General features: G+C 40.0%; 56 protein-coding genes (1 of these 56 running past the window's edge). 37 read left to right on the forward strand and 19 right to left on the reverse strand.

Annotated elements, in window-relative coordinates; genetic code table 11:
• Positions 1 to 207 precede the first annotated feature (207 nt).
• From NL645_RS15165 to NL645_RS15195, 7 genes are all read left to right on the forward strand, one after another.
• On the forward strand, positions 208 to 882 hold the full coding sequence (locus NL645_RS15165) for an NTP transferase domain-containing protein (protein WP_052499839.1): 675 nt from the start codon (positions 208 to 210) through the stop codon (positions 880 to 882).
• 261 nt (positions 883 to 1143) lie between these two features.
• On the forward strand, positions 1144 to 2334 hold the full coding sequence (locus tag NL645_RS15170) for a hypothetical protein (protein ID WP_253651965.1): 1191 nt from the start codon (positions 1144 to 1146) through the stop codon (positions 2332 to 2334).
• A gap of 8 nt (positions 2335 to 2342) precedes the next feature.
• Positions 2343 to 3812, forward strand: coding sequence for a murein biosynthesis integral membrane protein MurJ (murJ, locus tag NL645_RS15175; protein ID WP_046874099.1), 1470 nt, complete (start codon positions 2343 to 2345; stop codon positions 3810 to 3812).
• Position 3813: 1 nt separating this feature from the next.
• Positions 3814 to 4629 (forward strand): aldolase/citrate lyase family protein, encoded by an 816-nt coding sequence (locus NL645_RS15180; protein ID WP_046874098.1) that lies wholly within the window; start codon positions 3814 to 3816, stop codon positions 4627 to 4629.
• Positions 4626 to 5180 (forward strand): sugar transferase, encoded by a 555-nt coding sequence (locus NL645_RS15185; protein WP_043035978.1) that lies wholly within the window; start codon positions 4626 to 4628, stop codon positions 5178 to 5180. Before NL645_RS15180 ends, NL645_RS15185 begins: the two co-directional genes overlap by 4 nt.
• A gap of 1 nt (position 5181) precedes the next feature.
• Positions 5182 to 6951 (forward strand): asparagine synthase (glutamine-hydrolyzing), encoded by a 1770-nt coding sequence (gene asnB, locus NL645_RS15190; protein ID WP_064377030.1) that lies wholly within the window; start codon positions 5182 to 5184, stop codon positions 6949 to 6951.
• A 172-nt stretch (positions 6952 to 7123) separates the two neighbouring features.
• Positions 7124 to 8935 carry a nucleoside-diphosphate sugar epimerase/dehydratase gene (locus NL645_RS15195; protein WP_301339031.1) on the forward strand — a complete coding sequence of 604 codons (1812 nt, stop codon included), beginning with the start codon at positions 7124 to 7126 and terminating at the stop codon, positions 8933 to 8935.
• A gap of 106 nt (positions 8936 to 9041) precedes the next feature.
• Here the strand turns inward: NL645_RS15195 and NL645_RS15200 are convergent, their stop codons facing one another.
• The 10 genes from NL645_RS15200 to NL645_RS15245 all read right to left on the reverse strand — a co-directional run bounded on the left by NL645_RS15200 (position 9042) and on the right by NL645_RS15245 (position 19509).
• Positions 9042 to 10241, reverse strand: a complete 1200-nt coding sequence (locus NL645_RS15200) for an O-antigen ligase (protein ID WP_253651967.1) — start codon at positions 10239 to 10241, stop codon at positions 9042 to 9044.
• A gap of 120 nt (positions 10242 to 10361) precedes the next feature.
• Positions 10362 to 11639 (reverse strand): lipid IV(A) 3-deoxy-D-manno-octulosonic acid transferase, encoded by a 1278-nt coding sequence (gene waaA, locus NL645_RS15205; RefSeq protein WP_253651968.1) that lies wholly within the window; start codon positions 11637 to 11639, stop codon positions 10362 to 10364.
• Complete coding sequence (waaF, locus tag NL645_RS15210; RefSeq protein ID WP_064377034.1) at positions 11633 to 12688, reverse strand: lipopolysaccharide heptosyltransferase II; 1056 nt, start codon at positions 12686 to 12688, stop codon at positions 11633 to 11635. Before waaF ends, waaA begins: the two co-directional genes overlap by 7 nt.
• Positions 12689 to 12691: 3 nt before the next feature.
• A complete protein-coding gene (locus NL645_RS15215) occupies positions 12692 to 13411 on the reverse strand; it encodes a glycosyltransferase family 25 protein (protein WP_253651969.1) in 720 nt (239 codons plus the stop codon).
• On the reverse strand, positions 13411 to 14394 hold the full coding sequence (gene lpxM, locus NL645_RS15220; protein ID WP_253651970.1) for a lauroyl-Kdo(2)-lipid IV(A) myristoyltransferase: 984 nt from the start codon (positions 14392 to 14394) through the stop codon (positions 13411 to 13413). The genes NL645_RS15215 and lpxM overlap by 1 nt, the downstream gene beginning before the upstream one ends.
• A gap of 126 nt (positions 14395 to 14520) precedes the next feature.
• Positions 14521 to 15462, reverse strand: coding sequence for an ADP-glyceromanno-heptose 6-epimerase (gene rfaD, locus NL645_RS15225; RefSeq protein ID WP_253651971.1), 942 nt, complete (start codon positions 15460 to 15462; stop codon positions 14521 to 14523).
• 136 nt (positions 15463 to 15598) lie between these two features.
• Positions 15599 to 17797, reverse strand: a complete 2199-nt coding sequence (locus tag NL645_RS15230; protein WP_253651972.1) for a YjbH domain-containing protein — start codon at positions 17795 to 17797, stop codon at positions 15599 to 15601.
• 2 nt (positions 17798 to 17799) lie between these two features.
• Positions 17800 to 18561 carry a capsule biosynthesis GfcC family protein gene (locus NL645_RS15235; RefSeq protein WP_253651973.1) on the reverse strand — a complete coding sequence of 254 codons (762 nt, stop codon included), beginning with the start codon at positions 18559 to 18561 and terminating at the stop codon, positions 17800 to 17802.
• Positions 18558 to 19232: a YjbF family lipoprotein gene (locus NL645_RS15240; protein ID WP_253652037.1), complete on the reverse strand. Its 675-nt coding sequence runs from the start codon at positions 19230 to 19232 to the stop codon at positions 18558 to 18560. Before NL645_RS15240 ends, NL645_RS15235 begins: the two co-directional genes overlap by 4 nt.
• A 67-nt stretch (positions 19233 to 19299) precedes the next feature.
• A complete protein-coding gene (locus NL645_RS15245) occupies positions 19300 to 19509 on the reverse strand; it encodes a hypothetical protein (protein ID WP_140094649.1) in 210 nt (69 codons plus the stop codon).
• 641 nt (positions 19510 to 20150) lie between these two features.
• Here NL645_RS15245 and NL645_RS15250 point away from each other — a divergent pair.
• The 24 genes from NL645_RS15250 to manA all read left to right on the forward strand — a co-directional run bounded on the left by NL645_RS15250 (position 20151) and on the right by manA (position 44511).
• Positions 20151 to 20666, forward strand: a complete 516-nt coding sequence (locus NL645_RS15250; RefSeq protein WP_253651974.1) for a porin family protein — start codon at positions 20151 to 20153, stop codon at positions 20664 to 20666.
• A 66-nt stretch (positions 20667 to 20732) separates the two neighbouring features.
• A complete protein-coding gene (locus NL645_RS15255; RefSeq protein ID WP_253651975.1) occupies positions 20733 to 23417 on the forward strand; it encodes an SLBB domain-containing protein in 2685 nt (894 codons plus the stop codon).
• A 54-nt stretch (positions 23418 to 23471) separates the two neighbouring features.
• Positions 23472 to 23855 carry a four helix bundle protein gene (locus NL645_RS15260; RefSeq protein ID WP_309248902.1) on the forward strand — a complete coding sequence of 128 codons (384 nt, stop codon included), beginning with the start codon at positions 23472 to 23474 and terminating at the stop codon, positions 23853 to 23855.
• A gap of 124 nt (positions 23856 to 23979) precedes the next feature.
• Positions 23980 to 24978, forward strand: a complete 999-nt coding sequence (locus tag NL645_RS15265; protein WP_253651976.1) for a Wzz/FepE/Etk N-terminal domain-containing protein — start codon at positions 23980 to 23982, stop codon at positions 24976 to 24978.
• Between the two features lie 208 nt (positions 24979 to 25186).
• Positions 25187 to 26254, forward strand: coding sequence for a dTDP-glucose 4,6-dehydratase (gene rfbB, locus NL645_RS15270; protein ID WP_253651977.1), 1068 nt, complete (start codon positions 25187 to 25189; stop codon positions 26252 to 26254).
• A 4-nt stretch (positions 26255 to 26258) separates the two neighbouring features.
• Positions 26259 to 27140 (forward strand): glucose-1-phosphate thymidylyltransferase RfbA, encoded by an 882-nt coding sequence (rfbA, locus tag NL645_RS15275; RefSeq protein WP_253651978.1) that lies wholly within the window; start codon positions 26259 to 26261, stop codon positions 27138 to 27140.
• Positions 27127 to 27525: an FdtA/QdtA family cupin domain-containing protein gene (locus tag NL645_RS15280; RefSeq protein ID WP_253651979.1), complete on the forward strand. Its 399-nt coding sequence runs from the start codon at positions 27127 to 27129 to the stop codon at positions 27523 to 27525. Before rfbA ends, NL645_RS15280 begins: the two co-directional genes overlap by 14 nt.
• The gene (locus NL645_RS15285; RefSeq protein WP_253651980.1) at positions 27518 to 28267 is read left to right on the forward strand and encodes an NDP-hexose 2,3-dehydratase family protein; all 750 of its coding nucleotides are present in this window, start codon (positions 27518 to 27520) and stop codon (positions 28265 to 28267) included. The genes NL645_RS15280 and NL645_RS15285 overlap by 8 nt, the downstream gene beginning before the upstream one ends.
• Before the next feature lie 8 nt (positions 28268 to 28275).
• Positions 28276 to 29256 (forward strand): Gfo/Idh/MocA family protein, encoded by a 981-nt coding sequence (locus tag NL645_RS15290; protein WP_253651981.1) that lies wholly within the window; start codon positions 28276 to 28278, stop codon positions 29254 to 29256.
• Positions 29207 to 30154, forward strand: a complete 948-nt coding sequence (locus NL645_RS15295) for a glycosyltransferase (protein WP_253651982.1) — start codon at positions 29207 to 29209, stop codon at positions 30152 to 30154. Before NL645_RS15290 ends, NL645_RS15295 begins: the two co-directional genes overlap by 50 nt.
• 1 nt (position 30155) lies before the next feature.
• Positions 30156 to 31406, forward strand: a complete 1251-nt coding sequence (locus NL645_RS15300) for a lipopolysaccharide biosynthesis protein (protein ID WP_253651983.1) — start codon at positions 30156 to 30158, stop codon at positions 31404 to 31406.
• Positions 31393 to 32013: a DapH/DapD/GlmU-related protein gene (locus NL645_RS15305; RefSeq protein WP_253651984.1), complete on the forward strand. Its 621-nt coding sequence runs from the start codon at positions 31393 to 31395 to the stop codon at positions 32011 to 32013. The genes NL645_RS15300 and NL645_RS15305 overlap by 14 nt, the downstream gene beginning before the upstream one ends.
• Positions 32014 to 32931 (forward strand): SDR family oxidoreductase, encoded by a 918-nt coding sequence (locus NL645_RS15310; protein ID WP_253651985.1) that lies wholly within the window; start codon positions 32014 to 32016, stop codon positions 32929 to 32931.
• Positions 32915 to 34027, forward strand: a complete 1113-nt coding sequence (locus tag NL645_RS15315; RefSeq protein ID WP_253651986.1) for a glycosyltransferase — start codon at positions 32915 to 32917, stop codon at positions 34025 to 34027. The genes NL645_RS15310 and NL645_RS15315 overlap by 17 nt, the downstream gene beginning before the upstream one ends.
• Positions 34028 to 34031: 4 nt before the next feature.
• Positions 34032 to 34898, forward strand: coding sequence for a glycosyltransferase family 2 protein (locus NL645_RS15320; RefSeq protein ID WP_253651987.1), 867 nt, complete (start codon positions 34032 to 34034; stop codon positions 34896 to 34898).
• A 3-nt stretch (positions 34899 to 34901) separates the two neighbouring features.
• A complete protein-coding gene (locus tag NL645_RS15325) occupies positions 34902 to 36104 on the forward strand; it encodes a hypothetical protein (RefSeq protein ID WP_253651988.1) in 1203 nt (400 codons plus the stop codon).
• Positions 36101 to 37075, forward strand: a complete 975-nt coding sequence (locus tag NL645_RS15330) for a hypothetical protein (protein ID WP_253651989.1) — start codon at positions 36101 to 36103, stop codon at positions 37073 to 37075. Before NL645_RS15325 ends, NL645_RS15330 begins: the two co-directional genes overlap by 4 nt.
• Positions 37072 to 38187: a GDP-mannose 4,6-dehydratase gene (gene gmd / locus NL645_RS15335; RefSeq protein WP_253651990.1), complete on the forward strand. Its 1116-nt coding sequence runs from the start codon at positions 37072 to 37074 to the stop codon at positions 38185 to 38187. The genes NL645_RS15330 and gmd overlap by 4 nt, the downstream gene beginning before the upstream one ends.
• A gap of 11 nt (positions 38188 to 38198) precedes the next feature.
• Positions 38199 to 39164: a GDP-L-fucose synthase gene (locus NL645_RS15340; protein ID WP_253652039.1), complete on the forward strand. Its 966-nt coding sequence runs from the start codon at positions 38199 to 38201 to the stop codon at positions 39162 to 39164.
• Positions 39165 to 39175: 11 nt separating this feature from the next.
• Positions 39176 to 39643, forward strand: coding sequence for a GDP-mannose mannosyl hydrolase (locus NL645_RS15345; protein ID WP_253651991.1), 468 nt, complete (start codon positions 39176 to 39178; stop codon positions 39641 to 39643).
• Between the two features lie 14 nt (positions 39644 to 39657).
• A complete protein-coding gene (locus tag NL645_RS15350) occupies positions 39658 to 41064 on the forward strand; it encodes a mannose-1-phosphate guanylyltransferase/mannose-6-phosphate isomerase (protein WP_253651992.1) in 1407 nt (468 codons plus the stop codon).
• Positions 41064 to 41813 (forward strand): glycosyltransferase family 2 protein, encoded by a 750-nt coding sequence (locus tag NL645_RS15355; protein WP_253651993.1) that lies wholly within the window; start codon positions 41064 to 41066, stop codon positions 41811 to 41813. Before NL645_RS15350 ends, NL645_RS15355 begins: the two co-directional genes overlap by 1 nt.
• A gap of 2 nt (positions 41814 to 41815) precedes the next feature.
• Entirely contained in the window at positions 41816 to 43234 is a 1419-nt protein-coding gene (locus NL645_RS15360; RefSeq protein ID WP_253651994.1) for a phosphomannomutase, read from the forward strand.
• A gap of 65 nt (positions 43235 to 43299) precedes the next feature.
• The gene (manA, locus tag NL645_RS15365; protein WP_253652040.1) at positions 43300 to 44511 is read left to right on the forward strand and encodes a mannose-6-phosphate isomerase, class I; all 1212 of its coding nucleotides are present in this window, start codon (positions 43300 to 43302) and stop codon (positions 44509 to 44511) included.
• 93 nt (positions 44512 to 44604) lie between these two features.
• Here manA and wecA read toward each other — a convergent pair whose 3' ends face one another.
• A complete protein-coding gene (gene wecA, locus NL645_RS15370; RefSeq protein ID WP_253651995.1) occupies positions 44605 to 45684 on the reverse strand; it encodes a UDP-N-acetylglucosamine--undecaprenyl-phosphate N-acetylglucosaminephosphotransferase in 1080 nt (359 codons plus the stop codon).
• Between the two features lie 159 nt (positions 45685 to 45843).
• Between wecA and NL645_RS15375 the strand changes: the two genes are divergently transcribed.
• Both NL645_RS15375 and galU read left to right on the forward strand, forming a co-directional pair.
• Positions 45844 to 47010, forward strand: coding sequence for a nucleotide sugar dehydrogenase (locus tag NL645_RS15375; RefSeq protein ID WP_253651996.1), 1167 nt, complete (start codon positions 45844 to 45846; stop codon positions 47008 to 47010).
• Between the two features lie 63 nt (positions 47011 to 47073).
• On the forward strand, positions 47074 to 47943 hold the full coding sequence (gene galU, locus NL645_RS15380; protein WP_253651997.1) for a UTP--glucose-1-phosphate uridylyltransferase GalU: 870 nt from the start codon (positions 47074 to 47076) through the stop codon (positions 47941 to 47943).
• A gap of 49 nt (positions 47944 to 47992) precedes the next feature.
• Here galU and NL645_RS15385 read toward each other — a convergent pair whose 3' ends face one another.
• Positions 47993 to 49342 carry an MBL fold metallo-hydrolase RNA specificity domain-containing protein gene (locus NL645_RS15385; RefSeq protein ID WP_253651998.1) on the reverse strand — a complete coding sequence of 450 codons (1350 nt, stop codon included), beginning with the start codon at positions 49340 to 49342 and terminating at the stop codon, positions 47993 to 47995.
• A gap of 490 nt (positions 49343 to 49832) precedes the next feature.
• On the opposite strand from NL645_RS15385, the gene NL645_RS15390 reads away from it, so the two are divergent.
• Positions 49833 to 50366, forward strand: coding sequence for a YrbL family protein (locus NL645_RS15390; protein WP_309248903.1), 534 nt, complete (start codon positions 49833 to 49835; stop codon positions 50364 to 50366).
• 156 nt (positions 50367 to 50522) lie between these two features.
• Here NL645_RS15390 and tpiA read toward each other — a convergent pair whose 3' ends face one another.
• Positions 50523 to 51287: a triose-phosphate isomerase gene (gene tpiA, locus NL645_RS15395; RefSeq protein WP_253651999.1), complete on the reverse strand. Its 765-nt coding sequence runs from the start codon at positions 51285 to 51287 to the stop codon at positions 50523 to 50525.
• Between the two features lie 270 nt (positions 51288 to 51557).
• Between tpiA and NL645_RS15400 the strand changes: the two genes are divergently transcribed.
• Positions 51558 to 51905, forward strand: coding sequence for a 5-carboxymethyl-2-hydroxymuconate Delta-isomerase (locus NL645_RS15400; RefSeq protein WP_017635986.1), 348 nt, complete (start codon positions 51558 to 51560; stop codon positions 51903 to 51905).
• Between the two features lie 161 nt (positions 51906 to 52066).
• On the forward strand, positions 52067 to 52489 hold the full coding sequence (locus tag NL645_RS15405) for a DUF805 domain-containing protein (protein ID WP_253652000.1): 423 nt from the start codon (positions 52067 to 52069) through the stop codon (positions 52487 to 52489).
• 57 nt (positions 52490 to 52546) lie between these two features.
• Here the strand turns inward: NL645_RS15405 and NL645_RS15410 are convergent, their stop codons facing one another.
• From NL645_RS15410 to glpX, 3 genes are all read right to left on the reverse strand, one after another.
• Positions 52547 to 52897 (reverse strand): DUF3135 domain-containing protein, encoded by a 351-nt coding sequence (locus NL645_RS15410; RefSeq protein ID WP_253652001.1) that lies wholly within the window; start codon positions 52895 to 52897, stop codon positions 52547 to 52549.
• Between the two features lie 160 nt (positions 52898 to 53057).
• Entirely contained in the window at positions 53058 to 53678 is a 621-nt protein-coding gene (locus NL645_RS15415; protein WP_253652002.1) for a metalloregulator ArsR/SmtB family transcription factor, read from the reverse strand.
• Positions 53679 to 53892: 214 nt separating this feature from the next.
• Positions 53893 to 54900, reverse strand: a complete 1008-nt coding sequence (glpX, locus tag NL645_RS15420) for a class II fructose-bisphosphatase (RefSeq protein ID WP_253652003.1) — start codon at positions 54898 to 54900, stop codon at positions 53893 to 53895.
• Positions 54901 to 55248: 348 nt separating this feature from the next.
• Between glpX and zapB the strand changes: the two genes are divergently transcribed.
• Positions 55249 to 55491, forward strand: a complete 243-nt coding sequence (gene zapB, locus NL645_RS15425; RefSeq protein ID WP_005379536.1) for a cell division protein ZapB — start codon at positions 55249 to 55251, stop codon at positions 55489 to 55491.
• A gap of 137 nt (positions 55492 to 55628) precedes the next feature.
• Here zapB and rraA read toward each other — a convergent pair whose 3' ends face one another.
• The 3 genes from rraA to NL645_RS15440 form a co-directional block, all read right to left on the reverse strand.
• Positions 55629 to 56135: a ribonuclease E activity regulator RraA gene (gene rraA, locus NL645_RS15430; protein WP_213972383.1), complete on the reverse strand. Its 507-nt coding sequence runs from the start codon at positions 56133 to 56135 to the stop codon at positions 55629 to 55631.
• A 76-nt stretch (positions 56136 to 56211) separates the two neighbouring features.
• The gene (locus tag NL645_RS15435; protein ID WP_206953603.1) at positions 56212 to 57129 is read right to left on the reverse strand and encodes a 1,4-dihydroxy-2-naphthoate polyprenyltransferase; all 918 of its coding nucleotides are present in this window, start codon (positions 57127 to 57129) and stop codon (positions 56212 to 56214) included.
• 128 nt (positions 57130 to 57257) lie between these two features.
• A protein-coding gene (locus tag NL645_RS15440; RefSeq protein WP_253652004.1) for a hypothetical protein crosses the window boundary here: on the reverse strand, positions 57258 to 57671 show its 3' portion. Its footprint extends 390 nt past the window's final position; 414 of the gene's 804 nt are visible here — the last part of the coding sequence; the start codon falls outside the window, past its right edge — the gene reads right to left on this strand; its stop codon occupies positions 57258 to 57260.

Raw genomic sequence — 57671 nt, forward strand, 5'->3', positions numbered from 1 at the left:
GCGGATAAATTATCGACCGAGAAAATGTTTAGACTTCAAGCAGCCAGCAATTGTATTTAAAGAAATGGCATTGGCTGCTTGATATTAGCGAGTGTCGCACTTCGCAGTTGAATTCGGGCTTGATTAGTTTAAGAAACTTTAGGATTGTGCGATGCTTGACGAGGTATAATCCTTAATACCAATCTAATATTTATACAGGTGATTAATGTGGATGTTGTAGCAGTAATAGTTGCTCGCGGTGGAAGCAAAAGAATTCCGAATAAAAATATTCTTCCAATCAATGGCGTTAGCCTCTTAGAGCGGAAAATTGATACTCTAAAGCAATGTCCCTCTATTAGCCGTGTTGTTGTCGGTTCTGAAGACGTAACGATTTTAGAACTAGCAAAAGCAAGAGGTGCAGAAGTAGTAAAGAGACCAGACTACTACTGTGATGAAGCACGAGCTAGTGCCAATGATATGATAGGAAACATGTGTAGTTTGATTTCCGCAGATGTTGTTGTTTGGGCTCACTGTACAAACCCATTAGTATCTGTCGATACTTATGAGAGTGCTGTTAACGCTTTTTTTGAGGCTGAACAAGAAGGGTACGACTCTTTGTTATCGGTGTATGAATTGAAAGAGCACTTATGGGACTCTAATTTTCAAGTTTTAAATTATAACCCATATGCGGAAAGGCATACGCTAGCATCAGAGCTGGAGCCGCTTTATGCACAAGATGGTGCTATTTTTATTCAAAGGCACAAAAATATGTTGAAAAATAGTTACTTCTTCGGTGCTAAGCCTAAGCACTTTATAATGCCAGTAGAAGAAGTTTTTGATATCAATTTCCCTGTAGAGTTCAAAATCGCTGAGATATTACTATCTCGGTGTGAAGATGAATAGTTAACTACAAAGCTATTGAATACAAAAAATATGAAGCTAGTAGGCAATAAGGCTATTATCACAACGACTTTCGATTATTACTATCTAGTAATGCTATTTGTTCTTTCGTTTTATCTAATAATACATTGTTTGCATATTAGTGTCTTTAGCTACCTATAGTTTATATATTATTAAATAATTACTAAGTTATTGCGACATAGATTAAAAGTGCAGTTAAAGAATATAAGCAACGCTGTAAAATCTTAGTTTTAAGGTCAGGAAATGAAAAAAAAACTGCTAATGGTATGTTACGGTGGTGGGCACGTAACGATCATTGAGCCCCTTTACCAGCAGCTCAAAGATAAATACGAGATAACGGTCCTAGCTTTGACTTTGGCCGCTCCTTACTTAGCTGCTCGGGGCGTACCTTATGTGACATTCCGATCTTTCAAAGAACTCTTCGATCCGGAAGTCGTTACTACTGGTGAAGGCCTCCTTGCGAACCTCGAGCATAATGGTGAAGTACAATATGAAGATAGCTTATATTACATGGGTTGCTCATACTACGATCTTGTCGAGAGCGTAGGTCTGGAGGAGGCAAAGTCATTGTATGAAAGCAAAGGAAGAGCTGCTTTTTATCCAGAGCCCACGTTAATAAAAATTATTCAATCTCTTTCTCCTGATATGCTTATCACAACGAATGCAATCAGAGCAGAACGAGCGTCTTTGTCTGCGGCGAAGAAGTGTGGTGTACCGACGCTTTGTATCAACGATGGGTTATGGATTGAAGGTGGGCTTTCAGGAGTTTTAGATATCGCTAATGACCAGTTAGCTGATATTATTTGCGTCCTTTCCAGTGAAGTTAAATCTAACTTGGAAGCATCAAGAAAAAGTCGCTCAGCTCGAATTGTTGCCACCGGTACGCCAGTTTTTGACAGTATCAAATTGACAGAAAGAAGAAAAAAAACAAATCAGTTAACGCTTTTGTTCGCTGACTGCCACCTGCCTAAACATTTTCATTTATATCCTGATATTGTAGGTGACCCGGAGTTTGCATTTAGAGTCCGAGAAAAGCTCAATGTTCTTGCTCAAGAACATGATTGGAAAGTTATTGTAAGGCCGCATCCAAATCAAGTTATTGATTATTCAGACTACAGTAACTTGCATGTCTCAGGTAAGAATGATTCACTTCATGAGCAGTTAGCTCAGTCAGATATTGTTTTGACTAATATGAGTACCGTTGGCTTAGAGGGCAAAGCCATGGGGTTGGGATTAGTTACATTAGAAGGAACTGTTTTCAACCGCTACAATTCATTCTATAAGGCTGGTTTATCCACCCCCGTATTTCATGAAAGTGAGCTGTACAATGCCATTATTGAAGAGCTTGAAAGAGCCACTCACGGCATAAGTCTATATGAAGGCTTAGCTACAGAAAATATTTCACGTGAAATTTCTAGATATCTAGGTTCCTAGCTATACCCATGAAGAAAATCTTCCTTAGTGCATTAATTGTTTCGCTAGGACTGTTTATCGGTCGTTTTAGTGGCTTTCTTCGTGAAATAATAATCGCAAATAATTTTGGGGCAACAGAAAACAGTGATTTTATTGTTTTATTGCTTACAACTCCAGACTTTTTAGTTAACTTACTCATGGGCGGTGCCATGAGTATGGCACTAGTTCCTGAGTTTAAGAAATTAAATGAAGAAGATAGTCAGTTACTTTACAAACAAGTAACTTCAGTAATGTTTCTTTTTGGTTTAACAGTTTGCTTGCTTTCTTATCCACTTAGGAGTGACTTAATATCATTTCTTGCTTTGGGAATGAATGAGACATTTATAGAAACCAATCAAGATTACTTCTTCTTTAGCTTAATTGCATTGCCTTTTTCATTGGCAACTGGTGCTTCGTTAGCTTATCTAAATTCCAAAGAAAGGTTCACAATTACTTCTTTGAGTACGTTAATAGTTAATCTTACTATTATTGTATTTGTTTGCTTAACAGCCTTTTTAGATAGTGGGTTTATCTTAATATCGATTGGCTTGGTGTTAGCGTCTTTAATGAGGTGGCTGTCACAAGTACTTGCTATAGGGTTACCCCCATTTTTTATCAAACATGAAAGAAATTTAATAAGCAGAGATTTATTATCTAGATATTTTTATGCTTTGGCTGCAGGTGGTGTTATCTTCCTTTTACCAATAATTGTCCGTACCGTCGCTTCCATTGATGGGGGAGGGTCGTTGTCTTTAGTGAACTACACAATTAAGTTGGTAGAGCTGCCTTTAATTATCCTATCGACGGTATTTAGTATAATATTTCTTCCTAAATTATCGGGAATATACTCGAATGGTAATGAAGGTAAGTTCTTAAAACTAGCATCCAATATATTATGTTTTAGTCTTTTTATGTCCATACTTGTGACGACAGCAATGGTTCTTTATGCGGATACTATAGTTGAAACTATTTATGGTTGGGGGGCGTTAAGTCACCATCAGTTGATGAATATTTCTGAATATTTGAAAACGTATGCCATAAGTTTACCGTTTCAGTGCGTGAACGGCATTATTCTAGCTGTTTTTTCATCAAGAAGGGATACTAAGCGACCTTTCATAGTTACTACCCTATTGGGTATTGTCGTCTTTTCTTTTTTAATATTGGTAAAACCACCAATTGAAGATTTGCTTTATTCTCTAATAACTTTTTACGCCTCTACAGCAATATGTTTTTTGATTGCTCTTCGAGCCGGTCATAAGATTTTTCCATTCTATGTAGATATGAGAATACTTGTGCTTGGTATTTCCTTGCTATTGATGACGTTTGTTATTTTGTACTCTGCAAAGAACTTTGTTATTACATTAGAACCTATTATTGGAACCTTTACTATAGGAGTATACGTAACATCAGTTTTATTAGTGTTTGTTTTAATGTTTAGGTTTATGACTAGTAGGAGTTAGTATGAATTTAATGTATATAACTAATAATCCAGAGATTGCTTCTTATGCTAACAGTTGTGGTATTAGTCGTATTTTTGTTGACCTGGAAGTTCTTGGTAAATATGAGCGTCAAGGGCATTTAGATACTGTAATAAGTAATCATTCTGAAGAAGATATCAATAAGGTTAAAACGGCATCAGGTTCATCTGAAGTATTAGTTCGCATCAACCCTTTCAATAAAAACATTAGCAAAGAAGTCGATCGAGCTATTGCCGAGGGTGCTGATATCATTATGTTACCAATGTTTCACTCAAAAGAAGAGGTGAACAGTGTTGGTAAGATGATAAATGGCAGAGCCAAATTCATTCCTCTTATTGAGACAAAATCTGCAGCCGAGTCTCTAGAAACTTATGTTGATAGCCCGTATGTATCAGAGTTCTATATAGGGTTGAATGACTTGCATAGAGAGTTAGGCTTTCGTTTTATGTTCGAGATCATTTCAACGGGATACTTGGATCAATTAGTTGCGGCAATAAAAACTTCTGGAAAGCCATTTGGCTTTGGGGGCGTGGCTAGAGTCGGCGAAGGGACATTACCTGCTAGTTTGATTTTGGGAGAACATGCTCGTCTTGGTTCAAGTGCGGTTATATTGTCCAGAGCATTTCATCAGCGTTCTAAAAACCTTGAGGAACTAAAGAGTAAACTCGATCTAGAGCTAGAAGTATCGCGCTTGTATTCCGAGATAGAGAGATTGAAAAATAGGACTTATGAGCAGATTCAACATGATAAAAACGAACTAAAAAGAATTGTGGACGGCATTGTAGAAGGTGAGATGTGAAAACTATTTTTGATTGTTTAGTTTCGGCGTTGGCATTGATTTTACTCGCGCCACTTTTGTTTGTTGTTGCGATCATCATCTTCGTCGATGATCCAGGTTCACCATTTTTTAAACAAAAAAGAGTGGGGTTAGGAGGGAGAGAGTTTGGGATGTATAAATTTCGTAGTATGAAATGCAATGCATCCGAAGTGGGTCCTTATTTCACTCAACAAAATGATCCAAGAATCACTAGAGTTGGACGAGTGATCAGAAGAACAAGTATTGATGAATTACCGCAACTTATAAACGTGCTATTGGGTGATATGAGCATCGTTGGCCCTCGTCCTGACGTCCCCGTCCAAGAAAAAAACTATACGCCAGATGAGTGGCAATTACGTAATAGCGTCAAACCGGGAATCACGGGTTTGGCTCAAGCTACGGTGCGTTCAAATACGACACCAGAAGAGAGAACCCGATTAGATCTAGAATATGTAAAGACTCATAGCATTTATCTCGATCTTAAAATTATAGCGATGACAGTGAAGCAAGTTATTAGAAAAGGTGGGAATTAATATGTGCGGTATTTTCGGTTACTTCGACTTTTCTAATCGTTCTTTAAGCGAAGAAACGGTGCGTGCCATGGGGGAGGCGATTGTATATCGAGGACCTGATGGCATGGGGTATTACCACCGGGAAGGTAGAGCACTCGGAAACCAGAGATTAGCAATCTTAGATTTAGAGCACGGACAACAGCCTTTTTATTCTGATGAGCACGATATTGTTGTAGTTCAAAATGGTGAAATATTTAACCATGTTGAACTTGCTCAAAAACTTGCTGGGACCCCTTTCGAGTGTAAAACAACATGTGACACAGAAGTATTGTTAAGACTTTACCAAAAGTACGGTATTGACTTCATTTCAATGCTAAACGGTATGTTTGCAATCAGTATTTACGATAAGCGCATAGACACTATGTTTCTCATTCGTGATCGCGTTGGAGAAAAGCCACTATATTATGCAAATCACAACGGAATGTTGGCCTTTGGTTCGGAAATAAAATCAATCTTGAAGGTAGGTATTCCAAGAGAACTAAATAAGAAAGCATTAGATAGTTATATCTCTTACAATTATGTGGTACCACCCATGACAATGTTTTCCGGTGTGGAGCATGTCATGCCGGGAAGCTACCTCTCTATTTCTAATTCAGGCATTGAAGAAGTCTCTTGGTGGGATGTCGCTGATGTCAATCCAGAAGAAGCAAGTGAAGCGGCCTGGATTGAGCAATTGGACACGACTTTAGATGATGCAGTTCGACTTCGTTTAAGAGCTGATGTCCCGTTTGGTGCGTTCTTATCTGGAGGAGTAGATTCAAGCTCCGTTGTTGGGTATATGGCGAAGCATTTAGAACAACCAGTCAAAACATTTTCGATTGGGTTTCATGATAAAAAGTACGATGAATCCCCCTACGCAGAGGCTGCGGCCAACAGGTTCAATACTGAGCATGTTTGCGAAAAAGTAGAAGCAAACCTCCTGAACTTGTGGGGGAAATCAACATATCATTGCGATCAACCGCATGGTGATGTTTCATTTATGCCGACGTATAAAGTCGCAGAACTTGCTTCAAAAGAAGTGAAAATGGTTTTAACAGGCGATGGGGCTGATGAACTGTTTGCGGGATATGATAAATACAAAAACTTTTTTGATTCAGACACTGACTCGCTAAGTGACGAAGAGTTTCAGATTAAGTTTTTGGAAAGTATTTCGCTATTCCAACAAACATCGAAGAGTAAGCTATACAGCGATTCTATGATGGAAGCTTTGGCTGGGGTAGACAGTCACTACTTTGCGAAACAAGCATTTAAGAAAGTAAAGCATCAGGACAGAGTAAACCAAGCCTTATATATAGACACCAAGCTATTACTGCCTGGAAATAACTTGGTTAAACCGGACCGAATGGGAATGGCGGTCTCTATTGAAAACCGTGCTCCATTTCTAGACTTTAGAATGATTGAGCTAGCTTTTTCAATTCCAGGTGAATTAAAACTACACGATGGTGAGACGAAGTACATTTTCAAAAAGACTGTATCTAACCTGATAGGCGAGGAGTTAGCTTACCGTAAAAAGCAAATGTTCACAGTTCCAATTGGCGAATGGCTCAAAACGGACTTAAAGGACATGGTTTCCGATCTCTTATTTAGCGAAAAAGCCAAATCAAGAGGAATTTTCAACCATGATTTTGTCCAAGAGCTTTATGAAAATCATTGTAAAGGCACCTCAAATAATACTCGAGAGATTCGAGCTTTAATGGCAGTTGAACTTTGGTTTAGAGAGTTTATTGATTAGTGTATTCAGTCATGGGTTTATGCTCATGGCTGATTAACAATATGTATTCTCATGTACGAAATGCATGAGTAAGCTCAAGTTGGTCGTAATGAAAGAGTTTTTTTTGAGACGTAGAGTGAAGGATACGTTAGTAGCCCTCTCCGATTTTAACTTTATATTACTGTCCTTTTGGATGGCAGTTTTCACAAGGTTTTATCAGCTAGAGTACTTGATAGATTACTCTAGCTACTTATACCTATCTATTTCATCCGCTACTCTCTTTGTATTTATCTGTTGGATTCGAGGTGTTTACAAACACGTGCTAAGACATGCGATGAATAGTATTGCAAAGTTAATTGTAAGCTCATTATGTATTGTCGTACTTTTTTTAGGTTTTACCTCTTATTTTAATCAGGTAATGCTGCCGCGAACATTACCAATATTATTCTTTTGTTTTTCTTTCATTTTAACCTTCTTTTCGAGGTTTGTTATTGTAAGTCTTATTGAAGGGGCTTCATCGAAAGGTAAAGAAAACATCATTGTTTATGGTGCAGGAAAAGCCGGACGGCAATTGGTTGTAATGTTGCAAAAAGGTGAGTTGTACAATGCTAAAGCATTTATTGATGATAACCCAACTCTAGTTGGAAGAACGATTGTTGGCGTTAAAGTTTACTCACCCAAGAATATTGCAGGCTTAAAGCGTAAGTACGGTATTCAAAAAGCGATCTTATCCATTCCTTCAGCGCCGAAAAAACAGAAAGCGGAAGCTGCTTCTCTGCTGTCTACAATGGGGATTGATGTTTTGACAATTCCAAACTTGGATGATCTTGTCTTAGGCATTGTAAAGATAGACGAGTTAAAAGAGGTAGCGATAGAGGATTTGCTTGGTCGTATACCAGTCGCACCAACCCAGAAACTGTTAGAAGCGAATATTAAAGGTAAAGTTGTAATGGTGACTGGGGCGGGAGGCTCTATTGGTTCTGAGTTATGTCGCCAGATTATTAAGAATAAACCAAGAAAGCTGGTTCTTTATGAGCTTTCAGAGTTTGCGTTGTATCAGATAGATAAAGAGTTAAATAGTTACATTGCGAATGAAGGCTTAGATTCAGAGGTGATACCTTTGCTTGGCTCCGTCCAACGCCAAAATCGTTTATCGGCTGTGATGAACGCGTTTAAAGTAAACACGGTGTACCATGCTGCAGCATACAAACATGTTCCATTAGTTGAGCACAATGTTGTAGAGGGCGTTAGAAACAACGTTTTTGGTACGTACTACACCGCCATGGCCGCAATCGAGAGTGGTGTCGAGTCTTTTGTATTGATATCAACCGATAAAGCTGTGAGGCCGACAAATGTTATGGGAGCCACGAAACGTTTAGCTGAGCTAGGCTTACAGGCACTCGCTGAGCAGCAACTTCATGACGCTAAAGGTACAAGGTTCTGTATGGTTCGCTTCGGCAATGTTCTCGGTTCATCCGGCTCTGTCGTGCCTTTGTTCAAGCAGCAAATTGAGCATGGAGGCCCGATCACTCTGACTCACCCAGAGATCACTCGATACTTTATGACCATTCCAGAAGCTGCACAGTTGGTTATTCAAGCTGGAGCAATGGGTAAAGGAGGGGACGTATTCGTACTTGATATGGGAGAGTCTGTGAAGATCATCGACTTAGCTAAAAACCTCATTAATCTTTCGGGGCTGGAGGTAAGAGATGATGAGAATCCTGATGGTGATATCGAAATACGCTGTACAGGCTTAAGACCTGGTGAAAAGCTCTATGAGGAGCTATTGATTGGAGATAATGTCAAGAAAACTAGCCATGAGCGTATTATGACCGCTCATGAGACCTACTTACCGCTTGATCAGTACCAAGACATACTCTGCAAGTTAGATGAAGCTTGTCATAACTTTGAGCATGATAAAATTCGGAGCATATTGCTTGAAGCTCCAACAGGTTTTAAGCCGACTGATGGAATATGCGATCTTGTTTGGAAAGCTAACCTGTAGAGGCTCGTAGGTTAAAAATGAAAGCGGCCTTCGAGTATCTCATGGGCCGTTTTTAGGTAAAAAATTTAGAACGTAGCGTTTTATAAACTTTCTCTTAGTGTTCACTCTATTCTTCTTTACTTTGTATCCAACATAAAGATATGAGTGCGATGAACATTATGAGTGGCTGAGCATGATTTATAGGTATGTCCGTAAAAGCTGAAACCCAGAAAACAGTTAATACACCAAGCACAATGCTTGCCGGCAGTGTGTCTAATTTTCGTACCTGTGATAAAGGGAAGAAAAATAATACGATAAGTAGTGCCAGCCCTACTAGGCCTTGTTTTACAAGAGTATTGATGTATTGATTGTGGTAGTGCCCCCATTGAGCTGTATCTTGCTCAATAATGCCTTTATTAGCTAACGTTTCTCGAAATGATTTCTCTTTACTGCCCAAACCGAATATCGGTTTCTCAAATATCGAATAGACACTTGAATGCCATAACTTTATTCTTGCTCCAATCGATGTGTCTGTTCCACCTTGCTTGATTGTTTCAATCGCATTTTCGGTGCTTTTTACTCTCTCGGAAACAATAGAAGAATGAATTGTGAAAGATAAAATAGTGACAGTAATAATAGATAGCAACCTACCATATTTAAGGCATTTCTGTCTTTGAGTGAAAATAACAACAATAAATAAAGAGCAGAGTAAAGCTAAAAATGGTCCTCTTGAAAGGCTTATTACCAATGAATTAAAGCTAAATATAAAAGCTATTAGACTTATATTTCGAATTTCTTTTGTTTTAGTAGTTAAAAAGTAACATATCGAGGCAGTTGCCACAGCTGCGGAAATTGTTGTGTATGGTATAGGGTTTATATCCCATAGTGCTCTAGGATTGTTCCAAATATACATGTTAAGAGTGGTGTACGTTAACATGAATAAACTGGAAATAAGCAAAAGCCAGTGAAGATTGTGAAATAGTTTGTCCGATAGTTTATCTGGAAAAGAAACAAGGAAGACAAACATGATTGCATAAGCACGCAAGGAGTCGTTGGAGATTGAACTATTGTATTCTTTATAAAATATAGTTGATAATAACATTATGCCAATAACTTGAGTCCACCTATTCTTGGTGATGTTATGGATGATTGTTTTGCAACCATAGTTCCAAACTGAACTAATTAGAGAAATTACTGACAGTACGATCATCGCTTTGTAAGAATCAGAGTTTACTAGTTGACCCGAAAAAGCCCATATTATTGGCATGGATATTAGCCATTCGTGTAGGGATATCTTGCTTATACTTACTTTATCAATAAATTTCATTTTGACAGCTCTTTGAGAACTCAATGTGATGGCTTATTTGTTATCAAGGCACCACTTTATTACTAAGCTTTATGTGTATGCTCAATGCTTGGCTTAAATGTTAATTTTATATTATAAAATTTACTGACCATTTATAGCGTTAAGCTTCTGGATTGTGGATTTTAAAGCCCCACATCTTTTAGACGTAAATGCTTTTAACTTGCTACTTATTTCATTCCGTTGATTTTTGTTACTCATATAGAGTGCTGTATAAAGTGCAATTTCCTGAGAATTTGGGGCAATATCTATAACACCTTCTTTCTTCATGGTGACGACAATATCTTCAAAGTTGAAAAAACTAGGTCCGGTTATGGTTGGAACGCCCAAAACCGCTGGCTCTAACACATTGTGTCCACCGACTTTATCTCCGATTAGACTGCCACCCATAAAGCAGATGTCCGCAGCGCCCATCAAAGTTAGCATCTCGCCCATAGTATCGCCGAGATATACTTGAGTATTAGTCTCTACTGAATGTGTTGAAGTACGACGCACAGTGTTAAAGCCTTGCTGTTGGCAAAGCGTGAAGACATCATCAAATCGTTCTGGATGGCGAGGAACCAAAACGAGTAAAGCATTTGGATGAGATTTTAAAACTTGTCTATGTGCATCTAATACCTGTTCGTCCTCGCCTTTATGGGTGCTAGCTGCAATCCAAATCGGACGATCGTTTCCAAGCTGGGCTCGAAGCTGTTGTCCTTGTTGTTTCACTTGCTCTGATATTTGAATATCGAACTTAATCGAGCCAGTAACGGATAGTTTCTTTTTCTCAACGCCTAAGCGTTCGAAGTGCTCTGCATCTGAATCCGTTTGGCAGAGTACTTGAGTTAGGCATGGATGAAGCTGGTTAAAAAGCCGCTGTATTTTGGCGTAGTTCTGACATGATTTTTCAGATAGGCGCGCATTCACGACAGTTATAGGGATACCCGCTTTGTGAACATTGTGAAGTGTGTTTGGCCACAGCTCAGTCTCAATGATCAACATCTGTTTTGGTTGCACTGCTTTAAGAAAGCCTTTGATAGCAAACCCAAAGTCAATTGGCATATAGCGGTGTTCAATTAAATCACCCAACTTAGCAATCTGTTCAGCTCCGGTACTTGTTGTTGTAGTAACTAGAATAGATTGTTCGGGGTTTTGTTCCTTAAGGGCTTTAATTAAAGGTGTTGCTGCTATGCTTTCACCAACAGATACGGCATGTATCCAAATAGGTTTGTCGTTGCTTTTTAGCTTGGGAGTGATACCAAAGTGCTCTTTCCAGCGAGAGCCGAACTTAGGCTTATTTGGTTTGCTCTTGTACAAACCAAATAAAAGCAGCGGTGACGCTAGAGCGAGTAGTAAGGTATAAACAATACGAACTAACATGAGCTTATCGTAATGGCGTCAAGTTTTTGGATACTATCTAGCACTTGCTTAGGCGAAAGTTCTGTCAAGCACTTGAGGTGTTCGTATTGACATTCACGCTGGAAACAAGGGCGACAATCAATATCGGTATGAACAATCTCCACTTTTTCTGCGAGTGGGGGGGTGTACTTCGGTGAAGTTGAGCCATACACGGCAACAACATTACAACCAACCGCAGCTGCCACATGCATTAAGCCTGAGTCATTCGCGACAACAGTCTTACATGCAGCAAGGAGATCGACTGCTTCAATTAAGCTGGTTTGGCCTGCCAGAACATGAATGTGCTCATGGAATTGCGTCGGAACAAGTGCGCGAATATTGTTACAAGTCTCTAAGTCCTTTTGAGAACCAAACAACCAGATTTGATGCCCAGATCGAGCCATTTGCGTCGCAACTTCAGCGTAGTGTGTTTCGGGCCATTTTTTGGCGGGACCAAACTCTGCTCCTGGGCATAGTCCAATGGTTGGTTGGTCTTGGGCTAAGTTGAACTTTTTGAGCGTGGCTTGTTGCTCTGCCGCGTTGATTGCAAGGCGAGGGCGAGGTAAGGTTTCAAGCCCGCCAAGAGAATTAGAGTCCACCATTTCTGCTTTTGGATAAGCTAACGCTACATAGCGCTCTACCATGTACTGAAAAGACTTCATGTTAGGGCGTAAGTCATTCAATAAACCATAGCGCATTTCTCCTTTCCAGCCAGTACGAAGAGGAATGTTGGCAAACCATGGGATCAGTGCTGATTTCGCTGATTTAGGCAAGATATAGGCGTGGTCATATTGCTTTTCACGTAATGATTTACCAATTTCCCTGCGGCCTAATAAGTTAAATTCACCATGACCGATAGGCATTTCAATCGCTTGGTGGATTTCTGGCATACGCTCAAGAATCGGTTTACACCATCCAGGAGCAATGACATCGATAGTGCAGTTTGGGTGTTGGTGTTTAATGACTTTGTATAGTGATTGTGACATCACCATATCGCCAACCCATGAAGGGCCAATAATGAGTATTTTCATGGTTTAATCCGGTGCTCTCATAGAAAAGTCTTTTATTTGTTCATAAAGCCTAAAAGACTCAATATAAAGCTTGTCGATAAGAGTTATACCTTGTTTGTTCTTCCTTGAGCTGCCAATAGTTGAGTCTATTTTTGCTCGAACAACTAAATCAGGTTTGAGACAGTATGTGAAAATACCGTGTTTATATGGTTTTTCCATATAATCATCGACAGGCTCGATAAACTGAGCAGCATTGTGAATGAATGACTGTGCAGCTTTTGGTGAAATGATATAGCCCATAATTCCACATGTTCTTCTGTAATAACGGATGATTTTTATTTTTGAATCAAAAGCTTTGATGTTTTTATACTTCTTTGGGCTTGTTGCGCATAGCTTTAAAAAATCGAACTCAACCGCGATCTTTGGCAGATGTTTAAAGTACTCAAAAAATTCATCAGTAAGATCACAGTTATCTTCTAATATCAACAAAGGAGCACTGGATTCAGCTGCGATCTGCCAAGCTTGAAGGTGGCTGGAAAAACAAGCAACTTCGCTATCAACAAGTTTATAACCAAATCTTTTTTTTGTTATTTGATCGTTTCTACGTTCAGATAAAGGGAAGTTTCCTTGTTGAGCGTCAGCGGCATCCAAAAAGCTAAACTCTATTCCTGACGCTTCTAATTGTGATGCAATACGCTCTCTTCGTTCGACAGAGCGCTTTAAACTGATAACTATGACTTTCATTACACTTTCCAGTCGCTGTTATATCTTGGTTTAAACAAATTGTAATAGTTACTGCCGTCTTCTTGAGAGTGCAGCAACTGCAATACCCACATATATTGTTCGGGTTTATCACCGACAAAGTATTCAATGGTTTCATTACAGGTACGAGCGTCTTGCTCTTCGCCTTTATCCAGCTCAAACGCCGGTAAAATCTCAATATCAAACGTACCATCTTCAGTGTTCATCGACGCAAATAGAGGCAGTACTTTTGAGCGTGATAGTTTCGCAATTTTGCCTAAACCAGGTAGTGTTGCTTTACGTGTAGCAAAAAAATCTACAAACACACTATGCTCTGGGCCGTGATCTTGATCGGGTAGATAATACCCTACATAGCCATCTCGAATGGATTTCAGAAAAGGCTTAATGCCACCTGAGCGTTCATAAACACGACCACCGTATTGAACTCTTTGCTTGTGCATCAGCCAGTCAGCAACATCATTCTTTTGTTTCTTCGCCATTGCAGACACTGGCATTCCCATTGAAGCGAGCAAGATAGCAGGCACATCAATTGCCCAAGAGTGGGGAACCATTAAAATCACATTTTCGTTGTTATCAATGTGCTGTCGTAAAATGTCTAGGCCGCGAATTTGGCAACGGTTCTGAAGCCACTTTGGTGAGCGTAAACTTAGTAACCCGAAGCGAAAAAAGAACATGGCTGCTGTGTAGAGTGTTTTTTCTATCAAAGCTTCACGTTCTTGGAACGACTTTTCCGGAAAACACAGCTCAAAGTTCACCCTCGCTCGGTGAGCTGGACCTTTGTGGGATTTAGACAGCTTTTTGGCTATGGTTTTCGCCAACCACTTTTGTAAACCGAGTGGCATTAATGATAAAGGTAAAAATAAGATAACACCTAACCACGTGCCCCAGTACTTAGGCGACAGAAAGTGGCGCTTAAACTCAGGGTTATATGCTTTGGGGTCGAAGTCATCACGTTTTATGGTCATGGCGTGTCTAGTTACCTATTCGTGTACGGGCGAAGTGGTTTAAATGAGAAAAAGATAGTTAGGAATGATACAGGCTATTGCACTTGAGTAAAGGTGGCAGGTTATAGTTCTACCACCTTGTGGTGTTTAACGGTTTTGGATAGTCAAGTATTCGGCAACGCCTTCTGCAACTGTCTTGAATTCAACATCACAGCCTGCGGTGCGCAGTTTGGTCAGATCCGCTTGTGTGAATTCTTGGTAAGCGCCTTTTAGGTGCTCAGGGAATGGGATGGTTTCAATTTGGCCTTTGCCATGATGCTTGATAACTGCTTTTGCTACCTCTTCAAAAGATTCAGCACGGCCAGTACCACAGTTAAAAATGCCTGATACGCCGTTTTCTAAGAACCACAGGTTAACTTTACATACATCACCAACGTAAACGAAGTCGCGTTTGAATGATTTGCTGCCCGCGAACAATTTAGGATTTTCACCTGCGTTAAGTTGGTTGTTTAGGTGGAAAGCAACTGATGCCATGCTACCTTTGTGGTCTTCACGTGGGCCATATACGTTGAAGTAGCGGAAGCCAGTGATTTGAGAAAGGGTCTCACCATGTTCTTCAGCGTCTTGCCATAGGCGACGAACGTAGTTATCAAACTGCTGTTTCGAGTAACCGTATACATTCAGTGCGCCTTCGTATTCGCGTTCTTCAACGAAAGTCTCTGTATCGCCGTAAGTGGCTGCTGAAGAAGCGTATAGGAATGGAATCTCGCGATCTAAACAGTAATGCAGCAGCTCTTTAGAGTACTCGTAATTGTTTAGCATCATGTACTTACCATCCCACTCAGTCGTTGCAGAACAAGCACCTTCGTGGAAAATTGCCTCAATCGGACCAAAATCATCGCCCGCCATAATTTGGGTCAGAAAGTCGTCACGATCCATGTAATCTGTGATATCAAGATCAACTAAGTTTTTAAACTTCTTGCCATTTTTTAGGTTGTCGACAACCAGAATATCGTTAATACCTGCTTCGTTCAGTGCTTTAACAATGTTGCTGCCGATCATGCCAGCACCACCAGTTACGATGATCATAAGACTTCCACCATAGATTAAAATTTTCTCAGGAATTCTAGCAAGAAACAGAAATTTGCGCTATTGGAAGGAAAAGAAAGGTAAAGAGCGCTTGGGCATAAGTAAAAGGGAGCTGAAGCTCCCTTAAATAGTGTTGTTATTCAGCGTTTGACGCGTTTGGTCTCTGGTACCAAGGGTTGCGCTCGTCTGTTAATTGAATAAGTTCGTATTTTCTATTTAGCTTCTGACCACCATCACGAGTGATTGGTTGCCAAGAGAAGTTTGCTCTATTGTTACTTGGTTTCACTGTCATGATATCGTATGGAATCGAAATGTAGAGACCTTTAGTAAAACTGCCTTCACCAAACTCTTCTGCAGTTAAATTCGTAAACGAAGCGTAAGCACCGGCGATTACGCCACTGTCAAACTGCTTAGCTATGTTTATTTGAGTACCGACGTCACCACCGAGGAACTGCCCCACATCTACTTGTACCATCAAATTGGATAGAAAATCCCATTGGGGGTAGTAATACGCAGAAACGAAACCTGTGAAGCCTTTATCAATAACTTGGAAAGGATCTCCGTATTCTGGAACATACTGCCACTTTTCATCGTACACACCGAAGTAACTTTGCGGGTCACGTTGAGAGATCAAGTTTACATCTGCACCGATCGCCCAGTTTGCGCCTTTCGGTCGATATAAGAACTCGGTACCCACACCCGCAAACATGCTCTCTAGATAACCGGCGTAGAACTGTTGGTCCATGGTATCTGAGTACTCTTTGAACCAAGTTAATTGAAGATTCTGCATAGTTACAGGATATTCATCTCTATAGGCCCTAAACATCGTGCGTACACGAGGTATCGTCGTGCCATCCGGCGGAGTGACGTAGTTAAACTTGTCGTAGTTGTTGTACCAATCCCAATAAAGAGCACCGCCTACTTCTAAGTCATCTGTCAGCCAATAAGAGGCTTCACCTTTAAGTCCCACACTAAAGAAGTAAAATGTTTCAGCAGCACCCAGTGTTTGAACCAGTTGCGGGGAAAAACCATAATCGAAACGCTCAAAACCGTCGTAGATAAGATTACCTTGTGGTTTTTCATTTCCTTTTGAAGTTGCGTCTTCAATGCTAGGAGTGATGTAGTTAACTTCTGCAAAGTCACGGTATTTCTCTTTGGAGATAACCGTTTGATCGCCGATCAGACCACGACTGCGTTCATTGATAGTAAAGGTATCAATGTTGTCTGGCATTTCGTTATAAAGGACTGCCGCCGCTTTTTCATGAGCTTCATTGCGATCACGATACTTTTTCTGCTCGCCAACAACCGAAACGGTATTATCTTCAACATAGAGTTGGGTATTTTGGTAGCCAGCAATTTTATCCAGCTCCTCGGTAACACGTTCCCAATCTACATCAGACAGTTGTTCTGGTTGCTTGTCTTCAACTTCTGGTGTTGGTGTATCACGCCAGAAAGACGGCATATCATTGAAGTTAGTGTAAAGACTCACGCCAGCAACTAACGTATCTCCGCGCTCGTAGCTCAAGCGCAAATCTGCCATATGTCCTAAACGATATAGAACACCAAAGTTCCAAGGCGTATGAGGTGTCATGTCTACACCACCACGTACCACTGGGAAATCTTCGCTGTAATCGTTGCTGTCGTATTCAAGCTTAAATCGCAGTGGTGCGTGCAAAGTTTGATACTCGACACCACCAAAGAGTGCAGCAGGACCTTTGAACCAGCGTTCAAAATCCACACTACCACCATTACCTTTGTAATCAGAAGGGCGTTCACAGAAACTATCGGACAGCTTACAAGCTGGGTTGCTGATGTTGTCGCGCGTACCTAAGTAGCCCCAGCCCATACCTAAAGTGAAATCAAAGGTACCAAGGTTTGGGTTAGAGTAACGTTTTGTTGCAGCAATAAACTCACCATCAAAAAGGCCGGTACCTGCAAAATCACGCACACCAACAGAAAGCTCTGGCAGGTACTCGGATTCTTCTAACAAGCGAACTTTAAAGTCGATTCCCTTGTCGGTGTACTTGGTATCACCCGAAAAGCTCGGATCGTTACTGTAGAAAAGATCGTTCACCATGGTGTAACGAATGGTCGTTTCTAGCCATGGCATCACTTGCAAAGTCACATTGTAAAATAGGTACTCGTCGCTACCGGTAACAGCAAAGTTAAACTCGCCTTCAGGTGCCATACGACCTGTAGGCATCTGCATTAAGCCGACACCACCAAAGTCCATTTGTGATGGTTGCAATGGCGGTGCTTCGAAAGGTATGTCTTGAGCCCACACCAACGCTGGACCCATTAAAGAAAGGGATAAACTGGTTCTGATCAGGTTCATGTCTAGTTCTTCGATGAGGTTGGTTTACGTTGTGCAAGCAGAGCGACAATGTCTTTATCCATTTGTGATTTTTCGAACTCATCAAACGGTATGTACACCATGGTAAGTGGTGGTAAGTAATATTGAGTGGTTAACCAACTGCCATGGTGAGGATGAGCGATCCTGCCATCCGGGTAAATCAGAACTGGCGGATAGGCGAACTCACCAATGTCACTTGAACCTAGATTCTCGACCTGTTCATACAGAGCGATACCCGCTTGGTTTTCTACCGCGTAGACTTTTTCCAAGTTACCCACATACAACACTTTTTCTTCACGTTTTGGTGCACTTAACGCAAATTGACCTTGTATAAGAGGGTTATCAAATTTATTTAGACGGATGCGATCCACATCAATGGCGGATAGGACGCGAGGTGCAAACTGGCTTTGTTGGATAAACTTGTAAAATGGGTGTGCAACTAAATTATGTTGAATCATTTGGTTCAACACCGAATTCTTTAATGCAGTACTTCCTTGTACTGCTGTCTCGGAATTATCAAATAGAGTCACAGCTAAAGGGTATTGCAGGGCGACTTGTCGTTCTTGTACATGCTTAAGTAAGCTCTCTAAACGTGCCGCTTGTTGGAACTGCAATGCTTTGCCCGTTCCGACAAGTTCTATATTGAGCGGTGATGGGGGGGGATTTTGAGCTCGAACGGTAGTAGGTGTTGCCAGAATCGTTGCCGTTAAACTTAGGTTTAATAAAAATAGCAGTCGCTTATTCATGATTTGCTGTACCCTTTCAGAATCGTCAATTCAACAGGCACCATGTTTGGACCTAAGTGTTGACGTGTTTTCACTACTTCTCCTTTACCGTTTACCCAGTATTGGTTCTCCACACTTTTTTCTAAGCTAGTAAACGTTACAACCTCGGTATAAACATCAGTAGAGGTAGATGAAATAGGGGTTATGACGGTTTCTTTACCTTGACGAGAACGTTGGACTTTAGCCGGGAACCCATAACGGTACTTGTCAGCCCAATCGTAAGAAAGAGAATATTGCACAGAGGGTGCTGAGTAGGCAGGAACGTTGCCATAAATGCCTGCTAGATTGGTGGTTTGCAAACCAATAGTTTTAACAATATGACCGTTCTCTGTTACCACCATTGCCTTGTCTGCACTTACCCACTTTAATTGGGTATTGCCAGTTAATGGGTTTTGTTCAGCAAAGGCCAACACTACGAAGACCTGTTTTTGGTCACCAATTTTTAAGTAAGCACTAGCATAAGGAACTGCTTCAATTTCTTCTGGCGTTAGCTCGACATCGATGTAGTTGCCATAAGCTTCTTGGATTGTCGCGGATACGTCATTAAATTTTTGTGTACAGCCGAAGATTGAGTTCAGTAAAGGTAGGGCAATAAGTAAGCGCATCCATTTTAGCGATAGAAAGGTGTTCATCATTCCCTCATTACAAATAAAATCGCCCTGAGAAATCAGGGCGATATATAAGTCAAGCTAGGCTTGCTTATTTTTTAACACTAGTAGTCGTAGTTGTAGTTGAGTCACTATCTGACGCTGCAACCGCTACTACAGTTACTGCTGCTGCTGCACCTACCGCTACTGCAGTTGTACCAGTAGCAGACGCAGATGCGGCACCAGCAGAACCTGCTTCTTCAGCTGCAAATGCAGTTGATGCGCTTAGAGCCATAAGAATAGCTAGAGCTGTGTTCTTCATTATTAATCCTTGTATTTCAGATTTTAAAACATCGATGTTTGGTCTGTTTAGAACATACCATCGTTCATTTTAGTTAAAAAACAATCAGCATGTAAACAGTTTCCTATGTGAATTTGCCTAACGTTAAAGAAAAATTGTTGCAAGACTGAGAATAGAGAATCGCTTAGGTTTGATAGTTGTATTTAATCAAAATGCTTATTTTTACTGTGTTACTTCAAGCCACCTCTGAGTTTACGCAGACGTTCACATTTTTTATTCAATGCATCCGTAGTGGTGTTCTGTTTTAAGCGGCTGACAGCCAGTGTCTTTCTCATTCGTGAGAATTTACGAACCATAAATGGAAATCTGAGACGTTTTTCCCCCTTGCCGTTTTGCGCTAATACATGCATAATTTGCCAGCTTTTGTGTTGTGTTTATAAAAGATTGTTTTTTTGAACGGTTAGTCGCAAAAGTGAGGCTTAAAAAGAATATTTATATCAATAAACCGAATGAATCGGGAATCAGCGAACAGTGGCTAACGCGTAATGCCGCCGGGCGGTAGCGTGTAAATGCACAAGCGAAATTGACAAAAGTTAACAGACATTCACTGCGCGCGTCGTTCATAATGTGCAGCGGTCAGTCGACACCCAAGGAACACTTACGTGATTAATAAACGACCATGGCTAGGGGCGTTGAGTGCAATCAGCTTAGGCTTGTGCTCATTTTCTGCCTCAGCAGATTTTTATGCTGGTGCGTTAGTAAGTTACTCTAACGCTGAATTTCATCATTCCTCTTCCCCAGTAACCGAGGGAAACCCTTTCCTTCTTCAAGCGCAAGCTGGTTACTTCTTCAATGATTACCTCGCTTTTGAAGCACGTTACGGAACTTCTGTTCAACGAGATAGCGGACTTGCAGTAGATAGTCTTGCGAGTGGTTTTATTAAGTTGAATATGCCAGTCTCTGAGCGTGTAGCACTTTACGGACTTGCCGGTTATTCGAGTGTCCAGATTGACCAACAAAATGTAGGCCCTAATAAAGATCAAGGCTTTAGCTTTGGCTTGGGTATGCATTATGCTTTGGACAAGCAGAATGCGGTTGTCTTTGAGTTCGTAGATAGTACATCTGAAGATCAGGTTCGCTTGAACGCAATTACTCTTGGCTTTCAACACCGATTTTAATTAAAGACCTAGTGCCTAGTTTTGTGGCTAGGATTTTTAACTCCTGACTTTAAATAGCGAATTATCATGCTCAAAGGATATTTCTCGATAGGTGCTTGCATTCTGGCAAGCCTATTTGCGCCGCTTACTATTGCGCAGACTCCAACCCCAGAACAAATTCAGATGTTTCAGAACTTGCCAGCAGACCAGCAACAAGCATTGGCGAGTAAGTATGGTATCTCTTTTCCTTCCGGCGTTTCTTCTCAGCCAAGTAGTTATCAAAACCCTCAAGTGATTGAGCAACGCTCGGCTGCTAGTAGTACTGTTGAGGCAAAAGCTAGCGACTCAGAAGACTCAGAAAAAGGTGAACAAGGTTTAAAGCGTTTTGGTCTAGATTTATTTGCAGGTTCACCGACGACGTTTGCACCAATCAGTGACGTACCTGTTCCTGCTGACTACACGGTAGGAGCTGGTGATGAAATCGTTATCCAACTTTTTGGTAAAGAAAACACAACGCATCGTCTTCGTGTTAATCGTGCAGGCATCATCAACTTCCCTTCCCTTGGTCCTGTTCAAGTGGCCGGCATGACATTCTCTGATGTGCGTGATTCTCTAAACCAACGAGTAAAAGAGCAAATGATTGGTGTGCGCAGCGACATTTCGCTAGGTGAAATGCGCACCATGCAAGTTTTTGTTATGGGTGATGCGTACAAACCAGGTGCTTACACAGTTAGTGCACTAACCACAATCTCTCAAGCGATTTACTACAGTGGTGGCTTTAGTGAGAGTGGTGCCCTGCGTAACGTGCAACTTAAGCGTAATGGTCAGGTAATTCGTAAACTGGATATGTACGACTTATTACTAAAAGGCGACGCTCGTAACGATGTACGCTTAATGCCGGGAGACGTAGTATTTATTGGCTCGGTGGCACAAACCGTTTCAGTTGATGGTGAAGTTAACCGCCCTGCGATTTATGAAGTCAAACCGGGTGAAACTTACAAACAATTAATTCAAATGGCGGGTGGTTTTACTGCCAACGCCTTCTTTGAACAAATCAACATAAAACGCTACGGCACTGAAGGTAGCCGAGAAGCATTAACGCTGAACTTTATTAATTCCCAAGACCAACAAGCGAAAGTTAAAGTGGGTGATGAAGTCAACGTATTGAAGAAAAGCGAAGAGCTGACTCGCTATGTTCAAATAGAAGGTGACGTGCGCCATCCTGGTTTTGTTGAATGGAATAATGGGTTACGTATCGCAGACCTTTTTAACTCCGTTGACTCTTCTTTTAACTCAACAGCAGACGTTAATTACGCCGTAATCGTACGGGAAATTAATCCTCAACGAGATATTGAAGTTCATCAAGTTAACCTTGCCAAAGCAATTTTATCGCCAGGCAGTAAAGACAACCTGCAATTAAAATCTCGTGACCGAGTGCTGGTCTTTAACCGTTTTAATAATGAAGACTTAGATAATTTTGCTGAAGAAGATGTTGTTGCAAAAGCCAAAACACTTGAGGAAGCCCAAGCTCAAGCACAACAAGATCTACAACAAGAGCAAGAAGTCTTGAACTCTCCAGTTGCTGTGGCTTCGGTGGATAGCAAATCAAAAGCGAATGCTAATAAAACCAAGATGATTTTCCGTGGTAAAGAAATCACGCGAGAAGATTTTGAAGCACTTAAGCAAAACACTCGTCGTACTTTGCTAGCACCAGTGCTGTTACAACTGCAACAACAGTCTCGTTTGGGCCTAGCACCACAAATCGCAGAGATATTCGGCGAAGTAAAACACCCTGGCCGTTACCCAATTACACCAAGAATGACGGTTTCTACGCTGGTTGAAGCAGCAGGTGGACTGACTTACAACGCCTTTACCATCAATGCCGAACTGGCGCGAACTGTTATCAATAACGTCGATGAGCGCGCTTATGTTGATGTAGAACGTATCGATCTACGTAAAGCGGTTCAGGGTAGTACTACGGACGACGCGATTATTGCAGGTCGTGACCGTTTAAACATTTTAGAAAAGCCAAGTGTTAAGTTGCAAAGCACAGTAACACTACAAGGTGAAGTTCGCTTCCCTGGTACTTACACAGTGAGTCAGGGTGAGACACTAGGACAACTACTGGAAAGAGCTGGTGGTTTGACTGAGTTTGCACATCCGCAAGGTGCAATATTTACACGTGAAGCACTACGCCTACAAGAGCAGAAGCTACTCAACGAGTACGCTGCTGATATGCGTGCAGAAACTGCGAAGAAAACCTTCCGCGCCGACAGCAACTTAGGTTCAGTTATTTCTGACCCAGAGAAAACCCTGAAGTTTGTTGAAGAAGCAAGCCGCAGTAAAGCACTTGGCCGTATGGTGGTTCAGTTAGATCGTATCACTAAAGGTGAGCGTTCTACCGACTTTATGCTAGAAGATGGCGACTTCCTATTCGTTCCAACCTTCCGCAATACCGTATCCATCATGGGCGAAGTTCAGGTTCCTATTACCTATCTGCTAGATAGTAAGCTGGATGTGGATGATTACCTAAACAAAGCGGGCGGCGCGAAAAAACAAGCGGACGAAGACCGCATCTTCGTTGTACGTGCAGATGGCTCTGTGTACAAACCAACATCAGGCTACTGGTTTGGTAATAATAATGAAGAACTCAGTGCAGGCGATACCATTGTTGTACCAATAGATACCGATTACCGCGATGCTCTAAGCACCTGGACCGCCGCAACGCAAATCCTGTATCAAACAGGTGTAGCGATAAATGCGCTTAAGTAAAGGTTATAGGGCCTAGGATCCTAGGTCCTAGGAAACCCAAAGATTTGGAAGTGGATGATGCGACAGCTTGCTTTTGAAAAACTCGAACTTTGGAAACGTAGTTGTCGCTTGTCTTGTGAGTTATATAAAGAACTAGATAGTTGTAAGAACTACGGCTTTAAAGATCAACTGACCAGAAGTGCACTTTCAATCGCATCTAACATTGCTGAAGGGGAAGAGCGAGAAACAGCAAACGAGTCCGCAAGGTTTCTTTATATTGCAAAAGGCTCCGCTGGCGAAGCAATAACCCAACTTTACATCGGCATAGAAGCAGGCTTTATAGAAAAACAAAAAGGCCTAGCCCTAATCAACGAAACCAAAGAAATATCAGCAATGCTAGCCGCCCTTATAAGACGCAGAAAAGGCTCAGTCCGCGAACCTTCAGCACTATACGAATAAATAAATTCAGGGTGTTTTCTAGAATTCTAGGCTCCTGACTCTAACATTTTTAACCAATCCTACACCTAGCCCCTAGCTTAACCCCTAGGACCTAGGACCTAGGACCCTAGGACCTAAACAATCCATGGAACAAAATAAACCTCAACATCACGAGTATTTACCATATCCCCCGAAAACCTCCGCGGTCGCTGATGATGAAATCGATCTGCGCGAACTGTTTAAAGCGATTTGGAAAGGCAAGTGGGTCATCATCGCCACAACATTTGTATTTGCCGTGGCTTCAGTTCTTTATGCCCTAAGCCTTCCAAATATTTACAAAGCCGATGCTTTATTAGCACCTGCAGAAAGCTCAAGCGGAGGCGGCTTATCAAAAATGGCTGGCCAGCTTGGTGGGTTAGCAGCACTCGCTGGGGTTAATCTTGGTGGCGGCGAAACTTCGCAAACCGATCTTGCAGTCCAAGTCATGAAGTCTCGCCAGTTTGTCGACGCATACATCAATAAACATGACTTGCTAGTACCGTTAATGGCAGCAAAAGACTGGGATTTATCTAATAACCAATTAGTTTTAGATGAAGAACTATATGATCAGAATACTGGCAAGTGGTTACGCGAACCCGAAGGTCTTCGCGGTGCAAAACCAACAGCGCAAGAGGCTTTTGAACGTTTCAGTAAAGATACCTTAAGTGTAAATCAAGACAAAGAAAGTGGCTTATACACGGTATCGGTGAAGCATTACTCCCCTTATATTGCTCAGCAATGGGTTAACTGGCTGATTGAAGATATCAACAAAGTCATGCGTGAGCGTACGATCGCGGAAACGTCTCAAAACTTAGCTTATTTGAATACTCAGCTACAGAAAACGGCCGTAGCTGATATGCAAAGCACGTTTTACAAGCTTATAGAAGAACAAACCAAAAGCTTAATGTTGGCAGAAGTTCAAGAAGAGTTTGTGTTTAAGACAGTCGATCCAGCTGTGGTTCCAGAATTTAAGGATGGGCCTAAACGCGCACTGATCTGTGTACTAGGTACATTACTGGGTGGAATGCTAGGTGTCGCAGTTGTGTTAGTACGATTTGCGTTTCGAAAGGATGAAGATATAGAGGACCTAGCATCCAGAGCCTAGGCTCTACAGAAGCCATTGGGGCGGGTTTAGGAAACTAGGCGAAAACAAGCAATGACAATAAGATAGTAAAAATAGATTGTCTCAAAATGAATAAAAAGTGTCTCAGGTTGGTTGGAATGTCTGAGACGGAAAATGGATTTATTTCAATGGTTCAGCGTGCGATTAAAATAAAAAACGTGCGACATCAGAATACAAAGGGCAGTATTTTATGAAAATTCTCGTCACTGGCGGCGCGGGCTTTATCGGCTCAGCAGTTGTTCGTCACATCATTAACAATACCACAGACCGTGTTGTTAACCTCGATAAACTGACCTATGCAGGAAATTTAGAGTCCCTGAGTGAAGTAGGCAGTCACGAGCGTTACGCTTTCGAGCAAGTGGACATTTGTCACCGCACCGAACTTGACCGCGTATTTGCTGAGCACCAACCTGATGCGGTGATGCACCTTGCTGCCGAATCGCATGTAGACCGTTCGATTGATGGGCCAGCGGCGTTTATCGAAACCAATATCGTCGGGACGTACACGTTACTTGAAGCGGCGCGCAGTTACTGGAACAAGCTTGATAGTGAACGTAAAGACGCATTTCGTTTTCACCACATCTCTACTGATGAAGTGTATGGCGATTTGGAAGGTACCAATGATCTGTTTACCGAAGAAACGTCTTATGAGCCATCTAGCCCATACTCGGCATCGAAAGCATCAAGTGATCACTTAGTCCGTGCATGGCTTCGTACCTACGGTTTACCAACCATTGTGACCAACTGTTCAAACAACTACGGTCCATACCATTTCCCAGAAAAACTCATCCCTCTAATGATTCTAAATGCCTTGGAAGGGAAAGCTCTGCCAGTTTATGGTGATGGCATGCAAATTCGCGATTGGTTGTTTGTCGAAGATCATGCTCGTGCATTATACAAAGTGGTCACTGAAGGCAACGTGGGAGAAACCTACAACATTGGTGGTCATAACGAAAAAGCCAATATTGAGGTGGTGAAAACCATTTGTGGACTATTAGAAGAGTTAGTGCCGAATAAGCCACAAGGTGTTACGCAATACACCGATTTAATCACTTACGTCACCGATCGCCCTGGACATGATATTCGCTACGCGATTGACGCTTCAAAAATCGAGCGTGACCTTGGATGGAAACCAGAAGAAACGTTTGAGTCGGGAATTCGTAATACAGTTAATTGGTATTTACAAAACAAGACTTGGTGGTCGCGTATTTTAAATGGATCATATACAGATAAGCGTTTGGAGTTAGAGGGAAAGTAAGTCTATGAAAGGTATTATATTGGCAGGTGGGACTGGTACTCGACTATATCCAATAACGAAGGCAGTATCAAAGCAGTTGCTTCCCATATATGACAAGCCAATGATTTATTACCCACTTTCTGTACTAATGTTGGCGGGAATAAAAGAAGTTTTAATCATTACAACACCTAGTGATAAAGAGCAATTTTTTAGGCTGTTAGGCGATGGTTCTCAATTAGGAATGACAATAAATTATGCTGTTCAACCTAAACCAGATGGCTTAGCACAGGCGTTTATCATAGGCGAGAAATTTATAGGTGAAGATAGCGTTTGTTTAGTTCTTGGCGATAATATTTTTTGGGGACAAGGGTTTCGTAACAAGCTATTGAGTGCCGCAAGAAGAGAAAATGGAGCAACAGTATTTGGATATAAAGTTCATGACCCTGAGAGATTCGGTGTGGTTGAATTTGATGAAGACATGCGCGCTATCTCGATTGAAGAGAAACCGATTGCACCAAAGTCAAATTTTGCAGTAACAGGTTTGTACTTTTATGATAATCGTGTCGTTAATTTTGCTAAAAACGTCAAGCCATCAGAACGTGGTGAACTTGAAATATCAAGTCTAAATGAGATGTATCTAAAAGATGGGACGCTTAATGTAGAATTACTTGGGCGTGGTTTTGCTTGGCTGGATACTGGCACATACGATAGCCTTCTTGAGGCGAGCCAATTTGTTCAAACTATCCAACATAGGCAAGGACATGAAATAGCGTGCCTAGAAGAAATTGCTTTTAACAATGATTGGATAGGCAGACGCACGATAGAAAGTGTAGTGGATTCAACGAAAGATAGTATTCATGCCAATTATTTAAAATCTTTACTAGGAGATACAAGTGTTACTGTATAAAAAGTTCGACATACGCAATCATATAGATGAAAGAGGAAGTCTTAGCGTTGTTGAACACGGAAAGGAAGTTGACTTTCTTGCTGCGCGTGTTTATTGGCTTACAGCAAACGGTGGTTTTTCTAGAGGTGCGCACGCACACATGAGTGGAAAACAAGCTTTGATTTGTGTTCAAGGTGAAGTGAAAATTAGACTAAACAATGGCTATAAAGAAGAAACTATACTTTTAGAGAAGAATAAAGATGGTTTACTGATTAGTGGTTGCGTTTGGAGAGAAATGACTGATTTCTCAGAAGACGCAATATTATTAGTTCTAAATGATAAGGCTTACGATTCTGATAGAGTTATAAGAAACTGGGAACAATACTTGGAGCATATAAATGAGTAGTTTTAATCAAAGGTATGATGAGTTCCTAAATAACAATCAGTTACCAAAAAATATTGAAACAGAGTTAACCTTTGAACGTATTTATAAAGAAAATCTATGTGTAACAGAAATTCTAACGTGGTATGAAGAAATTAAAAACTCAACCAAGATGCAATATGCGATCATACCTCTTTTGGAATGTAAAGGTTGGGAACTATCCGGAGAAACTGGCTCCTTAGTCCATGAAAGTGGGTCATTTTTTCGTGTTGATGGTATTAGAGTAACTAATACAGAGGGAAGAGAGGTAGTAGGTGGATGGGATCAACCAATACTAACTCAAGTAGGATATGATGGTGGAATATTAGGAGTATTACGGGCATACATTGATGGCGTACCTCATTATTTGGTTGAAGCTAAATCAGAACCTGGAAACTTTGGACTCACTCAGATAACAACTACTCTTCAAGCGACTTTTAGTAACATCAATCAAAAACACAAAGGTAAGCGACCAAAGTTTACAGAATACTTCGTCGAACCAGAGACATCAGGTGTAGAAGTTATATATGACATTTGGATGTCGGAAGACGGTGGTAGACTTCTCAATAAAAGGAACAACTTTAAATTGGTACATATAAGCGAACCTTGTTTGATAAAACATGGTCATGCCCATAAATGGGTAGACCTAAGAACTTTAATTGAAATAAATAGAATGCCAGGTTCAATAATTTCGCCACACCTTAGATGTTTACTTTCAATAAGTTAGGTTACGTTATGTTAGCAATTGTCGGTTATGGTGAACATGTAAAGAAGAATATCTTACCTGCCTTATCTCGAATGGGATTTAGCGAAGTTTTAATTTACTCAAGAAGTACTGAAAATCGAGAAAGTGATTATTATGATGATATTCTCCTGATATTTTCTCCTAGCGTAGAGTCGTTAGCTTCTAATAATAAAGTTACACACGTATATATTGCAACCCCAATTTCTTGTCATTATGAGTTAATTAAGTTCTTTGTTGAAAATAAGAAGAATGTACTTAGCGAAAAAACCATGACTAATTCTCTATCCCGGACAAGAGAGTTATTTGAACTTGCAAAGGAAATGGATACTTATCTTGACGAAGTTTGTATATATAAACATCATAAACAATATAGCGAAGTATTAGACTTTTTAAATAAAAATTATGATCTAATACATCGAGTAAATATATCCTTTCAAATTCCTCATCTAGATAGAAAAAATATTAGGTATTCGTTGCAGCACAATGGCGGAGCTTTGTTTGATCTTGGTTACTATCCGCTGAGTATCACAAGGGATATGTTTAGAAAAGCAAAGCTTGAGTACAGTAATATTAGCAAAGCGTCAGGTTTTGACGTGGATACAAAAGGCACCGCTATTTTTTCAATAGATAATATTGTTATTAATGCCAACTGGGCATTGGGCAGCGTTTATGAAAATAAAATTGAGATATATGGAGAAGGATTTTATGCTGAAGTACAACGTGTTTTTTCTAAGCCATATAATTTAAAAACCGAAATTGTTTATATAGAGCCAGGACTTGATAAAGTCATTATGCCTATTGAGCCAGATGATATATTTGCAAATATTTTTTGTGAATTTATGGAACAAACTAAACTTGACGAAAATAAAAAGATTAATGTTCTAAATAGAATGGCAACAATCGAGCAGGTGATAAATTTAAATGAAGAAAATAGTAAAAAACAAAATCAGTGTTCTAACGCTAACGTATAATCATGAATGTTATATAAAAGAGTGTTTAGATAGTATACTCAATGCAAGTAAACAGTGTAATTTAAATGTCCAAATCATTGTTTCGGATGATGCATCTAAAGATGATACGCTGAAAATAATAGATGAATTTAGTAGAACCTCAGATGTGGATATAAAAAAACTGTCCAGAGAACGAAATGTTGGTGTAGCTCAAAACTTCCTGTCAGCAATTGAATACTGTGATGGAGAGTACATTATTTTCCTAGATGGCGATGATAAAGTGATGAAAGATAAAATCACCAAATCCCTCAGAATGTTTGAAATGGATCTAAATACAAATTTAGTTCATCATAATGTCAATGAAATAAACGAAAATAGTCAAATAACGCGTGAAAAAAAATTTAAAAATGGCGTGTCAGGAGATGTGAACGCACTTTATTATAATTGTCAAGAAAATATTCAGAGCTGCGCTGTGATGGTGCGAAATAGAGAGGGAATTAAATGGGAGGATATAATAGATATAAATAATAATTTAGTTGACTTGCCTTTCATTATAGCATTTTCTGATGTCGGTAAAATATCATATATAGATGAAGTGCTGTCTTCCTATAGAGTATTATCCAGCTCAATTATGAGAACAACCAATATAATCAAGCATGAGGCTAACACAAGACAATATTTAATTAAGCTAAGCCAGAATGAAAGTAAATGGGCTAGAAATACTGCAATTTCAGCTTCATTTATAAGAGAGGCTTTAGTTTATAAAATGCAGGGAAAGACAAAATTGTTTATATTTACTCTGGTGAAGTCAATTTTATTATTACCAAGATTAAATAATGTCATAGCAAGATATTATTACCGTGTATATTTGAGCTTGGTGAAAGATGTAATTAATATTAAAAAATCACGCAGTAAATGAGATGCTAAAGAGTTCAGCTTTATCTATTTTATCTAAGTTCCTAAGTCTTATATGCAGCCTTATATCAATTAATGTGCTAATAAAAGGTATGGGGAATGATTCATATGGCGTATGGGTTACATTAACTTCAGTTATCACTTGGATTACATTATTTGATTTGGGAGTTGGTAATACTCTAAAAAATGCAGTGGCTACAAAAAATGGCATGGATATTAATCGAGAATACTCTATGGTCATGTCGATTAGCACTTACATGAGCTTACTTATGCTCATAATCATGATAATCTGCGCTAGCTTTTTTAGTAAACTAGAAGTCAATATAGCAATAATATTCGCATTGTATATACCAATTATACTATTTTTTCCATTAAAGAACTTCAGTTATGCTCTTCAAGGCCTAAGGTTGGTAGGTGTAAATAGCATTATAGAGTCATTAAGAATAGTTCTTTGGTTGACTTTTGTCTATATATATTTTCTAAATTGGAATTATAATTATGAAACCCTTGTTTTTTTATTTGTCATTTCAAATATTGTTCCTAGTTTAGTTCAATTTTTTGTTTTTAGGTTGAAATATGAAAAAAGATTGAAATTTAAATTAATACCACCAAAAGAAATACTATATAGTAATACGCTTAAATTAGGGCTTAGGTTTTTTATTATTCAATTATCTTCAATATTACTTTTTAGTATAGGTAATATTATGATTGCTAGTAATTTTTCAATTTCAAATGTGGCGATGTATGATACTTATAATAAAATTTTCATTTCTGGTTTATCTGTTTTTAATATGATTATAGCTGTTGCTTGGCCAGAATTTTCTTATTTACACTCTAAAGGTAACGCTAATGAATGTATGAGGCTCTACAAGTATCTCATAATATTGGCTGGAATATTCTCAATAGGTGTGTTCATGGTTTGTATGGCTTTTGAACGTATTATGTTTGTTTTAGGCTTGTTAGATAATATTGATATATCCAAACCACTAATATACATAATGGGTACCACAATATGCATACAAGCATTTTCGTATTGCGGAGCGGTCTATCTTAACGCTACAAATGTGCTTAATTATCAAATAATATTATCATTAATCGGCATAGTGTTAATTTTTCCAACTTTCTACTTGTTTAAGTTCATTGGTCTTGAGTTACTCTCTTATCCATTATCGACAGCAATTATTGTATCAATATCTTTAATTGCTTGTAACTTCAAAGCAATTAAAGAAATAAAGAGGTTGAATGTTTATAAATAAATTAATAAAACGTGCATTCTATAATCCATATAAAATGGTTTCAGAAAAAAGTAATAGTGTTTTTATAGGAAATTCCAATATACTAAGAAAATCTTTTGAAATCTCTGGTTTAAGTAATATTGAAAATGAAAAATCAGTTAAAATTGGCAATGATAATATCCTAGGTTGTAGAATTATTTTTGAAAGTAAAACTGGTGAGGTTTCAATAGGAAATCGATGTTTCATAAATAGTGGTACTTCAATTATTTCAATAGATTCGGTTATTATAGGTAATTACGTAACAATCGCTTGGGGAGTAACTATTTACGATCATGACTCTCATTCTTTGGATTATATGGCTCGAAGAAAAGATATAGAGCAGCAGCTTAGTGATACAAGAGCTGGAAAATCATTTATTGCCAATAAGTGTTGGTCTTCAGTAAAATCATCTAGTATAAAAATCGGAGATGATGCATGGATTGGGATGAATGCTGTTATATTAAAAGGCGTAACTATCGGTGAAAGAGCTGTTGTTGCTGCTGGATCAATCGTAACAAAAGATGTACCAGCGGACAGTGTTGTTGCGGGAAATCCAGCGAAAGTAGTCAAAAGATTAAGTAGGTTTTAAGTGTCTAAGATAATTTTAGTTTTAGGTGGGGCCGGTTTTATCGGTCAACATCTAATTCGTCATATTGAACAAACTACAACGCATAATATTATATCAATTGGGCGTGGGACCATAGAATCTACCTCCGATAGAGTAATGCATCACAGTAGTGACATAAATTATAATACGTTATTAAAAATAAAAGAGACGATTAATAGTGATTTGTTAGCTATTATTAACTGTGCTGGGAGTGGAAGTGTGAGATTTTCTCATGAAAATCCCAAAGAAGACTTTGTTAAAACAACAGAGGCCACAATTGATTCCTTGGAATTCATAAGACAGTTTTTTTGGGGCGCAAGGTTTATTCAGATCAGCTCTGCTGCAGTTTATGGGCAATGCCACTCATTACCATTAACTATTCACTCACTGACAAAACCAGTTTCTTCTTATGGCTTTAGTAACTTAATTAGTGAGCATTTAGTTAAACAATACTCAGAAGTATATGGCATAAAGTCAGCTACTTTACGAGTATTTTCAGTATACGGGAACGGACTCAAGAAACAAATTCTTTGGGATGCTTGTCAAAAAATAGTTAGCGGAAACGCTAAATTTTTTGGGACAGGAAATGAAATTAGAGATTTTATTCACATTAATGATCTAGTAAAAATTATAACTATTTGTATTAGTAAGGCTTCTGTTAGTAATCCTGTTTACAACTGTGGAACGGCTAATCCAGTTAAAATTAGAGATTTAGTTTCCATAATAAGTTCTCAATTGTCCAATAATATTCCAGTTGTATTTACAGGAGAAGATAACCCTGGAAACCCTAAAGGTTATCTTACTTGTGGTTCTGAAAAGTTTAATATTGACTATACTGACTTGGAAAAAGGAATTAAAAGTTATTGCGACTGGTTTTTAAATAATGGAAAATATGATTAATTTAGCATTTATATATCTACCTTCAAATAATTGGGTTGGTGGGAAGAATTATTATCTTTCTTTATTCAAACAGTTGAGTAAGCAAGATGATGTTACTTTACATATTATTTCTTCACCGGAGGCTGAGCTTGATGAAATTCCTAATAAAAGTAATATCCTAGTTACTAGGACAAAGCTTTTATCTAACCGAAGGTTATCATCAAGAATAATTAGGTATATATCAAGGACAGTATTAGGGGAGAATGCCTTTTTATATTTCATTTTGAAAAAACTAAAAATAGACTTACTTTCCCATTCCTATATAACTCCTTGGCTAGGGTTTAGATGTATTCCTTGGATACCTGACTTTCAGCATAAGTACTTACCTCAACACTTTTCAAAAAAAGAAATCTCGGTAAGAGATATAAAATACAAAAAGTATCTTTCATCCGGTTCAGTACTTTTCAGTAGCTACAGCGCTAAAAGCGATGCAGAAAAGTTTTATAATTTATCCGCGATACCATATGTATATAGATTTTCTCCATATTTAGAGAGTGCGAACGAAAACAGTAGTCCCTCGACAATAGATGATATACCAAATACTCCATATGTTTTTCTACCTAACCAATTTTGGAAACACAAGAATCATAAAGTGGTTTTTGAAGCTCTAAAAGTATCGACTTTGAGAGGCAGGCCTTTTAAATTAATTTGTACAGGAGAGTTGAGTGATTACAGGAATCCCCACTATATCCAAGAGATTAGCAATTTAGTAGAACACCCTGATATTAGAGAACATATTTCTCTGCTAGGTTTAGTTGATAGACAAATGTATATTAAACTTTTACGTGGTGCAGCCTTAGTTGTTAATCCTTCATTTTTTGAAGGTTGGAGCTCAACTGTTGAGGAGTCTAAGTATCTCAACAAAAAGCTCGTTCTATCTGATATACCTGTACACCTAGAACAGATTGAAAATTATGAGAATGCACTTTGTTTTAAAGCTGGTGATCATGAAAGTTGTCTATCAGCTATTTATCAATCTCTAGAACAATCAGTCGTTACTAATTCGTATACTTCTGAGGAATATTATCAGATTGTAAAAGAAATTTTAGGGAAGTGATCAAATGAATATTGCAGTCTTAATGACGTGTTTTAATAGAGTAGAGAAAACTCTTAATTGCCTGAACTCTTTAGAGCAGCAAAAGTACATTGAAAGTATAGAACTGGATGTCTATCTAGTTGATGATGGATCTAGTGATGGCACTTCGGAAGCTGTTTGTAACAAATTCCCTAATGTAAAGCTTATATCAGGTAATGGTAACCTATACTGGAACGGGGGTATGAGACTAGCTTGGAAGAAAGCCATTGATAGTGGGATTAATTATGATGGTTTTCTATGGTTAAATGATGATGTTACCCTTCTTGATGATGCAGTGTCTCGCATAGTTACTTCCCTTACAAATTTGAGATTATCTGGAATCAAAGTTGGTGCAATCTGCGGACAAATGGTCAACGATAAAGGAACTCCAACTTATGGTGGTTGGTTAGATCGTGGAAAAGACAGACTTAAGCCTAAGATGCTACAAGTGGATGATAAATTCAATCAGTTGAGTGATACTATCAATGGTAACTTTGTATTAGTATCACGAGAAGGGTACGAGGAAATCGGTAATTTATGTGAGGTATATACTCATCAAATGGGAGATTTTGACTATGGTTATCGTCTCACTGAGAAGGGGTTTTTAAACTTTCAATTAAAAGGCGTTGCAGGTTATTGTTCATCAAATTCAAAAATAGGTACATTTAGAGATATTAGCCTCGATTTTAAAACTAGACTTAAGTTACTAAATCGGCCAAACCAAATTGCTCCAGTAGACGAGTGGAAGTATTTTGTCAAAAAACATAGTCGAAAAAATGTTAATGTTCGCATGGCAAAGCTTTATTTTAGAAAGTATGCACCTTCGATTTGGTTGATATTATTCGGTAGATAATTAATGAGTTTGTCACTGTATTGTTTTTCATTTTACATATTTTTGTCATACTTTCAGTTTTTATTTGCTTCTGTGTTGCCTTTAAATTTGCCTCATAAATTAGTTAGTCTAGGCTTGTTAATTTTTAGTGTTCTAGTAATTAAAAAAAAGGTAATTAGTTCTGGCTTCGCTTTATGGCTTGCTATAATCATTTTTTTAAATATCATTAGTTTTTATTTTCTTGCATTTGATACGGAATTAATTGGTTACGGAAGGACGATAATGTATCTCTTATATAAGTTACCAGAAGTGGCTTTGATATGTATATTCGTTAGTAGCCATGATAAAAATAGGCTTTATGTTATTCTTCCTAGGGTTAGGAATTGGTTTGTTATCAGTAGCTTTATACTGTTTTTATATTTTGTTCTAGTTTATTTTAATATATTACCTTACATCCATAGATTTATAGCTTTTAATAGTGACCGTTTTGGTGGTTTAGTTGGCGAGCCTAGAGATTTTGGTTTATTGTCATTTGTATTTTTGATGTCAACATTTGCCTTTCCAGATAAGAACTCTATATGGCAAAGAGGCATATTAGCTGTTTTTGTGGTATCTAGTGGATCGAATGCAGTGGTGTTATTAATATTGGCATTACTTTGGTATTATATTTTCTCAATGAAACCTAAGGCTACTTTAGTATTATCAGTATTCATTTTTTTCTCCCTCTATGGTGTTATTTCAACAATTGATTTTAAAATCGGAAGATTTGACTTGGATGCATCGGAACTAGTTAACATTGCTACATCATTTAATCCAAACAATCCTCCTCCAGCTCTAAACCCTATAACGGTCCGTTTTTTTAATTTTGTCTTTAACTTATACTGGATGTCAAAAGGCTGGTTTTCATATGGTATCGGTAGTTCTATGGACATTGCTTATAATCAACAGTTATTTGATTACAATGTATATGAATCGTCTACTGGCTTATTTGGCTTTACAACCATAGGGGTTGAACTCGGTTTAGTAGGCTTAGCGATAGTTTTAATTTCAGCGTTCTCTTTTCAGGTTAAGGTTCATCACTTAGGCTGGCTAAGTTTACTTTCATTTTCTATTTTGATAGTCATATTATTGCTAAGTAGCCCCTATTCTGCGTTTTATTTGTTTCTCTTGTTGTATGTTTATAAAATAGGATTAAATGAAAAGGTTCTAAAGGGTAGATTTCAGTGAAAATAGGAATATGTGTTATATGTTATAACCGTTTGGATGCTGCCAGTAGAGTTTTTTCTACTCTAAGTGAAGCACAATTTAACCAAGATGTAGAAATCATTGCGTCAATAGATTATTCTAAGTCGCAAGGTCAAATGGTTGATTTATTCACAAGTTACTATTGGGGGGATAAAAAAACTCGTTTAGTGACTTATAATAATAACCTTGGTTTGAAGCAACACGTATTAAGTTGCGGAGATTTAGTTAAGGATTATGATTTATTAGTACTAATAGAAGAAGACCTATATATTTCACATTTTTTCGAGAACTATTTAGTATCATCCTATTATTTATCAAGGTCTGAACCTAAGTTAGGTGGCATCTCTCTATATTCATACACTAGGAACGAGGATGACAAAGTTGATTTTAGGCCTTGTATTGATAGCTTTGATAACTACTATTTACAGTTCCCGTCATCATGGGGTTTTGCAATTACTCAAAAACAATGGGGTGATTTTAGAGCGTGGTTGTCTTTTAATGATTGTGAAACGTTTACTGATGATTTATTACCCCAATATATATGTAGATGGAGTAAACAATCATGGAAAAAACACTATGCGCGATATTTAGTTCATACGGGAAAGTATTTTAGTTATCCTAGATATTCGCTAACGTCCAATCCTGGTTTAGCTGGTAGTCATCACTTTGGTATTAAAGGTCTTTACTCCGTCCCAGTCTGTCTTGCTGAAAGAGATTGGAAGTTGGGTTCAGTAGATAGCTCCTTGTCCATTTATGATGTTAACTTTTCGTCTACTAGAAGCGTTCATGACGATGATGGTTTCTATAGCCATGGTGTTGAAAGGCCTACAAATAAAGGTGAATATATCGCAGATAACTTCTATTTAAACCTGAGAGATCTTTATTCGGTTCTCTTCAATTGTGTTAAAAAATTCTTAGTAAAAGTAGCAGGAAAATTAAAGGTATTAAAATGAGCAACAATAAAACAGCATTAATCACTGGTATTTCAGGGCAAGATGGTTCGTACTTGGCCGAGTTTCTAGTTGACAAAGGCTACGAAGTTCACGGAATTATTAGACGCTCTTCTTCCTACAATACAGATCGAATAGATGCTTTGCTTAATACTAGCGATAAAGTTCATTTACATTATGGTGATTTAACTGACAGTTCAAATCTAATTCGTTTAGTTGGGCAAATTCAACCCGATGAGATTTATAACTTGGGTGCAATGTCTCATGTGGCAGTCTCATTCGAGTCTCCAGAGTATGCTGCCGACGTTGATGCTATGGGAACAATCCGTTTGTTAGAAGCGATACGTATCAATGGATTAGAAAAGAAGACTCGCTTCTACCAAGCATCGACTTCTGAGCTTTACGGTGAAGTTCAGGAAATACCTCAACGTGAAACGACCCCTTTCCACCCACGCTCTCCATACGCGGTTGCTAAGATGTATGCTTACTGGATCACTGTAAACTACCGCGAGTCATATGGTATGTATGCGTGTAATGGTATCTTATTTAATCATGAATCTCCTCGTCGCGGTGAGACATTTGTTACACGTAAAATTACGCGCAGTATTGCCAATATTTCTCAAGGGTTAGAGTCTTGTTTATATTTAGGTAACATGGATGCTTTGCGAGATTGGGGACACGCTAAGGACTACGTTCGTATGCAGTGGATGATGCTGCAGCAAAACATGGCTGATGATTTTGTTATTGCTACGGGCAAACAAATCTCAGTGCGAGATTTCGTACGTATGTCAGCAAAAGAAGCGGGTATAGAATTAGAGTTTTCAGGAGAAGGCGTGGATGAAATTGCAACTGTAACTGCTATCGATAGTGAAAAAGCACCATCTATTAAAGTTGGTGATGTGATTGTTCGTGTTAGTCCTAAGTTCTTCCGACCGGCTGAAGTTGAGACACTTTTAGGTGATCCAAGTAAAGCCAAAGAAAAGTTAGGTTGGGTGCCTGAGATCACTGTAGAAGAAATGTGTTCAGAAATGGTTGCTGCAGATGTATCTAAAGCGAAACAACATGCGCTGTTGAAATCTCATGGTTTTGATGTGGCAATTTCTTTAGAAAACTAAAAGTGAATATGATGGTGAAAAAACGTGTTTTTGTTGCTGGTCATAGAGGAATGGTTGGGTCGGCAATTGTTCGACAATTATCTTTACGGGATAATGTTGAAGTTGTTACACGCACACGCACAGAGTTAGATCTCTTAGACCAAAATGCAGTTAATGAGTTTTTTGCAGTGGAGGGGATTCATGAGGTCTACTTAGCTGCGGCTAAAGTTGGAGGTATTCATGCAAACAATACTTATCCAGCGGAATTCATTTATGAGAACTTGATCATGGAGTGCAACATCATCCATGCAGCTCATAATAATAATGTTCAGCATCTTCTCTTCCTTGGCTCATCTTGTATTTATCCTAAGTTAGCTGAACAGCCTATGACGGAAAGTGCGTTGCTTACAGGGACGTTAGAGTCCACCAATGAGCCGTACGCGATAGCGAAAATTGCAGGTATTAAGCTTTGTGAATCTTATAACCGACAGTACGGTCGTGACTATCGCAGTGTGATGCCAACAAACTTATATGGTGAAAACGATAATTTTCATCAAGAAAACTCTCATGTAATTCCAGCTTTGATGCGCCGATTCCATGAAGCAAAACTAAATAACGATATAGAGGTTATTGTGTGGGGGACTGGTAAGCCGATGCGTGAGTTTCTTTATGTGGATGATATGGCAGCAGCTTCCATTCATGTTATGGAACTTGATAGTGAGAGTTACCAAGCCAATACCGAACCTATGCTTTCTCATATTAACGTTGGCACAGGCAAGGATTGTACTATTCGTGAGATGGCGGAGACAATGGCCAAGGTCGTTGGATTTGAAGGTAAAGTGGTCTTCGATAGCTCAAAGCCTGATGGTACGCCTCGTAAATTAATGGATGTTTCACGCCTTGCCTCTTTGGGATGGAAATATAAAGTGGAACTAGAAACGGGCCTGCGTAACACATACCAATGGTTCTTAGCAAACCAAGATCATTTTCGTAAATAATAGGTATAGTTATGACGCAACGACTGGATGAATCAACGTTTAAAACGGTCGTTGCATCTACCCCACTTGTTTCTATAGATCTCATTGTTCGTAACTCGAACGATCAAGTATTATTAGGATTAAGAACAAACCGTCCTGCAAAAGGTTTCTGGTTTGTTCCAGGTGGACGTATTTGCAAAGACGAAACTTTTGAGCAAGCCTTTTTACGCATAACCCAAGTTGAGTTAGGGGTATCTATACCTATCTCCAAGGCATCCCTATTAGGTCCATATCAGCACCTTTACACGGATAATTTTTCTGGTAGTGAGTTTTCAACTCACTATGTGGTTTTAGGTTATCAAATTGAGCTAGATGTAATATTATCTGGTTTGCCCGATGAGCAACACCAGAACTACCAATGGTGGGAAGTAAACGAACTACTTGCATCTAAGCTGGTTCATAGTAATACCAAGGCGTATTTTTCTGATAATTATAAATAATGTAGGTAAGTAATATGCTTTTACCTGTAATAATGGCTGGAGGCTCAGGTAGCCGATTATGGCCCCTTTCACGTAGCTTGTATCCCAAGCAATTCATTAGTTTGACGAGTGAGAAATCTATGCTGCAAGAGACGATAGTGCGTCTTTCTGGTTTAGAACATCAATCTCCTTTAATAATATGTAATGAAGAACATAGGTTTATTGTTGCTGAACAGTTGCGAAAGCAGAATATTCAGCATGGTGGAATTATACTAGAGCCAGTAGGCCGAAATACTGCACCTGCAATCGCTCTTGCTGCTTTGCATGCGGTTAAAAGTGGTGAAGACCCATTGTTATTAGTCCTTGCTGCTGATCATGTAATCCAAGATTCTTTTGCATTCTCTGATGCAGTTAGAGCCGCTATCCCATCTGCTGAGGAAGGCATGTTGGTCACTTTTGGTATTATACCTACTGCACCTGAGACTGGTTATGGTTATATTAAGCATGGTGATGCCATCGAAGAGTCTGTTTTTCGAGTTGCTCAGTTTGTCGAAAAGCCAGATTTAAATACAGCAGAACAATATCTGGCTTCTGGTGAGTATTATTGGAATAGTGGTATGTTTTTGTTTAAAGCTTCTCGTTATTTGGAGGAGCTTAAAGAGCAACATCCTAATATCCTTGAAGCTTGTGAATCTGCTATGCAAGGCTCGCGACAAGATTTGGACTTTATTCGATTAGCTGAAGAAGCATTTTTTCTTTGTCCTGATGACTCCATCGATTATGCAGTAATGGAAAAAACTCACGATGCATTGGTAGTTCCTATGAATGCAGGATGGAGTGATGTGGGCTCTTTTAGTGCATTGTGGGAAGTATCTGCTAAAGATGATTTGGGCAATGTAGCCGTAGGGGATGTACTGACTGATCAAACCAGTAATAGCTATATCTACGCACAAAATAAACTGGTGTCTACAGTTGGGGTTGATAATCTCGTCGTTATTGAAACCAAAGATGCGGTGCTAGTTGCCAACAAAGACAAAGTTCAAGACGTAAAAAATATTGTTAATCTGTTGAAAGTCCAAAACCGAAGCGAATGCGAACAACACAGGGAGGTTTACCGCCCTTGGGGTTCACATGATGAAATTGCTGAAGGGGAACGTTTCCATGTTAAGCACTTGCGTGTAAAGCCAGGTGAAAAAACGGCACTTCAGATGCATCATCACCGAGCGGAGCATTGGGTTGTGGTTCAAGGCACGGCGAAAGTAACCAATGGTGAGAAAAGCTATCTAGTCAGTGAAAATCAATCTACCTATATTCCACTTGGTTCTGCTCATCGTATAGAAAACCCAGGAAAAGTCGATTTGCATTTGATTGAAGTGCGTTCAGGCAATTATTTAGAAGAAGATGACATAGTACGCTTGGAAGAGTACGGAGTAGGATACTGATGAAAGTTTCTATTATTACCGCAACTTACAATAGTGCTGAGACCATCCTATCGACCTTGCAATCATTAGAATCACAGACTTACCCAAATATTGAATATATTATTGTAGATGGAGCTTCGAAAGATAACACCTTAGACGTGATTAAAGCTAATTGCTCTCGTGTATCTACCATTATTTCTGAGCCGGATAAGGGCATTTATGATGCGTTAAATAAAGGTATCCAAGCAGCGACAGGCGATATTATAGGCTTTCTACATTCTGATGATATATTTGCTTATCCAGATGCCGTTAGTGAGCTTGTAGCTTTGATGGATAAAAAGCAAACCCAAGCAGTGTACGCTGATTTGGAATATGTATCTAAAGATAATCTTAATAATGTTGTTCGTTTATGGAAGTCAGGCCAATACCAACGCAGTAAGTTAAAGCAAGGTTGGATGCCGCCTCACCCAACGTTTTATATGAAGCGAGAGTTATACCAATCTTGCGGTATGTTTGATTTAAATTTCAATATTTCAGCAGACTATGACTCATTGCTTCGTTATTTGTGGATTAATAAAATCACAATGGCTTATTTACCTAAAGTCATTACTAAGATGCGAGTCGGTGGTACGAGTAACAATAGCCTAAGTAACATTATCCATAAAACCAAAGAGGATATTAGAGCCTTAAATAATAATGGCTTGTTCTGGCCTAGCGCTATTTTCATAAAAAACGTGTCTAAAATACCACAATTTTTGAAAAAGAGTTGATTATGTTAAATACTAAACAAGTTATTCAACAGTCGGGCATTCAGTTTGGAACTAGTGGGGCTAGAGGGCTAGTAGAAGATTTTACCCTAGAAGTTTGTGCTGCATTTGCTCATGCTTTTATGGCAACAGTTGAGACTGATTTTGAATTTGGCAAAGTAGCTGTAGCGATTGATAATCGCCCTAGCAGCTACGCTATGGCACAAGCTTGTGTTGCTGCGATTAAAAACCGGGGTTACGAAGTAGCATACTACGGTGTCATTCCTACACCTGCGCTTGCTTATTCTGCGATGCAAGAGTCTATCCCTTGTATCATGGTAACGGGAAGCCATATCCCATTTGATCGCAACGGGTTAAAGTTTTATCGTCCAGATGGCGAAATTACCAAAGTAGATGAATTGAGTATCTTAAACTCAGATGTAGAGTTCCTCGCATCAAATGTATTACCAGAGTTAGTTGTCGATGCCAAGGCAACTGAACAATATTTGGAGCGCTATACTAGTCTGTTTGAACCAGATTTGTTGCAAGGTAAACGTATTGGCATCTACGAACACTCCAGTGCTGGACGAGATTTGTATCAAGGTCTCTTTGAAGCTTTAGGTGCGGATGTTATTTCACTCGAGAGAACAGATGAGTTTGTGCCTATTGATACTGAAGCCGTTGCTGAATCAGATAAAATTAAAGCCCGAACTTGGTCTGAAGGTTTAAATCTAGACTTTATCTTCTCTACCGATGGTGATGGAGACAGACCTTTAGTGGCTGATGAAAATGGAGAATGGTTGCGTGGTGATATCTTAGGATTGCTTTGTGCAGAAACGATGAATATCGAAGCGTTGGCTATTCCTGTAAGCAGTAATACTGTGATTGCAGCTTCTCCAGCGTTTAAGACTGTTTCAAAAACAAAAATTGGATCCCCTTATGTGATTGCTGAGTTCGCTCAGTTAGCAGAACGTTATAGTTCTGTAGCTGGCTTTGAAGCTAACGGGGGCTTTTTGTTAGGCTCGGATATCAAAGTAAATGGCAAGGTGTTGAAAGCGTTACCAACGCGTGATGCCGTATTACCAGCATTGATGTTACTTTCGGCTGCGAAAGAGTCATCTATCATTGAGCTTGTTCAACAATTACCCAAACGCTTTACCCACAGTGATCGTATTCAAAACTTTGCCACTGAAAAGAGTTTAGCGATTTTAGATATTGGTAAGGCTGCTCCTGATAGTTTGTTGTCTCAACTTGGCTTTGATGGCTTAGCAGTTGAAAGCATCGATGTAACAGATGGTTTAAGATTAACTTTGTGTAATGAAACGATTCTTCATTTACGTCCATCTGGAAATGCACCTGAGCTCCGTTGTTATGCTGAAGCGAATACATTTTCACAAGCGAAAGAGATTGTTGAGCACACTTTATCTAGGGTTCAGCAACTGTAATATTAGATGCGAATTACAAAGCTTGATTTAGTTTTCTGAATCAAGCTTTTTTGGTTTTTATTATGATGAAAAATAATTTTTACAAGCTAGAAAATCCTATTCAAAACTATTCTTGGGGAAGCAAAACATCAATTTCTACGTTGTTTGGCATTGATAACAAACATCAAGAGCCACAGGCTGAAATCTGGATGGGAGCCCATCCTAATGGCTGCTCTAAGGTTATTGTTGAGGGAGAGTCAGTGCTGCTTTCCACATTGATCAATGAGGATAAAATTGGGGTACTTTCTAAGTCAACAGCAGAGTTCTATGGTGAACTTCCTTATCTGTTTAAAGTATTAGCCGCAGACCAAGCTCTATCTGTACAGGTTCACCCTAACAAAGAAGAAGCCGAACAAGGTTTTATCCGTGAGGAAGCTCGAGGTATTGACCGTCTCGCTTCGAACCGGAATTACCGCGATGCTAACCACAAGCCAGAGCTAGTTTATGCATTAACATCTTATCAGGCCATGAATGGTTTCCGTAGTTTTAAAGAGATCCTTGCTCTTTTTACCCAATTACTCTCTGAAGCAGAAATGCCTGCGGTTGATAGATTAGTTGACTCTTTTAAGCACAGCATGACGCCCAAGGGATTGGAAGCCTTCTTCACTGGCGTTTTATCTCTAAGTGGTGATGAGAAACATCAATCAATATGTGCTTTGCTTGAGCACGCTAGCAAACACCAGCGTCCAGAAATAGATAATGACTTGAATGCATTAGTGTTGGAGTTGGCGAAAGCCTATCCGAATGATATAGGTCTTTTTTCTCCGTTCATGCTTAATGTGCTGACACTCAAGCCTGGTGAAGCCATGTATCTTGATGCCAGAACTCCTCATGCATACTTAAAAGGTACAGGACTCGAGATTATGGCAAACTCGGATAATGTTCTTCGTGCAGGACTTACGCCCAAGCATATCGACGTTGTCGAATTGACAAAGTGTACTTTATTTGAAGAAAAACCTTCTAGGTCACTACTCTTGGAGCCGGAAATTGAAGGGAGCAAACTAAGCTATCCAGTTCCTGTTCAAGACTTTAAGTTTGATTGTTTTATCCAAGCTGATGCATTGGTTTTAGCAGTTGATAGTGCTGAAATAGTGTTTGCTATCGATGATGATGCTCTGCTTGAGCATGTATCAGGAGAAACAATGCTTATTAATCGAGGAGAGTCTGCATTTATTCCTGCTTATGCGAAAGAGTACAAATTAACGTCTAGGGGGCGTATTGCAAGAGCTTACAATTAATAGCATCAATTTAGTCTATTACTATTGATGGAGATGGATGAAGCATGATGTAGAATCTCAACTTTCTACATCATGCCTATGTTGAAAAGGTGTCTATAATACCTTTGAGTTTTGGATCTGTGAATTTCCATGTAATTTGGCTCTGAGGAAACTCGTAATTTTCCATATATACGCCAAGATAACAGAATAAAGAATAAAGCAGCCAATAAACAACCCAAACATAGTGACTTCGGGAATATTTGTTGCTTCACCATAAACTCCGAATGAAGCATACATCGCTGCGATCAAACATATAGCGACTAGCGTTTGTCTTGGTCCCAACCCCAATCTTTGGAAAATATGGTGTAAGTGTTCACGGTCAGGCTTGAAAGGGGAGTCTCCTCTTCTAACACGGCGAATCATAATAGCAGCCATGTCCATTAACGGTACTGCAATAAGCCAAAGTGCAGTTACTGGACGCATCAGTGGAGTACCTTCTGTTTGGCTTACTCCTAGTAGTAACCAGATGACAGTAAAGCCAATCATCATACTACCTGCATCACCCATAAATACTTTACGTTCTCGCCCTAATACTCCTATGTTCATGAATATATAAGGTAGCATCGCTACGATAATAACAACACACAGGTAAGCTAAACCGTGTTGACTATCTACTTGTAACAAGAATGCAATCGCGCCAAAACTTACGATAGATAGCCCACCCAATAAGCCATCAATACCATCCACCATGTTAAAGGCATTAATCGCTCCAATGACAGCCAGAATAGTAACTAGCGTCCCTCCCCAGCCTAATGATATTTCACCGATCCCGAACATATTGCCCAAGCTATGTAACTCTATACCCGCTACTTTCATCATGATAATCGATAGAGTCGCTTGAACTCCCATACGTATTTTAAAACTAAGGTCAATCTTGTCATCGATTGCACCGACAAGAGTAAGCACTGCAATACACAGAAGGTATAACCAGCTATGCTCAATAGTCTGTGGTTTGAACGTTAAGTATTGCGCCAACACCAAACAAATGGATATTCCCCCCACCAATGGGACTGCGCCATGGTGGAGTTTTCTTGTGTTTGGTTTGTCTACTAACCCTATTCTTTTTGCTATTTTTCGCATCAAGAATAAGGTTGTAAATGAAGAAAAAAAGATAAAACTAAGCTCGAGGAACATAATTTAGCCAACGATTATTTTGATTATATCGACTGATTTTAGCTCAACTTCTCTAATTTAAAAAGTTCAAACTTATAGGCTGGAGAGGTTATGGTTCATAAGTGGTTCCATTTTTCAAGTTCTGGTATTCTTTGTAAAAAATTAATGAAGGATATAATAATGAAAATCGCAGTTGCGGGAACTGGCTACGTGGGTCTTTCAAACGCCATGCTTTTGGCTCAGCATCACGAAGTGGTGGCGGTCGATATCATCCCAGACAAAGTGGCATTACTAAACAACAGACAGTCGCCTATCGCCGATGTTGAAATTGAAGATTTTCTGGCAAACAAAACACTTAATTTTGTTGCGACCACAGATAAAGTGCAGGCTTACGACGGCGCTAAGTACGTGGTTATTGCGACGCCGACGGATTATGATCCGGCCACCAACTACTTTAATACCTCTTCAGTTGAATCGGTGATCAAAGACGTGATGGCGATAAACTCTGAAGCGGTGATGGTCATCAAGTCGACGGTTCCGGTAGGTTATACGGCTCGCATTAAACAAGAGCTGGGTTGTGAAAATATCCTCTTTTCTCCAGAGTTTTTACGCGAGGGTAAAGCGCTTTACGACAACCTACACCCATCTCGTATTATTGTCGGTGAGCGAAGTGAACGTGCCAAGACTTTCGCAAGTTTATTGGTCGAGGGTGCGGTAAAAGAAGACATTCAAGTACTGTTTACGGATTCAACAGAAGCAGAAGCGGTTAAGCTGTTTTCAAACACTTATTTAGCGATGCGTGTTGCGTATTTCAATGAGCTGGATTCTTATGCAGAAGCGCATGGCTTAGACGCACGCCAAATTATTGAAGGTGTCGGTTTAGATCCTCGTATTGGCAATCATTACAATAATCCATCGTTTGGTTACGGTGGCTACTGTCTGCCAAAAGACACTAAGCAGCTTCTTGCAAACTATCAAGATGTACCAAATAACATCATTGGTGCAATTGTAGATGCAAACCGCACGCGCAAGGACTTTATTGCCGAGTCGATCATCAAACGCCAGCCTAAAGTCGTCGGTATTTACCGCCTAATAATGAAGGCAGGTTCTGATAACTTCCGCGCTTCTTCTATTCAGGGGATCATGAAGCGCATCAAAGCAAAAGGCATTGACGTCGTGGTATATGAGCCTGTTCTGCAAGAAGAGGAGTTCTTCAACTCTCGTGTCGTAAAAGACTTGAATGAGTTCAAACAGACTGCTGATGTGATTGTTTCAAACCGTATGGTAGAAGAACTGGCTGACGTCGCTGATAAAATCTATACACGTGACCTGTTTGGTAGCGATTAATTTCAATTTTCTTAAAGCTAAAGGCTCCTTCCGTGGAGCTTTTTTTTCAGTTGGTAATTAAAAATGATAAAAAAATGTCTATTCCCTGCAGCGGGTTACGGTACGCGTTTCTTGCCTGCGACTAAATCCATGCCAAAAGAAATGATGCCAGTGGTCAACAAACCACTCATCGAGTATGGCGTCGAAGAAGCTATTGAAGCAGGCATGGATGGCATGTGTATTGTGACGGGTCGTGGCAAGCATTCACTGATGGATCATTTCGATAAAAACTACGAGTTAGAGCATCAAATTAGCGGTAGTAGTAAAGAAGTACTATTAGATGATATCCGTAGTTTGATTGATTCAGCGAGCTATACCTATATTCGTCAGCGTGAAATGAAAGGCTTGGGTCATGCTATTCTGACCGGGCGTGAGCTAGTGGGTGACGAACCGTTCGCTGTGGTATTGGCCGATGACCTGTGTGTTAACGAAGACAAAGGTGTGCTAGCGCAGATGGTTGAGTTGTACAAGCAGTTCCGCTGTTCGATTGTCGCCGTACAAGAAGTCCCAGAAACAGAGACGCATAAATACGGTGTGATTGCGGGTGAGATGATCAAAGATGACATCTTCCGCATCGACAATATGGTTGAAAAGCCAGAGCCGGGCACTGCACCAAGTAATCTGGCGATCATTGGTCGCTATATTTTGACTCCGGATATATTCGAATTAATTGAAAATACTGAGCCGGGCAAAGGTGGCGAAATTCAAATCACGGATGCGCTGATGCAGCAGGCACAAAACGGCTGCGTATTGGCGTACAAGTTTAAAGGTCAGCGCTTCGACTGTGGTAGCGTAGAAGGTTACATTGAAGCGACAAACTACTGCTTTGAGAATATTTACAACAAACCTTCGAAAAATCAGGTTGAAGAAGTGCCTACCGAGCAGGTTGCTTAATTACGTTAGGGCCCAGGTACTTAAGTCCTAGGCCCTACAACCTCATACATCAATAAACCACCGAAAATCCTTTCTTTTCTAACGCTTTCCCCAATACTTGTTGGGCTTCATCTTCCCCATGAATCAAATGAATGGCTTTTGGTTGTGTGGGAATGCCAGTAATAAATTTGAGTAAATCACTTTTGTCTGCATGGGCGGAATAACCAGATATAGTATGAATCTGGGCATTAACTTGGATTTCTTGAGCATCTATCTCAACCTCTGAATTGCCTGATAGTATCGCCTCACCTAACGTACCTTGAGCTTGATAACCTGCGAATAGCACATCGTTTCTTTCATCGGGAAGAAGGCCTTTCAAATAGTTGACGATTCTGCCGCCTTCACACATTCCGGAAGCGGCTACAACAATGGCGGTTTCATCAGTTGAAGCGAGTCGGCGTACTAAGGCTGTATGCTCGGTGTGACTTTCAACTGTAATACACTGTTCGAAAGCAAGTGGATGGCGTTGATTGTCTAATCTTTGTTTTGCTTCCTGACTCCATAAGGTTTTAAAACGTCGATACGTTTTTGTCACTTCTTTTGCTAGAGGGGAGTCTAGGATGATCGGTAATGACGATGCCAATTCATGCTGGTTAATCAATTGCTCAATATCAAATAGCAGCTCTTGTGTTCGGCCGACACTAAAAGCAGGGATCAGAATCACACCACCATCTTTTAACGCATGATCAATGATGTCGTTTAAACGCTTTGTACGTGTCGCAATGTCTTCATGTTGTCTATCGCCGTAGGTGGATTCTATAAATAGGTAGTCCGCGCGCTCTGGCGATTGTGGATCAGGCAAAAGTGGCGTATTCGATGGCCCTAAGTCACCGGAGAAAACGACAACTTCATTATTTGACAGTTTAAATTCGACATACGCAGAGCCCAATATATGCCCTGCAGGTTGGAAGCGGACATGTGCGAGAGCAGGGATTTCTACCCACTGCTGATAATCACAAGGTTTGAGTTGCTTCTTGATGATATTGAGGACTTGTTGTCGCTGGCGGTAGTTTAAACCGAGTTGCAGTTTCAAGCCGTCTTCAAGCATTAAGGGAACGAGTTCCGCCGTTGCTTGCGTGCAATATATTGGCCCTTTAAATCCAGCAGCTAGTAACCATGGCAATCTGCCAATGTGATCTATATGAGCATGAGTGAGAACGAGCGCTCTTATCTGTTCGATAGGAAACTCAATGTTCAGAGAGGAGTTGCGACCATTAAAGCTGAGATCCTTGCCTTGAAAGAGCCCGCAATCAATCAAAATACTGCCATTGTCGAGCTTAAGTTCATGACAGGAACCCGTAACGGTATGCTTTCCGCCATGATGGATAACGCTGGCGATGTCTGAGATTGGTGTCGTCATGGCTTAAGTTCTCCTTCTATCTTCAGCATAGGTGAGTAGGTAAGAAAAGAGTAAGGCTTATGACCTAGTGGATTGGATGTAATTCGTTGGAAAATTAATGAAATGCGATGAGGTTAGCACCGAAAAACATTGCCATCTTAAAGGGTTAATAAGGAGAATTTAGAATATACGGAAATAGTTAGCTGTTGTTTAGTGTATTTGCATTGGTTTATTTGCTGTTTGGATATTCCTGATGTCGCAGGAGCTTCTCGGAATGACGGGGTTGAGGAAATGAGTTAGGACGAGGCTTATCTTACCAATAGGCGAGCGACTCGTCACAGTTTTCCAAGTTCGTGGTACAATTAGCATTAAGTTCAAAGAGTTCCTCTCGTAAATACAACGTAAGCGCTTTCCTGCTGTCGATTACAAGAGAAAACATGTAAAGGTTAAAGATGCAATCAGATCATGAATTCCAAAACTGGACGGTTATCGGTAAAGGTGCAGAGCGAGTTTGTTTTCAAAACCCTTCCAATCCTGCTCAATGTGTGAAGTTGAGCCAGAAAGACGCAGCGGAGAAACCTATCGAGAAATTGAGTTTTTTGAGCGACTAAAAAAGAAAAGCGTTCAGTTCACACATATTCCAGAATTTTTGGGGAAGGTGACAACAGAGACTCAAGTTGGCTTTAAGCAGCAAGTGGTTTTGGACGAGGACCTGTTAGTTTCATTAAACCTTGCACAATATATTGTGCAGCAAGGGAATGAACTCGATATCGACCATTTGCTGTTGGAGATTCGAATTCTAAAAGATTACTTGATCGAGAACCGAGTTATACCAAGTGATTTAGTGTTGACGAACTTGCTGGTGAGGCAGGCTGAAGGGGCTATTACACTCTATTTGGTTGATGGATTTGGTAATACAGAATTTATTCCGGTATCGGACTTTATCCCTTACCTAATGCATAAAAAGATTAATCGTAAGTTTAAGAAATTTCCAAGGAAAAACTTGCACGTTTTCATCAAGAAGAAAAAACAGTTGAAGAGTTAGAGGCTTACGGCAAAAAAATCGATAAGTTTGAAGACCTGTACCTTTGAAGGTGTTTTATTTGGTGGTTTGATGTTGGTGGGTGACGGTTTTGAACCGAGATAGAGAAAGGGATGCATGATGCATCCCTTTGTTATTTTTATTTGTTTAAAAACAAAATTAAGCTTTAGCCGCTGCTTTAGCGATTGCTGCGAAACTTTTCGCGTCTAGAGAAGCACCGCCAACGAGAGCGCCGTCGATGTCTGGTTGTGAGAAGTAAGCTTCAGCGTTTTCTGGCTTAACAGAACCACCGTATTGGATGATTACTTGTGCTGCAACTGCTTCGTCTTTCGCTGCGATTAGTGCGCGGATAGAAGCGTGGATGCGTTGTGCATCTTCAGCTGTTGCTGCTTTACCAGTACCGATAGCCCAGATTGGTTCGTAAGCGATGATTGCGCCGTTTAGAGCTTCAACACCGTAAGTGTCGATAACTGCGTTGATTTGACGTGCGCATACAGCTTCAGTTTCGCCAGCTTCGTTTTGAGCTTCAGATTCACCGATACAGAAAACAGGAGTTAGACCGTTTTCTTTTAGGAAGTTGAATTTCTTAGCGATGAACTCGTCAGATTCGTTGTGGTATTCACGACGCTCTGAGTGACCGATGATGATGTGAGAAGCACCGAAGTCTTTCAGCATTTCTGGAGACATATCGCCAGTGAACGCACCGCTGTTGTTTAGGTCAGTGTTTTGAGCACCTAGGATGATCTTGTTACCGCCTTCAACGATTAGACGCTCAGCTAGATCTAGGTAAAGTGCAGGTGGAGCTACTGCTACGTCAACACCTTCAACGCCTTCAAGCTCAGCGTTAAGACCAGTTAGCAGCTCAGTTACCATTGCTTTGCTGCCGTTTAGTTTCCAGTTACCCATCACTACAGGACGACGCATAGGAATATCTCCCTTATTTTTAATGTAAATAGTCTATTAATGTAAAAAATCTACGTAGGAATATAACAGAATAATGTGAACAGATCATGATTGGCGTCATGTCTTGTCCGGCTTTCTTCACTGATTCGACCAAGCATCGATCCTGTTATTTTTGTTAAAAGCAATCGATTGGTGATCGCGTAGACAGAATGATAGTTCATTCCTCGGAAATTGCTGGCTAGATTGGTATTACTACGCACTGAATTTATTATGTTGTAGAAAGGAATCAAAATGCCAAACTTAGTTTTAGAGTATTCGAACTCAGTGGAAGAGCGAGTCAATGTACAAGGTTTGCTGGAAGACTTACATAAAGCTGCGTTAGATAGTGGCCTTTTTGAACTCGCGTCTGTGAAATCTAGAACGCTCCGGTGCCACAATTGGTTAATAGGGGAGGAGGGAGATAGCCTCGACTTTATCCATATCAACTTTGATTTGTTATCTGGCCGCTCCCAAGAACAAAAGCGAGAACTGTCACGAGCCTTGATGGCGACACTTCAAGAGCAAGCCAGTCACGTACACAGTTTAACGGTCAATATCCGAGACATGGATATAGATAGCTTCCAAAAGGTAGTGAACTAGGTTGCGCTGAATTGCCCGAGAATAGCGAGGGGTTATTGTTACGAATTCTCAGCCTGGCTCTGCTTGTTATAAGGACGTTGTGGGCATCCAAGTTATCGGTGTCCTTTCCAAACTATATCGACTCGGCTAATCTATAACCTTTCTACTTTGGGGTAAATTTGATGTCGACTAAAGAGTTACTGTTTTCTTTTCAAGGACGTATAGACCGTAAAACCTACTGGATTTGGAACGTAATTTACTATGTGTCCATTCTAGGCTTTGGTGCCGGTATCAGCCAACTGCTTCCTACTCTCTCTTATGTGCTTCTTCCTATTTTCTTGGTGGCCCTGTTGATCCCTGATTTGGCGATCACCACCAAGCGTTGGCATGACCGCAACAAATCGATCTATTGGCTAGCACTGAATATTCCGTTGATTATAGGACGAATTGCCACTCCAATGACTAGCCCTGCCGCGCAAGAGCCGTCGACCCCACAGATGTTCATCGCTTCCATTTCTCTAATTTGTGGTTTATGGATTCTAATTGAATGTGGTTTCTTAAAGGGGACATCAGGACCAAACCAATATGGCCCTGAGCCGGAATAAGTATAGCTCTATGTTTTGGAATAAGACTCTAGGGTTCTAGAGTCTTATTCCTGCCTTTTAGTAAAAATCATCCCTATCTTTAAACGTATTTAAGCTAATCACATTCGCGTTTTGAGTCGGTGCCGGTTCCCCTTCTAGTGCTGCTTTGAACTTCACGACCTGTTTTTGCAACTCGTTCATCAATACCACATTGGTGTGATGAGGGTTTTTACACGTGCTGATGACTCTATCAATGTGGCTTTGTTGAGCCCACAATCTTTCTTTCATATTTTCTGATGCGCTCTCGATCATCTCTTTCGCCATCTCATGACGAAATTGCTCAAAAGCTTCGGGATCTCGCTCTGCCATTCGAACCATCTCATCGAATGGAGGAAGAGTTTGGGATGAGGTATGACGTAGAGTAGACATCGATGCTCTCCAAATCCTTATGGAAATTGCCTTTAGTTACTAAAAGCCTATACCACTAGAAAGAGGAGAGAGGATGAATTCTTCAGCCGTCTCACTTATAAGAGAAGCTTTCAAACTTGATATTGAATAAGTGCAGTATGTCGATGTTTATTTATGGTGGTTACTGCAGTTGTTGGATGCGGTAAACGCAGCGTCTTTGGCCGCTAATGATGTGTTCGGTACGCTCTACTTTGGTGTCACGCCCAAGTAGAGACTGAAAGACACTTAATTCTGATTGGCACAAGCTTGGGCAGCGAGTTGCGGCTTTACAAATCGGACAGTGATTTTCGATCAAGATAAATCCGTTCTCATCTTTCTCGAGCTCTGCCATATAGCCTTCTTGTTCTCTTAATGTGACGAGTGTTTCTAGTTTGCTTTGCAGAGAGTCGCATTGCTTAAGATGCTGACGATAACTTTGTAACGTGAGTTTTTCCCTTTCTGATGTGACTTTTTCCAGTCCATCTTTGCCAAAGATATGTTCGACAGCTTCTATAAACTGAATGGTCAACTCACCGTGACGGTCAGCAAATTGCTCATGACCTTTTTGAGTGAGAGACCAATGACGAGCAGGGCGACCAACTTTTACTTTTACGTCATGGATAGAAAGAATGCCATCATCTTCTAAACTTTGCAGGTGCTGACGAGCCCCCATGGTTGTCATACCTAGCTCAGAGGAGAGTTGTTTTGCAGTGACGGAACCGTCACGCTTAACGATTTGCAATATCCTATCTACGGTCTTCATATACCCACCATTTATACGTCAGTAGATATTATGCGCGATAGGGTTAGTAAAGAAAAGTGTTGACTTAATTTGAGTGTGGATTTGTAGGGGCTATGTTTATGCGAACCAATATATACACTCTGAACAGTGAGAAACGAGGTGATTCAGAATCTATTGTCCGGCTGTGCGGAAAGAAAGGCTCAAACTCAGATTGAGCGAGAGCCTCGAGAAATGCTTAAAGAATAATATCGCGTACTTCTGGATCTTTACGATCTAAGTAGTGAGTCGATTTGATGCGGCGAATAGTTCGGCATCGACCGCGCACGAGCAGCGTTTCTGTGGTTGCAATATTGCCTTGACGAGAGATACCTTCCAGCAAGTCACCTTTAGTGATGCCTGTAGCTGAAAATACCACATTGTCGCTACGAGCCATGTCTTCCATTTTGAGGACAACATTCGCTTTTACGCCCATTTCATCGCAGCGTTTTAGTTCATCTGCGCCGTAAATGCGGTTTTCTTCAGTATCGCCTTTTACCTCATGACGAGGAAGCAGGCGACCGTGCATGTTACCATCTAGCGCTCGAATTACTGCTGCTGATACAACCCCTTCTGGCGCACCGCCAATACAGTACATCATGTCCACTTCACTGTCTGGCATACAAGTCAGAATAGAAGCAGCCACGTCACCATCAGGCACCGCAAAAACACGTACGCCCATTGCTTGCATTTCTGCAATAACGTCATCGTGGCGAGGTTTCGCAAGAGTAATAACGACTAGGGTATCAAGTGGCTTGTTCAGGGCTTTTGCTACGTTCTCTAGGTTTTCTTTTAACGGTTTTTCTAAGTCAATGACGCCTTTTGCACCAGGACCAACAACCAGTTTTTCCATGTACATATCTGGCGCTTTAAGAAAGCTGCCTTTCTCACCTGCGGCAAGTACGGCTAGTGCGTTCGATTGCCCCATTGCCGTCATACGCGTCCCTTCAATCGGGTCGACAGCGATATCCACTTCATCACCACCAATACCAACTTGCTCTCCAATGTACAGCATTGGCGCATCATCGATTTCACCTTCACCAATGACAATTTCACCACTGATATCTGTTTTGTTCAGTAGCGTGCGCATAACTTCAACAGCTGCGCCATCGGCTGCATTTTTATCGCCACGGCCAAGCCATTTGTAACCAGCCAGAGCTGCACCTTCAGTCACACGGGAAAATGCCATTGCTAAATCGCGTTTCATGATGTCTCCAAGTAAGCAAGAGGGAAGAAGAATTTGCGCGGCGATTCTATCACAAGGTCGAGTAAACGTTTGCCTTTTTGCGAGGCTTTTACTTTATCTAACTTGAATTTGATCAATACTTAGGGCGATTTTCAGAGTAGCGGGACGCAAAATCCTTGCTCAAAAATGCTTCGGCGACAAGAAAAGTCAGCGTTTAGTGAGATTGCGCTGATTTTTTGACCGAATGATGCAAAATATCGAATATAGTGAGTGTTTCTCATCGCGACGCTGAGTAGAATGAACCTTATATAGGTTAGGTGTGCATCAATCTCGCACATCGTCCCAACGGAATAACATAGGTAGGCCAAGATGTCTTTTGAAGTACTAGAACAACTAGAATCTAAAATTCAAACTGCAGTTGACACAATCACTCTTCTTCAGATGGAAGTCGAAGAGCTGAAAGAAGATAAAGCTAAACTTGCGGAAGAAGCGAACGAGCTTCGCTCTCAACGTGAAGAGCTAGAGCAAAAAGCACAACAAGCACAGCAAGAGCACGCACAATGGCAAGAGCGCATTCGTGCACTACTTGGCAAAATGGACGAAGTGGAATAATTCAGCTTCTTCATTCCAAATTAAAAACACCCGCGCTAAGCGGGTGTTTGTGTTTTAGGGAAGTAGAAAATGTTAAGACAAGGCTAGGCGCTGATAGCTAAGAGAAGACCCTATAACTTAGACACCTAAGACTCGCGCTATGCTTCTTCATCCAACTCTAAATCAATATTCAATGGTTCTGGCGACAGGATAATTCCGGTGCTATCGGCATAAATATAATCTTCAGGTAAGAAGCTGACGCCGCCAAAGTTGACTGGTACATCCAATTCACCAATACCCTGGCTGGTCGCTCCAACAGGAATAGAAGCGAGGGCTTGAATGCCTAAATTCATATCTTCAAGTTCATTGACTTCACGAACACAACCGTAAACGACAATGCCTTCCCACTCGTTTTCTTCCGCAATGGTCGCGATTTCTGCATCGATAAGGGCTTTACGTAGGGAACCGCCACCGTCAATTAACAAAACGCGACCAAGTCCATCTTGCTCTAATGTCTCGCGGATCAATGAATTATCTTCAAAACACTTGATGGTGGTGATTTGCCCGGCAAATGAAGCGCGGCCGCCAAAGTTACTGAACATTGGTTCAACCACATCTACCTGATCGAGGTAGATATCACAGAGTGCTGAGGTATTGTATTCCATAGCGTACCTTTCTAAACAGAAATTGGTTGTCTTTGAGTATATCTAGGCATTAAGTCAATGCAATGACAATCCTTTTTTAACTTACTAGAGTTTGAGCTACCACAATTGTTGCAAACAAAACGTTGGTGACTAGAGAGCATTTCACGATGACTGGCATCATTGGTGCTATCTGAGCGGGCTTTTGTGTATGCCAAACCGCTTTACCATGATCGGCCACGAAATAAATACTAAGTAAAAATGGCAAGCTAATCCAAACGGGTTTGTCTTGAATTAACAAGTAAGCCGCAAAGGCAAGGATAGCTCCGCTAAGTAAAATAAAGTGGTACTGTTTGGCTTTACGTTGACCTAAGCGTACCGCCACCGTGCGTTTACCACACTCTCGGTCGTTCTCTATATCACGCATATTGTTGATATTGAGTACTGCAACGGCGAGTAAACCGCAGCCTAAAGCAGGTAAGAATAGCGTGGTGTCTACGTGACCGGTATGCAAGAAGTAGGTACCGGATACGCCGAGTAGACCAAAAAACAAGAACACTGATATATCGCCAAGCCCCACGTAACCGTATGGTTTACTACCCATGGTATAAGCAATGGCTGCGAGAATGGCCAAAATTCCCAGCCCGATAAAAGTGACAATGCTTTCCAGTGAACTTAGTGAATAGAAAACTAACACCAAGCCTGAAATGGCGGTCAGAACGATGTTAAAGATAATTGCCTGTTTCATCTGTTTCGCACTTACCGCGCCTGACTGCATCGCTCGTAATGGGCCGAGGCGTTTGTCGTTATCTGTACCTTGAACGGTATCGCCATAGTCGTTTGCCAGGTTGGACAGAATTTGCAGCAATGTCGCGGTTACGAAAGCCATGATGGCAATTGTCAGTGAAAAATGACCTGCCGAGTAGGCGAGTACGCTACCAGTTAAGATAGAGACCAATGCCAGAGGTAATGTTTTTGGACGAGCGGCTTCAAGCCAGATCTGTAGAGATTGTTTCATGGAAATTTCGTGCTAGTAACCAATGTGCCCAGTATAGACATAAATTTTTATGTACACTATTAACTTAAATCAAATAGGAGACGATTAAGTAAACCAATATGAGTATTAAAAGCAATACAGCGAGGTTCCTATAGCCTTAAGTATTCATTATTTATGAGTGATTCTATAACTTTATTTCTTTTCATGTTTTTTGAAATTGATATAGCTTTAAGTTTTTCATTGCTGCTTTCAGATAAGTTTATACAATATTGCTTTTTAGATTGAATTTTATCTCTAAACTTCTTTTGATCCCATGCCTTTTTTATCCTCTTAATAGTGATTTCTCTTTTGTTCTCTTCAATTGCATCAAAAAAAGCGATAATGAAATCTTTCAGGTCTTGCGTTGAGCTTTTATTATTCCAAATGTATTTAATAACCAAAGGCTCATGTTTAAGTATGTAGCTCCATGCCCACTTTATTTTTTCTTCATCATCTTTCAACCATGAAATGATCTCAGTTTTATCAAGTGATAAATACCACTTTCTTACAATCCCCCTCTCTAG

Origin of the sequence: Vibrio sp. Y51_MX_L26 (genome assembly GCF_024181935.1) — a bacterium.
In the GTDB taxonomy this organism is placed as follows: Bacteria; Pseudomonadota; Gammaproteobacteria; order Enterobacterales; family Vibrionaceae; genus Vibrio; species Vibrio diabolicus.

Bases quoted from the DNA above. Each gene is read 5' to 3' on its own strand.
- glpX (WP_253652003.1), bottom strand. From the start codon at position 54,900: ATGAAACGCGATTTAGCAATGGCATTTTCCCGTGTGACTGAAGGTGCA.
- zapB (WP_005379536.1), top strand. From the start codon at position 55,249: ATGTCTTTTGAAGTACTAGAACAACTAGAATCTAAAATTCAAACTGCA.
- wecA (WP_253651995.1), bottom strand. From the start codon at position 45,684: ATGTTCCTCGAGCTTAGTTTTATCTTTTTTTCTTCATTTACAACCTTA.
- NL645_RS15235 (WP_253651973.1), bottom strand. From the start codon at position 18,561: ATGAATAAGCGACTGCTATTTTTATTAAACCTAAGTTTAACGGCAACG.
- NL645_RS15415 (WP_253652002.1), bottom strand. From the start codon at position 53,678: ATGAAGACCGTAGATAGGATATTGCAAATCGTTAAGCGTGACGGTTCC.
- NL645_RS15385 (WP_253651998.1), bottom strand. From the start codon at position 49,342: ATGACGACACCAATCTCAGACATCGCCAGCGTTATCCATCATGGCGGA.
- NL645_RS15325 (WP_253651988.1), top strand. From the start codon at position 34,902: ATGAGTTTGTCACTGTATTGTTTTTCATTTTACATATTTTTGTCATAC.
- NL645_RS15285 (WP_253651980.1), top strand. From the start codon at position 27,518: ATGAGTAGTTTTAATCAAAGGTATGATGAGTTCCTAAATAACAATCAG.
- waaF (WP_064377034.1), bottom strand. From the start codon at position 12,688: ATGAAAATACTCATTATTGGCCCTTCATGGGTTGGCGATATGGTGATG.
- NL645_RS15345 (WP_253651991.1), top strand. From the start codon at position 39,176: ATGACGCAACGACTGGATGAATCAACGTTTAAAACGGTCGTTGCATCT.
- NL645_RS15295 (WP_253651982.1), top strand. From the start codon at position 29,207: ATGAAGAAAATAGTAAAAAACAAAATCAGTGTTCTAACGCTAACGTAT.
- NL645_RS15170 (WP_253651965.1), top strand. From the start codon at position 1,144: ATGAAAAAAAAACTGCTAATGGTATGTTACGGTGGTGGGCACGTAACG.
- NL645_RS15290 (WP_253651981.1), top strand. From the start codon at position 28,276: ATGTTAGCAATTGTCGGTTATGGTGAACATGTAAAGAAGAATATCTTA.
- gmd (WP_253651990.1), top strand. From the start codon at position 37,072: ATGAGCAACAATAAAACAGCATTAATCACTGGTATTTCAGGGCAAGAT.
- NL645_RS15360 (WP_253651994.1), top strand. From the start codon at position 41,816: ATGTTAAATACTAAACAAGTTATTCAACAGTCGGGCATTCAGTTTGGA.
- NL645_RS15375 (WP_253651996.1), top strand. From the start codon at position 45,844: ATGAAAATCGCAGTTGCGGGAACTGGCTACGTGGGTCTTTCAAACGCC.
- NL645_RS15305 (WP_253651984.1), top strand. From the start codon at position 31,393: ATGTTTATAAATAAATTAATAAAACGTGCATTCTATAATCCATATAAA.
- manA (WP_253652040.1), top strand. From the start codon at position 43,300: ATGAAAAATAATTTTTACAAGCTAGAAAATCCTATTCAAAACTATTCT.
- NL645_RS15265 (WP_253651976.1), top strand. From the start codon at position 23,980: ATGGAACAAAATAAACCTCAACATCACGAGTATTTACCATATCCCCCG.
- asnB (WP_064377030.1), top strand. From the start codon at position 5,182: ATGTGCGGTATTTTCGGTTACTTCGACTTTTCTAATCGTTCTTTAAGC.
- tpiA (WP_253651999.1), bottom strand. From the start codon at position 51,287: ATGCGTCGTCCTGTAGTGATGGGTAACTGGAAACTAAACGGCAGCAAA.
- NL645_RS15200 (WP_253651967.1), bottom strand. From the start codon at position 10,241: ATGAAATTTATTGATAAAGTAAGTATAAGCAAGATATCCCTACACGAA.
- NL645_RS15400 (WP_017635986.1), top strand. From the start codon at position 51,558: ATGCCAAACTTAGTTTTAGAGTATTCGAACTCAGTGGAAGAGCGAGTC.
- rfaD (WP_253651971.1), bottom strand. From the start codon at position 15,462: ATGATCATCGTAACTGGTGGTGCTGGCATGATCGGCAGCAACATTGTT.
- NL645_RS15300 (WP_253651983.1), top strand. From the start codon at position 30,156: ATGCTAAAGAGTTCAGCTTTATCTATTTTATCTAAGTTCCTAAGTCTT.
- rfbB (WP_253651977.1), top strand. From the start codon at position 25,187: ATGAAAATTCTCGTCACTGGCGGCGCGGGCTTTATCGGCTCAGCAGTT.
- rfbA (WP_253651978.1), top strand. From the start codon at position 26,259: ATGAAAGGTATTATATTGGCAGGTGGGACTGGTACTCGACTATATCCA.
- NL645_RS15260 (WP_309248902.1), top strand. From the start codon at position 23,472: ATGATGCGACAGCTTGCTTTTGAAAAACTCGAACTTTGGAAACGTAGT.
- NL645_RS15255 (WP_253651975.1), top strand. From the start codon at position 20,733: ATGCTCAAAGGATATTTCTCGATAGGTGCTTGCATTCTGGCAAGCCTA.
- NL645_RS15215 (WP_253651969.1), bottom strand. From the start codon at position 13,411: ATGAAAGTCATAGTTATCAGTTTAAAGCGCTCTGTCGAACGAAGAGAG.
- galU (WP_253651997.1), top strand. From the start codon at position 47,074: ATGATAAAAAAATGTCTATTCCCTGCAGCGGGTTACGGTACGCGTTTC.
- murJ (WP_046874099.1), top strand. From the start codon at position 2,343: ATGAAGAAAATCTTCCTTAGTGCATTAATTGTTTCGCTAGGACTGTTT.
- lpxM (WP_253651970.1), bottom strand. From the start codon at position 14,394: ATGACCATAAAACGTGATGACTTCGACCCCAAAGCATATAACCCTGAG.
- NL645_RS15320 (WP_253651987.1), top strand. From the start codon at position 34,032: ATGAATATTGCAGTCTTAATGACGTGTTTTAATAGAGTAGAGAAAACT.
- NL645_RS15180 (WP_046874098.1), top strand. From the start codon at position 3,814: ATGAATTTAATGTATATAACTAATAATCCAGAGATTGCTTCTTATGCT.
- NL645_RS15315 (WP_253651986.1), top strand. From the start codon at position 32,915: ATGGAAAATATGATTAATTTAGCATTTATATATCTACCTTCAAATAAT.
- NL645_RS15350 (WP_253651992.1), top strand. From the start codon at position 39,658: ATGCTTTTACCTGTAATAATGGCTGGAGGCTCAGGTAGCCGATTATGG.
- NL645_RS15410 (WP_253652001.1), bottom strand. From the start codon at position 52,897: ATGTCTACTCTACGTCATACCTCATCCCAAACTCTTCCTCCATTCGAT.
- NL645_RS15245 (WP_140094649.1), bottom strand. From the start codon at position 19,509: ATGAAGAACACAGCTCTAGCTATTCTTATGGCTCTAAGCGCATCAACT.
- NL645_RS15340 (WP_253652039.1), top strand. From the start codon at position 38,199: ATGGTGAAAAAACGTGTTTTTGTTGCTGGTCATAGAGGAATGGTTGGG.
- rraA (WP_213972383.1), bottom strand. From the start codon at position 56,135: ATGGAATACAATACCTCAGCACTCTGTGATATCTACCTCGATCAGGTA.
- NL645_RS15435 (WP_206953603.1), bottom strand. From the start codon at position 57,129: ATGAAACAATCTCTACAGATCTGGCTTGAAGCCGCTCGTCCAAAAACA.
- NL645_RS15355 (WP_253651993.1), top strand. From the start codon at position 41,064: ATGAAAGTTTCTATTATTACCGCAACTTACAATAGTGCTGAGACCATC.
- waaA (WP_253651968.1), bottom strand. From the start codon at position 11,639: ATGTTAGTTCGTATTGTTTATACCTTACTACTCGCTCTAGCGTCACCG.
- NL645_RS15405 (WP_253652000.1), top strand. From the start codon at position 52,067: ATGTCGACTAAAGAGTTACTGTTTTCTTTTCAAGGACGTATAGACCGT.
- NL645_RS15230 (WP_253651972.1), bottom strand. From the start codon at position 17,797: ATGAACCTGATCAGAACCAGTTTATCCCTTTCTTTAATGGGTCCAGCG.
- NL645_RS15240 (WP_253652037.1), bottom strand. From the start codon at position 19,232: ATGAACACCTTTCTATCGCTAAAATGGATGCGCTTACTTATTGCCCTA.
- NL645_RS15195 (WP_301339031.1), top strand. From the start codon at position 7,124: ATGGCAGTTTTCACAAGGTTTTATCAGCTAGAGTACTTGATAGATTAC.